The sequence below is a fragment of the Paenibacillus algorifonticola genome, assembly GCF_050481745.1.
GTDB classification, from domain to species: domain Bacteria; phylum Bacillota; class Bacilli; order Paenibacillales; family Paenibacillaceae; genus Pristimantibacillus; species Pristimantibacillus algorifonticola_A.
This window is the reverse complement of the sequence record NZ_JBCNGR010000028.1, coordinates 1-56,235: the sequence shown is the minus strand read 5'-3', so window position 1 is coordinate 56,235 and position 56,235 is coordinate 1. Positions and strand designations below refer to the sequence as shown.

Here is a 56,235-nt window from a genome sequence, read left to right as displayed (position 1 = left end):
CTTCATTCCGTGCGGGTGGTCCTGCGAAGGGAAAAGAACCTATCGAATAGTAGAGGATAATGGCGAATACCATCGAATATGTGAATATGGTTATAACTATTTTTTTGAAGGGGTTATGCAATGTTCAGCACAAAAAAACTACATTCCAAATTCGAGACTTTTTTATTAAATTCTTCTGATTTATTCCTTAGTAAAGAAACTGAAGCCCTGTTAAATGAACTAAAAGGAAGTCTTAGTACAGACAGCCAACTGATTAACAGAAATAAATACTTCAAAGAAATTATTAAACACGGTGGAAAAGAGTTTTTTCTAATAAAAGGCATTAAGCATTTTCCTTATATCGGTCCTTCAATTATATTAGTACCGAAAAATAAAAAGGCAATTATGTTCCTAGCATTAAATAGCACTAAGCAAAAGTTTCTAGACCTCTATGACTCTCCAGAAATAATTAGCCTACTCCACATCCACTCGTATAAGAAAGGGGAAGGGAAGAAGTTAATGGAGGTATTTTTGCAAATTCAAAGAAGTTTAGATATACCTGGCTCGTTATATACTGAATCAATCGAACTAGTAGATTATTATAAAAAATATGGTTTTATAAATTTAGGTAAACTTGGACGTAATACTTGGGGAATCAGGTCCCAGTATCTTATGAAATTACCATAATCACCGATCTTAATTTAATCCGTTCTGAGAAGCTTCTTTTGAAGAATGAGCGCTACCATAAAAAACTTACTTTTCAGGTTTGCATCTTTTGTGATTCGAATTCCCTTACTCTTCGATAAAATGTTGGTTTAGATAATCCGGATAGCCCCATGGCTGCTACAGCTGTAAGCCGACCAGCCTTCCATTCTTTATAAGCACACAAAAATGTGTTATCAATTTCTTGTCTTGGCCGACCAAATTTCACACCAGTAGCCCGCGCTATCTCGATTCCCTCAGCTTGACGCTGCTGGTTCTTTTTCCGCTCTTGCTCAGCCACGTAAGCCAGCATGCTCAAAAATTGATCTTCCAAAAGTTTGCCTAGGTCACCCATTGTTTTAAATTTGCGAGAATCAAACAATGCTTCATTATCTAGGCAAATAATGTCCGCGTTCTGTTCCCGCGTTATGAACTTCCATTCGTTGATAATTCCATCATAATCACGGCCAAGCCGATCTAAGGCATCCATATAAATTAAATCCCCTTCACGAAGCATTAACCTCATCGCCTGGTATCCTGGTCGTTCAAAATCTTTTCCGCTTATTTTATCTAAAAATATGTACCGCTCATCAACCCCAAGCTCTCGAAACTTTAGGAGCTGTCGTTCTGGGTTTTGCTCCTTGGTCGATACCCTTCCATATGCTAGCTTCAAACTCGTCCCTCCCCGTTATTCGTTTCAAAAAGTGCCTAACTAAACTGATACGTCCCAAAATCCAATTCATGACCTTTTGATACATTAAAATCAAGCAAAAATAATAGTCTCAAAAAGCATGCTTTTCGAGACATAATATTTTTTCCTAGTAATGAGCTTGTATGCTATAATGTAAGAAATCCGAAAGCATCGGTCATTAATTAGGCTGCAAAGAAGTTCAAATCTTCTTTGCAGCCTTTAGTGTTTCTTCAATTAAAGGATTGATTATCTTGCATTTGACGCTGATCTAACGTAGCATTATTATCGACACTTTCATGTGCCGCCGGAATTGGTTCGAATCCAATACTCTCCTACTTGGCGATTCTATTAGAACACAACGTGTATTTACTAAGTCTATATGCTGGACTAGTAAGTGCTGCAGTTGCAAACCTACTTTTAGAAGCTTTATCTAAGAAGGGAATGTTGCTAATGAGCGCATCTGTTATATTGTTGTCCCTGGTGGCTTGCGGAGAGTTGGTGTAATGGTAGCACGGGTTATCATAGCGATACCTAGGGACAGCTTCAATATTATAAGAACAACCTTTAAATCTTTTTTAAAGTATACGACGTTATAAAAATTTAATGCCTGCCTTATCACGAACCAAATCATATCCCATTGAACGATAGAACTCATGAGCACTGGTTCGATGTTGTCCTGTTATAAATGATATAAACTCGCAATCTTCTTTTTTAGCCACCCGCTCAACATATTCCAGCATGGACTGGCCAATTCCTAGCCGTCGAGCATCTGGATGCACACAGACTGACCAAAGAGTCATCAATGGTCTAGTATCCCCTACAAAATCTCGTATCACCACTGCCATCACATAACCCTTTATTTTTCCAGCTACTCTGGCAGTCAACAATAAGTAATCGGGATTTGAATGTACATTCGGAAAATGACTCTCCATAAGTTTCACATCAGATTCCACTTGAAAAGCTTCCGAATAGAATACAGAAAATTCCATCATATCTTCAATGGATAATGTATCAATTTCAATCTTCATTTGTTTGCTCCTTATAAGAATTTCCCTACTACAGCAGAGCATAAACAAAATACAATTATACTTATAAACTGAGATGAAGATCTGTCTCCAAGATTTAATTTACTGGAGTCTTTCGTTAACCTTGCTGAAATCTCCGTTACAAGCGCTTCATACGCTAGCATAAACAACAAAATCGCTTTGTTCTCAGTTATTTGAAAAGCATAAAAGACAAGTGCATGCCCTATAACAGAAATACTTGCAGAAGCTATTACTGTCCGCGTATCCGTTCCCCATTTAAATTTTTTCAATTGAATGGCACTCATACAAATGAATGGAATCAACATAGAAAGACCGTATACCGACATTGCATTCCCGTAGTCTTCCGTTACAAGTGGAATATAGTAGTAATATCCAACCGTTGGAACAAAAATCAGGAGTAAACTAAAACCTACGCCACTCCAAGTCACTTGTTGACCTAGCTGTTTAAAATACGTGTATAAGCAATAGATACAAATAATCACCGGAACTACCGCCCAAGCGCTAACATTTGCATATAGCAATGAAGTAATCATAGCCGCAGCGCTTACTAATGCAGTCGTAAATGTGGCATTACTTTTGTTGTATAAAAAACCTGCACCGATGGAGCTTACAAACCCAATTAACATAAGCACATAAAAATACGGCTGCATAAACGCAGTCAGAACATTCTGATTTATAAACATTAGTCCTAATAGGAACATAAGTCCCCGCTGCGTAAAAGCATACAATGCAGTCAAACTCATAGTTGATGCATTTGTAAGCGATCGTTTAAATAAGTTACTCTTATAACCCCAGAGCACCAGTGAAATTACAATTAGCATATAATCCAAATGTCAACACTTCTTTCGTCGATATCGAACTCCTGGGCGCGCTTTACTAATTGCCGGTACCAAATTCGGAATTATAAGTGATGCAATGATCACATACCTCATTCCGCGTGATTGCATTGCATGTTGCACAACGAGGTAATACCCCCATTAGCAATGCATCTTCATAAAATGTGGCATATTCTCGCTCCAGCCGTTTAATTTCTTCATGATCTTTATTACTATCGGCCTTTTTTTTAGCAATTAAATCTCTATACAAGTGAATCTTATCAACCACAATTTGTTTTGGTTGATCCCTACCTGGAATAACGGGTACCGTGTACGTATTTTTTACAAGACTCATTAAATACCTCCTATTTGATTTCAAAATTCGTCCTATTGCTATTTGCTATTAAAGACCATAAAACCGCATTTGCAGTTGTACAGCCTTTACTTGGCGTAATTGTGCAACGAGCCAATGTCGAAGTTAGCTAATTACATCATCCCAGTCTTCGTTACCAGGACGGCGTTCAGCTACTTCTCGTTCGCCCCGTCGATTCGCATCTAATTCGACCCGAATCTCCCACCCATCGGAAGTATAATATTCAAAGCTTAAATCACGCCTCTGAAACTTCACGTTCTTGTAGCCCATTCCTTCTAACTCTTTCAACATGTATGTTCACCTCCTTGGTTTAAGGATAATAGGAATTACACTAGTGAAAGTCTGCAATTTGTCAGCAAAAAGTATGACTAAAATCCAAAGAAAAAAGGCAAGTAGCCGTAAGTGGCTACTTGCCCATTGTTATTTAGATTTTGCAGACCTGCCTATTTGCCGCTCAGATTCAATAATGTTAAGGGTTTGCTGCTAATTTTTTTTGAATGACTGAGGCAACTTTTCCGATAATAAATCCTATTACAATGTACTCTAAAATTGTTGCAGAAAATACATGTACCATCTGTACATATCTCAATACGGTTATTGTACCAATTTGTTCTTGAAAATTTGCTAGAGTTTCAGGAAGAGGTATCCCATATATTAATGAGAATGAAAAGTATAAGCTATCAGCAAAACTAATGTAAAAATCGTTGATCATGATTATCCCCCATAAGCTATACATCATTCCAAAAACAGGATGCGGTAGAATTAACAGCATAAGCAGAAATAATAATAAAGCGAATAATTCATACTTGATCCCCAATCTTGACCAGTCATTGTCCCTCCCAATAAATGAAATGCCATCAACACTTAAGTAAAACATGAGGTAGAGTAGTATTATTGACATTTCAGCAACTGCGATTATGTACAATAAAAGAGCAAGCGATGTATTTTCATACAATAAATAATCGTTTTCTAATGAGCCAACGATAACAAAGAAGACTGTTGATAACGGAGTGAAAAAGAACAAAAAATTAATAAGCTGATGTTTCTTTCTTAAGGCAAATAAAAAGATTGGTGAGATCAAGCCAAAAACAATACTAACCCACGTTAGAAAAATCATAGTAAATCCCCCTTTTTGTAAATACACGTTACTCATTCTTAAAAGTTACATATTACACCATAACATTTTATTCAATCTTACTCATTAATTATTTGAAGCTTGATTAAATAAAAAAAGGCAAGCGGCCAAATATCGGCCACTTGCCCGTTGTTTTTTAATGCAGAGAATCTACCAATTTTTATGGAAGCGGAAATACTCCGTCCATTTCCCATTAATTTTTATTGTAACATCTGTTTCCTTTACCACTCCATTCGAATATGTCGCAGTAAATACAAAAGTGTAAGCCCCATCCTTCAGCGTCTCCAGTTTCAAATCGGCGTTCTCATTGCCGAGGTATCCGGACCAGGTGATTTTATCGCTCGAGCTCAGCGTAGTCTGACCAATTTTAATCGCCTCAACGTCTACTCTGGCAGCCTTGGTCAAGCTTGCGCCGGTGTCAGTCGTGGCAGCCTGCAGCACAAATCGTTCGCCCGCCCAGAAGGTGGTGACATCGCGAAACTCTTTTGGCTTCTCTTTATTCCAAGTTAGCCTGTTCCGTTCCCACTCGTCGGTATGCAGTACTTCAGCCGTGATACCGAGTGGCAGCACTTTTATGGTCTTGGTCACCTTTACAGGATCTGCTAAGCCATCAGATACTGTGAGCTCCACCTCCCAATCGCCAACAATACTCGCTTTGAAGGTCGGTCCGGTAACGGGATAAGGATTGTTAAACGTGTAGGAATACATCTTAGTTGCACCTTTAGGATCCTTGACCTTATAGGTGACTGCCAGTTCATCTTTATCCGGATCATCGATACTCGAAATGATTGTTACCGTGTCCCCCTCGTACACCGGCTTTGGAGACCAATCAAAGTCACCAGTCGGCGGACGATTCGTAACAAAGTAAATATAAGCATAATGACCTTGGTTACCAGCTACATCATTATCGATTACCGTTAGCCGGTACTCTTGCCCTGGCACTAAGCTGGCCACCTTATACGAGCGTGTAGTCAACGGCAATGGGATACTATACTCAGCAGTCCCATCTTTATTAAGATCAATATTCGTCACGCTGCCATCGCTATTTACCTTCTGCATGTAGAAGGTTCGCAACGCATGTCCGGATGAAGGGGTCTCATCGCTAAATGCATTAAAGTTGACAGTGACCGCAGTTGGTTCGATAATCAGCTGCTCATCCACATCACGGGGCTTCACTGTATCAACAAAGAAATAGCCATTACCGCTATAAGGTCCCCATTCCAAACCGTCATGAGCTCGAGCTCGCCAGTTATGCAGCCCTTCCTGCAGGGCCGGCGTTGTATAGTTGGAGGATCCGGTTGCAGTGTTAGTATCCACTACCAGCGTACCGGTCGGATTATAAAACACTTCGTAATCAACATGCCTTATGACGTCGCCCTGCCTATCGGTGACGGCCACCTGCAGGTTTGGCTTATTGCTGTTTGTATAAACGGGCTCCGATGCTTTAACGCCGTTATAGTTTAGGAGTGTTGTTTGCGGCGGCGTGTTGAGCACAAAGTATACTTTGTTACTCAGCTCACTCCATGTCCCTTTTGAATACACACGTCCCTGCACCCTAACAGTTCTCCCTTTCTCAATCATCCCTTCAGGAATCTCGTAGGTCAGATCGTCTCCATAGAGCGTCGTGTTGAGCACGGTCGTATTATCGTCAGCATAGACCATATTAAGTCGATATTGCTCCTGTGGGTCATTCTCCTGGTCAGCATAAACCCACCGGACTGTCGGCTCGCTAATATAGACTGTCGGCTTATCCAGCGTGCCGTCCGGAACAACAATGGTCATGGTCGGTGGATTTTGATTAACCGGCGGAAGCTCATCCAGGTACACTCGTACCTCTGCCCAGAAACTCCAAGCGCCGTAAAGATCTTTCACCTGCTCTTGGATGATTAACTCCACGCCTGGGCGATTGTAAAGCAGCCTCTCACCTGCCGTCCAAGTATTCTCGTCAGCCCATCGTGTACGGAAGATTCGCGTATCCAAGCGCTCAGGAATGTCGGGATCATACGATTTATCGTATGTCAAATAATCCAACGCAGCTCCACCGGGATATACCGTGCCGGTAAAGCGCACATCAGGGACAGCAACTGGCCTGCGATGCACATACAACGTTTTGGTGATGGGCTCCGAGGACAATCGATAGCTTACAAATCCTGGATCATCTCCAGCCTGGTGTGTAATTTCATACTTCCCTGGCTTGTCCAATGATTCCAAAACCGTGCTGAAGGTTTGCTCATCATAAATGCTGCGTCCGAGAGGGTTCGCAAAGTAATTAGGATCATGTGCATAATGCCAAGTCTCTGACCATTTAGGATCCGATTCAGGATCCTTGAATAGTTTTTTGTATAGTATGGTTTCTCCCACAAGAACAGCAGCTATAGTCTCCTCCGGAACAGAGTCGCCATAATTAGTGCGCTTAATATTGCTAAAGGCTGCTTGCTGCTGCCCAAGAGACAATATACCAGCTGATCCCTTTTTGTAGGTAGAGTCATTCACTTCTATTTTCTTCGCTCCGTTAATTGAAACGCGTAGCACACCAGCAAGGGACTCCAATTTAAATGCATATGGATAGCCCACGCTGCGTGTCATTGTAACCTGGGAAAGCACCGATTTTTGACCAGCCACGACCTTATATAGCGTCAGTGTGCTGTTCGTCCATTCCACTGTATACATATTTTTCTCATCTTGAATTTGAATAGCAGCTCCGATCGGTCTATCATTACTCAAATGATTAATCGCGATATCGAACTCTATTACCTGGTTACGCATAATGCTGTTTGGATCGTAAAGCAGGCCACCCCAAGCATCACTGTCGATTTCTACCGTGATATCGTCCAGCAGCCTCGGCAGCTCTCCCGTTGACTCCCCTTTAAACGGGATAACAACCTGCTTGCTTGTAAAGGATCCTGAGATTGGTCCGGTGTACGTTACTTGCGTGCCAGTTCCGATTACAGCACCGTTAGGCAGCACGCTGGAGGACCCGGTGAAAGTTACTCCGTCATAACCATTCCCATCCGTGTATTTCATCGTATCTGTTACAAAATAAGCCTTGTTGTCATAACTCTCCGTACCCAACATCGGCGTTTGATTGTTGGCTAATATGCCTGACCACTGCTGTATCTTTTGAAAAGCTGAGCTAGACCAGGTTGATTGCCCATTAACCGTTTGATAAGTCACCTTGTCAAATCTCTTCACGCCAGCTCCCAAAACCCAAAATTCATCGGAAGGCTGCGAAAAAGGACCAATTATGCCTAATTTCGGCCAGAGAATCTGCGTTGTTATCGGATCGCTTGGCGTCGGACTCTTAGCTTCAGCAGTAGAGAACGCCCCTAGCTTGTTGTATGGATTTCTCTGATCTTCGCTTGTAATGGATCCATCAGGAAGAATTAGAAAACCAAATGGAGTAGCCATAATGCCTGCCTTATTAACAGCTGTTTTGCCCAGCTTACTAGGGAACTTCACGTCATCGATCGTGCCGCTACTCTTTTCCGGGCGCGCGATACCGTTAGTCGCTGTATTGTAAGAAAGGACGCCGCTTACCTGAGAGTATCCATATCTCCCTGATTGAAACCACATGGACGTTACATACCCTTTGGAGCGATCAGCTGACATAGTGATCTCCGACAACATACCCAGCGGGATGCCATGGCTAGCGATTTGATTACCATTCGGATCTACGACATAAAACAACGCTGTCCAATCATCCTCCGTACCTCGCCTTGTATTAGCTGCCAGTAACACATTACCAGCTGCATCTACATCAATCCCCCCTATTTGGTACACGTTCCACTGATCAATTCCTGGATGCACCAACTTGGTCCAATAGAGCGTTTTTTGTGCCACAGAATACTTGGCCACAAATAATTTTTGCCGAATATCGAACGTCCTGCCGCCATTACTCTCTCGGTAAGCGACATACAGGAACTGCCGATCTGGCGAGAATGCCGTGCCGATTACAGTATTGGTCGGATCGTCCCAATAGCTGCTGCTTGTTCCCCCTGTAGCAGGAGGGGCTATTGTAGGGTATTCCTCGATCAGCTGTCCTGTCTCAATGTTATATAGGCGCAGCGTATCGCCGGAAACATTTAATGTTCCCGCTTCTAAGAAATATGCTTGTTTCATTTGAGATGGATGGTACTTATAGAAGCTTCCTTTGAATGTAATGCCCGGATGAACATAACTCTGCTCGATCTGGCCCGTCCAAACATCACGTATTGCAAATGCCCAATCCTTCGACTCTGACGGCCTGTAGCTATACGTATAATAATAGCCGGCTTGAGTCATGACAGTCATTTTATAGCCGGCATAAACTTGACCAAGGCTACCTTCCCACGCTGGCAAAGGCTTTAAGTTTTTGGCTAAATTATAGTTGCCATTAAAGTCAGCCCATACCGCGTTGCGCGTCGTTAAGCTGCTGCCGTTTACTTTCCAACTCGCCTTATTGGTTGTACCGCCTTCATATAGCGTCTTGTTGACCCATGAACGCAAAATGGAATCTGGTGAATAGGTTGTTACCGGTGGTCCACTGTCAGCGCCCTGATCTGGCTGCTGGGTAAGACCGTTTGCTGTAAAATCAACAATAGGCGCACGATTAATAATATCCGTCTCCGCTATATTGGACTTGCCCGATAAACCATAGTCTTCAGTAACCGTAGCTCGGTACTGACGCTTACCCACCGTTGTATAATTAGCGGAATGCGTAGTAGTGAAAGGCCCATCATAAATTACCTTCCAGTTTTCTTCGTCAAAATCACCATCGTTATCGGCATCATATCGTTCTTCCATGAGCAGCCTCTCCAACTTATCTCCGTCCGGACTGCTTGCATCGATCTGCAGCATGAGCCCAATATTACGCACCCCGGTTTCAGGAGCGATGACGGAAACAACCGGCGGTTGATCAGGTACGATTTCTAATGGATAAGTTGCCCATTCACTTACTCTTCCCTGCGAATCATAAACCTTACCTTCGAGCGTATAGGATCCAAGCTCATCTGGAGCTTTACTTGGCCAAGCCCCAACCGTATAAGGCCCAATGTCATTCTTCTTATACCGAATTTCAGACTTACTGAAATCGATCGTTACACCACGAGAAGCTAATGGACTGTAGGAGTTATTTAGATGATGCAGATTCGGAAACGGCCGGCCTTGAATCCAGCGCGTAACACCAGATATGATGGCAACCGGCTTGGGATCGTTAACGTATAAAATAGCCGTATCTGATACTGTCTCATATTCATTAGAAGCGACCAATTTAGCTGTATAAACACCAGCTATGTCAAATGTAATATTAGGTTGATTGAAATCATCGTTTTGAATAAAAGGCTTTAGGTTATTTGACAATTCCCAATGAGCTTCAGTGTATCCGCGACCGATCGCGGACAGTGAAGCTTTATCCCCCGTAAAGATTGAAGACGGATCCCATTGCGCTGAAACCTCAATAATGGGCCGTGGTGTAGGCGTAGGCTCGCTCGTCGATGGAGCTGGTGTCGCTGTTGGTGTAGCAGCCCCTGGCTTTGTCACCGTAGTGGAGCATTCTATTAATTGCTCCGCGCTTGTCCCATCAGTAAAATATACAATGGCTCGCATGACGTAGGTCTCCGTGTAGTTATCTTGATTGTCTAGTTTAGACTTAGGTATATTGAAATTAAATTTGTAACTTATACTTCCTTGAGCCTGGGAAATAGTTTGTGACTGCAGTTGGCTACCATCTTGAAGCCGTCCGTACACCTTCCACTCTTTGATCCGCAGGCTGCCTTGCTGTTTAATTGAGGCATCAATAGTTGAAACTACTGCAATATCTGCATTAGCAAATGTAACACTTGAAGGATCCGCCTTGCAGGTGCAATCCAAGTATGGTTCATCTACCGGTGGAAGCTTTTCAAATGTGACTTTCACTTCTCCTTCATAGTAATAGGTCTTTGCTACCCAGTTTGTTAGTGTCCTCATATCATATCTAAGTGTTGTTCCTTCTTCAAAGGCTATCGGGTTCGAACTTATAGGGGCTGTTGCGACTGTTAGTTGGCCAAACCCATCAACCCCCTTACCGAAACTTACTACCTTATGAGGACCATTTATTGGGGTAGCTTTTGTAATTTTAATTGACGATGGAATCACTGCTGATGACGGTACAATTACAGTTGAACTAAAATCATATGAGCTCGGCCCAGCAAATCCCCAACTCTCTGCTTTTGCCCACCCCTCAGCCGTCCTAACGTCCGAACCTAAAGATTGTCCAAGATTATCAACGCTCGGTAGATAGCCAGGGCAAATTGCAATCCCCCCACTCCAGCAACCATCCGGAGCCCCTGGGGTAGGAGTGACGCGATATGTCCGTCCTCCACCAGATTCAAACAACCACTCCCGGTGATTGGTGGAATGCCAGGTAGTCCAATACATTCGGGAGGTATAACCTTCACTACTCAAATCCATCTCACTTCCACTTAGCGTATCAATGGTAATCTTATTGCTTAGTATTCTGCCACTCAATTGCCCCTTACTAACCATGGAGAGTGTCTTATTATTTACTGTAGCTTTCCATACTTCATAAGATTTAATTTTGTACCCAGTAGGTACTGTAAATGTGTCACTTGAGACGTTACTCATAGTAGATGAAGAACTATATTTTGACGAGAAATTAAGCTTGTACGTATTCGTTATGTCACCTGTAGCAGCGTATGAAAAAGGCGTAAGCGGAAATCCGCTTACGCCTACCAGCAACACAAGAAGCATTGCTATTATTCGTTTTATTTGTACCATATGTCCTTCAGCTCCGTTAAGTAAATTTGAGATTTCTTATCCCCAAAGCCCATTCCAAACTTCTCCAAATGAATTGATACTCCGCCCAACTCTTTAATTTGATTTTTAATATAATTTTTGTCCACAAAAGCAAAATGATAATTATGACCCTCCACGCCTGCTTGCTTTAGGTTTAATAGTGTGGCGTTAGTAAATAAACCTTGTCGCTCTTGTAGAGACTTATCCGTATATCTGTACTTTTTATCCAAATAGGCAACACCAGAGTCTCCCGATATATACATGTAGAAGCTGCCCTCGATATTCTCTACACCTTCTGAATTAAGCAGGCTTTTTCCGATTAGTTTATATGCAAAAATATATCCTTTGCTTCCACTTGAGGTTGTCCCACCCAGATAATAAGTTGCTCCATCCAAATATTCAGCATAATAACCAGTTTTGTCCGACGGGTCAAGAACAATCAGCTTATCGATTGTCACCTGATAATTACTGCGAATCTTTTCGACATGGGGAAAGCTCACAAGATCATTCTGGTCGAACATTGTAATCATGTTATGTCGATGCCAAGCTATCTCCGCCGCGCTTGACGCGCCCTGATCTGTCGTGAGTTTTCCACCATTAGCCAGTTTGAGTAGCCGTGTAACAATTACAGCAGCCTGCGCTCGGGTAGTTGTCCCATCTGGATCAATGGTATCAGCCTTCGTACCGGTACGGGACAACAGTCCCGCATTCACTGCGCGGAACATCAACTCCTCCGCAGTTAGTTTAACGCCACGGTAATCGGCATTTGCACCACGGATTGCGAGTTTAGCCATCTCGACGCGGGTTACTGGTTTATTAATATCGCCCGTGAAATCACCAGCTGCATAAATTTTATTGTCCAGCAGAGCTGTCTGATAAACAGAATACCACGGTCTTCCAGCTGAGCTTGCAGCCGGCGCTATTTTATTTGTAAGTGCTATAACCTTTAGTAGCTCCGCACGGGTAATCGGATTTTGCGGCTTAAATGTCTGATCCGGATAGCCATTTAATACGCCCGCCTTTACTGCAGCCTCTATCGATTCCTTTGCCCAATGGCCCGAAATATCCTTAAAGGTCGGTGCTGCAGCAGCTGCAACTATTTCCTGTCCAGGCTTAAGTGTAATGCCGAAACCTGCCAGCATGCTGACCGCCAAAAATACAGCGATAATCTTCTTCATAACTACCACTCCCTTATATTGGTATGATACATATCGGTTCAATCAGCCAATCTATTAAGCAAATCTCCCGATAATACAATGTTAATGCACGAAACACGGCCACAAGTAAGCATTTAGTATGCAAAAAGTAAGCCTATTTCACCGGTGACAGCTTAACAATTTCCCTCTCAACCACTTCAAGAGCATCCTTTAATTTAGGCATCATATTATTGACCGTATCCAACATGGCTACTTCCATCACTTTAAGAGAGGATTCCATACTTTCAGGTGATAAAGCTAATTTAATTGAAGACATAATAGGGCTCTTTAACTTATTCGCAGCGTCAGCTGCAGCAATTTGTTGATTAACATTTAATGCAACTTGCAACTTATCAAATTCTCGATGTACTTCAAGAATTTTTTCAATAAGCTCTTCAAATTCCTCATATGGGAATAACGAGCTTTGCATAAAAACATCTCCGGAACGAAAGGAATTAAAATAGTATTTTTTACTCGTTTTAAAATACTCCAGATTAAGTTTTAACTCCATTCGCATATTTTTAAGAATTTTCTCGCGCTGAATCTGCTCGCTTTTCAACTGCTCGCTTTGTTGAAATTTCAAACTTGTCTTTGCCCCATACCTTGCTGCGTAAAGTCCAACCCCTGCACTAACAAGCATAATGCAAGCTGGCCAGATGATAGATGTAAAGATAGGCTCCAAAATAATAATTGCCATCGCTTCCTCTCTGATGCCTTAGATTCAAATATACATATTCTAAAGCAAATTCTAAAAATAAGGAAGTTTAGTCTAATATTCTTTTTACTACCATAACAGGAATCGTTTTCACACGCTTCTTCTTACGCTCAGGTAAGAACATAATAATGAGCCCCAATACTATGAAAGCTAATATGAGAATTTGTACAATTTTAATCAATTCGTCATAGATCATTTTGGCACCTCCAATATTTATTAACTTGAATTATAACCGTCGTAATTCAAGTTGTAAATAGCGAGCTGCCCTTTACAAAAAAAATAGCGAGTAGACTATTTAAAGTCTACTCGCTATTTTCAATATTCTCGGTGGCCTGCGAAACTTCTTCTAGGCTGAACTTTTTCACAAATTCTTCTGCTCTAGCCTCTTGATCTGTATTTATCAATGTCCCCAATTTAGTATTTTTCTCTTCAGCCTCCATTTCCAGAGCCCTCCATTGGGTATCCGTTAGGTACAGCGTTATTGAACGTTTGCGCTTTTTGGTTCGTGGTGTTCTGCCTGCACCTTCCCTGGCTCCTCCCCAACCCATAGTGATCTTCTCCTCGCTATAAAAACTCGTTTTTGTATGCAGCTTCCAACACGTCTAGCAAATCATCCCGATGGATGGTACCGATGAAGCCGGAAAAACGATCTTTTTTTAATAAACGTATCTTGCTCACGATTGCGAATGACGGCTCCCGCAAGCCCGCCTGCAGCCAATGCTCAATAGCAACCAAAATTTCTTTGTCGCTTTGAGAACGGCTCACCTTCACGGTAAGTACCTCCAACTCATCTGGAGATACATCAATGACGATGCCAGGTCGAACCTTGGCATCGTTGCTCTCCTCAAACGGAAAAAGAACCCAATACACATCTCCTCTATTATAGTGCAGCCTAGACCCTTCTTTCCTCCCCGAAGAGCTCGCGCTCCTTCTGAAGCGCTTCTTCGGTTTCTTTCCTTGCGCGCTCCCAAATATTCGGCAAAGCCTTCTCAAATTCCTCTAGGATTTCTTCCGCACGGTCTTCATTGTGTTTTTCAGACATCATAATGAATACCTCCAGTCGTTTAACAACTACTTTTTTACATTCAAAAGTAATCATTTTTGTTGACTATAGTATACACTTTCGGATTGGATTTATAAAGTTTACTCAACATACTCATGGCTGCTGCCCACGATATATTCAAAGTCGTCCGAAAGGCCATAATAGCGCGGATGCTTAACCTTGACCACCGCGACAACGGATGGACCTTGCAAGACGTCCATGTAGTAATAAGGTGGACCCGAGTTATAAAGCCGTGGAAATGAACCACTTTCTACTCGGTCAAAGAGAACGAGCTCGATGGGATCCTTCCAAGTGCTATTCCCCATAGGCTGCCATTCCGGGTTCAATCGATTAGAACGTTCAATCGATTCGCGGAAAACACGTTCTGCTGCTTCCGTGAATGAAACACGACCTTGTTCCAATTCTTCCTGATCGACTTGTATGGCCGCATCATGCGTGGCCACATCCATCGTTTCCTTTAATTGAGTGCTCAGCTTAATTTTCAAAGCCTCGTCGGAGCTTTGCACATTGAATGAAAGGATCACCGGTGTCATTAGAATTAAAATAAGTATCCACTTCATGATGTCTCAATGTGCTCGCTCATGATGCTAACCGGATAATAATAATCTCGCGGCTCATTTGCTTCAAAAAGATCGAAAATCTGTGTTCGGCCTTGCGGATACCGCAATGAAATTTCAATTAGAGCTCCCCGCTCCACCGTTGAAGACGGGCCTAAAAGCTCTACCTTTGATCGATCAAAATTCATTTTTTCTAGACTGGCTAATGTTTTCTCACGAATCTCAGCCGTCATACGACCTTCCAGTGCAACCAAATGAGCGGTCTCGAACGCCTTACGCTGCAGCATTTGATCTCGGTGCTGGACGGTTTGCTCGACAGAAGGCTGAAAAATGAAGTAAAGGAAATAGACCACTGTTAATAGCAAACCTATAATCGATTTCATAAAAAGAGCCAGCCGATCCAAAGACCGACTGGCAACCCTCCCTTTACTTATTATTTGCCGGGCATCGTAATGGACTTGCTGATTTCCCAAGCCGCCTTCTTCTGTTCCGTTCCCATTGCAGCAACCCCATCATCTTCATTCGAAATATTCGCAATAAACATACCGAACGTAAATACAATAGCCAGTACCGTAACAAGAATTTTTTCCATTTTAAATATTCTCCTTTTGTTAACCGATTTTATTGGGTGAAAACATAGGTGCCTTGATAGACATTGGTAACAACAATTGCAAAATTAACAACGGTCAGTGTAGCGCTAGAAGCTAGAACAACGCCTATATAATGATTAAGCTTCAGCTTTTTCCGACGCCGTTGACGCCTAAAATCCAGAAATGTTTCATAATTCTTCTCGAGCAAGTCGACGGCCTGCTCCGGATTAGACTCGCTGATTTTGATCAGAATGTCACTCAACGCTTTTGCTTCTTTTGTCCCGACGACTTCGCCGATTGCTTTGAAGGCGGCATTACCCTCTATGCGGTAATCGGACAACATCTGATCCATATCATTTCCGAGTACCGTCGTATACTCCCGGTATTCCTTCAGCTTGTCATAGACACTCTTATAATAACCTTCCGTTTCAACTTGATAATCATTGACCAACAACATATAGATTTGTGTGACTTCATTATTTTTTTGCTGATTTTTTTCTTTTCCCGCCATGGACAATAACAACCGTACAGGAAAGTAGCGACTCCTGGTTAGCGAGGCCAGATATAAAACCGCAATAATCAACATAAGTTTGGTCGGATAGGTCTTGTTAATGAGTATCCCCGCATGCATGCCTACAATCGCAACCATAAAAGCGATGTCGCGCCAAAAGCGATACGACCAAGCCGTCATTTTTTCGGGTAATCCAGCAAAAGAGAACGCATCTTTTAAATGGTCGTCCGTGTATAAAGCCTCAATTCGAGGACGATAGCCTCCCGCTGCTATTCTCATACTGTCCCAAAGCTTAGGCGGTGGGCTCCGCCTCCTCACATAATAAATCTCCCTTACAATAAAGAACGTGGCTATCATCATTACAAGGTAAAGCACAGCCTTGAAGCTTAGCACATACATGTTCCTACACCTCTATTTTAGGTTTGGATAATACGATTGACGTTAAAATCCCTACAAAAATCGCGATCACGCATAGGATAAGAGCCAACAGTGCGCGAGGTTCATCGAGCAGGATTTTCAGCATGGAAACGTCAATAACCAGGCTCAATCCATAAAGAGCAAGTGGTACACAAAACAAGGGAAATAAACCCATAATGACCGTTTCAGATGCATCGGACTTTTCAGATTCAACGATCTGGCCGAAGGTTGTCATATCACTATGGATTTTTTGCAGCGCCTTCTCAATGTTCAGGTTTTCTTTAGCCGCTTTGATGAACATAACGCCCAGCTGCCTTCCCCAACTGCCTGGGACTTGATAGGTAAAAAGCTCTACCGCCTCCTTTATGGCCATCTTGCCTTCAAGCTGCAAAACGGAAACCATCGAGCTCGCCGTTCGTTTCATTGGCCCCTCCAGCTCATCTCCCAATTCATATAACGTTTGATACAGATCCGCTTCGTGATGAGCAGCGCGATATTTCAACAACAGCTTCTCCACAAACGACATCAGCGCATAGCCATTCTCGTAGCGCAAAACATACAAACGAACCCTTAACCAGCAATAGGGGAGAAAAGCTAGGATGGTAGCATAACGAAAGGCATCAAAATTCCATAAAAAATGGAGCTGTAACGAAAATCGATCTCCCGCATAGCCCATTAATAAAATGGAGTAGACGATAGCAAAAAGGGTCATGCTCTTGGCTAGAAACTGGTTTACGGTATGACGGTTGAACCGAGGTGTCGTCGATCGCAACAGCAGCTCAAGATGTGTAAAATAACGTGAGCCTTTCTCTGCGTCCAGCGGTTTGACCATAAGATAGGCTGGTGTCCGCCACTTCAGCAGCAAACGTTCAAATACAACACCCGTTAGCCGGTAAGTAGAGTAGGCATAAACAAAAATGAGCAAAACTTTCATGACGCCCAAGGCAGCCAGATCAAATGACTGGAACATGGGTCAATTCCTCCTTGTGCTGAGCCGATGGTTGTCCCTGAAGGGGAAAGGCTCGCGCAAGTTCTTCTAGTTCCCTCAGAGCAGTTGTAGCGAGCAGAGGGTCCTGTTCAAACATTTTTTTTCGAATCGCATCTGATACTCCCGCGCTGAAGGTGTATTGTTCTGTACAGTCATCGTAGCGCATGAAGTCATGCGTGCTGATTTCATTTGTGAACGGATCCACACGGAACTCTGAAATCTGACAGAGTTGCTTAGAACCATCCGATCGTTCTCGCCACACAAAACCGATATCCAGATTGCCTGCCACTCGGATTAACTCCTCTTCATAAAGCCGGCTCGGGAATCGCTGTAGAATGAGCCGTGCAATTTGCCCTGGAATATTCTCCACTTGCTCGGTGTGATAAGTAGTAATGGTGCCACCTTTACCACGTTCGCAGGCCAGCATACACAATTCCGCTTCAATGCTTCGCAGCTCGGGAATAATGGCAAAATCATAGTCGGAACGTAGGACCTGCCGAAATACATCATCATAATCCGCTTCCGTTCGTACAATGAATTCTAAAATTTGATGATCCGGGTGAAGATCGCTTAATTTCAATTCCGAAAAATCATGTTCGATGACAACCGTCACCTTGCCCTTTTTTATCCTTTCCGCAGACATAGCTATCGTAAAGGTAGACTTACCGGATTTAGGAGCTCCTGTGTTAACAGCATTTAAACGAGCTTTCGAGAGAGCCAGTACGAATGCATAGATGTCCGCCGGCATGCTTCCAAGTCCCACATAATGTTCGATTCTCGGGTTTCTCATCGTATAATTCCTGAAAATGACCATTGGTTTCCGTGCCCGCGGCGGTATAATCATGGTCACGCGTGTCCCATCATCCATTTCCAGTTCGAGCGTGGGTTTAAACTGATTAATATGGGCATGCTCATCTTTCATTTTGATTTTGTTTATGACGTTTTCAATGACATATTCCTCTGATTCGTATTCGAAGGGCTGGAGGGGATCGCTCTCCCCAGGAATGTCAAAGTAAATCTTAGTTCCGATAATTTTAGCAGCCTCCGACTTGTGAAAGAGAGGATGTGCCCACCACAATGATATAGGACCCAAACCCAAGGTTTCTTGAAAGAGCGCTTCGGTCAATGATTTATAGTAACGAGGGTAAGATGTGCCTTGCAGTTGAGATAATCGCACAAACTCCTCGATTTCCTCTTTAAAAATACGTACCGCTTCTTTTTTCCCGATAACCGCATCATGCTGTAATTTCTGCCATTTTTGAATATCAGCTTCTTTACGTGCTTTCATTTTCTCTTGTAGATGTTTGATGACTTGCTTACACAAACCTTTAAAATGCATCGGATCCGTCTCATGTAGTTTTGCAGCTGAAGCTTCCGCCTCACGAGCGTGGATTAACTCGCTGATATGAAAGTCTTTCTCTCGCCACTCTACTTGCCGAGCAGTGCTTGCCACCATCCTTTTCGCCCTCCTTCCGCAAGTTGCGGCAATTTGTAACGTGCTTGCAAAAGCTCCGAAATGGCACGAATGCCTTCTAGGTATTGCTTATTGTCCGTCGTTGTAAGCAGCCGATGCTCCGCTTCGCAGAGATGACCTTGTTCGCCCAAGTCAGGCAACACACCAAGAGACGCAACCTCCATTTTCTTTTCGATTAAGCGAGCGTCGCCGCGTGTTGCATGGTAACGATTCAAAATCATCATGAACGACATTTTCTCTCCACCGTTAACAAGCTGAAGCACAGGACTGAACTGCTGCCACATGTGTAAAGCAGCCGGTTGTTGTGTCGTCACGACTACCCGCATATCTGCTTGCATGAGCGCTTGTAAACATAAGTTGTTATCCGGGTTACACCCTGCATCAATCATGACAATATCAAAGCGCGACCTTGCCGCCGCAATTAAATGCTCAATGGCATCTGCCGAATAGCGATAACGTTTGGTCAGATCAGCATTGCCGGCTAGATAATGAAACTTTGGAAAAGCATGCATATGACTCTCAAGCTCTTCCGGAGTTAGCACATGGATCTGGGTATGCAGTTGGTTTAGAAGGCTTCCCTTATACGCCACATACTGATCACCAGGCGTGAAAGCATTAAAGGAAAGGACGCCAATTTTTGCCGTCGTTGTACCAGCAAGCTGCTCAGCTAAGCCTAGAACGGTTGTTGTAACGCCAACCTGCCCCAGCGTGCCCAGGAAAGCGATCACCTTCCCTTGATAGACATCAGGCGCTATATAGCCGCCCAAGAAGCTGCTATGCAGTTTTTGAGCGATTTGTTCTACGGTATGTTTGGGAGGCAAGTCCAAAATACCCAGCTTCCTGCATATTAAAGATGCTTCTTCAGCAGCTGCAATATTGGCCGAATAGCTAATCAGATAAGCGATTTTGGAATCAGGAAATCGATCGATTAGCGACTCCAACTCAAACGGCTTGACGAACCGATCACTAATCACTACCAAAGTAGCTGAAACAGCGCCTGTTCCGGACACCAATTGTTCTTTTGTCAGGTTAGTAACATCCTCAACAGGCAGCTGCTTTAAGCGATCAATTAGCGCAGCATCCAGCCCAATACATGCGATTTTTCTCATGATGTGTACCCCACAATAAATTGATAACCTTCAGAAGCTTTTCGGGATAACTCCGCTAACTGTGCCGGCGTTAGCTCCAATTCCAACTTCCGTCCACGAACGGTGGCATCCACCCGAATATTCGGATTTTTATTTTGCTCGGATGACTCTACCTCCGATGCACCGGAATCCTTGTAGTAAGCCACAACCACGCCCGTTAGCACTTCAATATTCTCCCTCTTTACCGTTTGCCCCGTCTCGCTATCCACGGCCGCTTGATCGCCGTATACCGCTGTCAACGTTACTCGGTCCAGTCGGCGTAAGCTACCTGGAACAGACAGCAGCCATTCATCCGGTACCTCTACAATTTGGGCATCAGGCGAGCGCAATAAAGCCATTTTATCGACTCGATTAAGCGTCAACTGATCGCCTGCTTCAATCAGCTGGAGCGCTTCTTTTCCAACAAAAAGCTCCGACCGGTTGGTTGCCCCTTCAACAAGTAAATTGTTTTTCATTTTGACCAGGGCTAAATCATCCACTGTAATTTGCTCACGGGGCATAATCTGCCTCGAAGCCATGACTACCCAACTCGTATCCACATCTTTCGACCACTTGATGTCTAACATATACATCAAGCTCAGCGAGCCAAGCATGCATAGCACATATAAAAAAATACGATTTAACTTCTTGAATTCCATTCTCCACTTCATCCTAATTCCTCCGTGTCCATAATCTTGAGCCACTGTCTACGCAGCTGCTCAACTGCTACCGCAGCTCCCTGCCAGTAGATCACATCAAGTAGTTGTTCGAGCATAGCTTCAAACTCTTTTTTTGCCGATGGATCAACATGCGACTCTAAATTTGAAGGCCGAATGAGCAGCAGACACGTCTCTTCAAGGCTTTTCACTTGGCTGATCAGTTTGATGTCAGCCAAAACGGCAACATCCCGCTCCGTTAGTTGACGTCGCTGATTTTCCTTTCGTTGAAAGACATAACCATACTGCTCCATGAGCGGCAGCCAGCGCCGCAGGCTGCTCTCCGCCATATCCAGCCGATCTGCTACTTCTTTCATGGTCAGTTCAATCATCGGCTTCCCCCTTTCTGTAAACCAGCAGAAAAACACGTAACGGTGGTGAGCGTTTATTCCGGCTCATGACCATACCCTCCCCAAAAAGAAAGCTACCCGCATAACGGATAGCTTCATTACAAATTTGTGATAATCCAATCATAAAGGGATATGAACATCGAAAAGTACGCATTTAGTATGCAAAAAGTATGATCATTTTTCTGAAGCGCGACCCTCTGGGAAGTACTCTTGCATCCCTTCAACAATAAGCCCAATATGCAGGACCTCTTTTCGCAAGATGGCTTTACGTTTGGCTTTGAGAAAAACTTGTTCTATTTCCGCGAAGGTGCAGCCTTTAAACAGCTCCCTGGCTTGATTGACCACCTCTGCAGGCAAGGATGGCGCTTTCCAAATCTTCCGGATGTACATTTCAACATCCGCTTCCCCTGGTACCAAGAAGGTCATTTTGGTATCGAAGCGACGGCTAACCGCTGGATCGATGTCCCCATTAAGATTCGTGGCTGCCATGATCACGCCATCGCTATTAAACTCATCCATGCACTGTAACAGCGTATTGACTACACGAGACATTTCCTGCACATCCTGCTGTCCACCTCGTTTACGTGCAATGGCGTCAAATTCATCCATAAATACGACACAAGGCATCTTCTTCGCATACTCAAAGATTTTACGAATGTTCGTCGCTGTCTCCCCCAAATGGCTGGCAATTATCGTATCCAAGCGAACCATAACAAGCGGCAGCTGAAGCTTATAGGCTAAGTAATAAGCACTGATCGTCTTCCCCGTTCCAGGTGGGCCAAACAGGAGTAATTTTGTTGGTAACGGGATCCCTTCTTGGAAGAAGAGTTCCCGACTCTCATAAATTTCAAGAAGCTCGCCAAGCATTTGATCGTTTTCGTCACTCAAGACCAGCATCTTTGCTTTTTCTTTTGATTCAGCAGGCGTGTACAATGCCCCCATTGAAATCCCACTGTTCGTCGGTAACGTCTGCATCTGCTGATAGTGATGACGCTGCGTATATTTCTCCGCTTCCACTTGTATGGCTTCCGCCGTTATTTCATCGCCGGCCGCAACAAACTTTCTAGACAGCTGATTCATCGCTTGCTTAAATCCAGCGTGATCAGCTGCCTGTACCCGATCAATAATTTTCTTCAATTCAGGCATAATCGTTACGGCCATTAAATAATCACCCCAATAACAAAATGGGTTAAAAATAAAAAGGATAGTACCGCCGAGTGCAAAAGGACAACGCCGCCCGTTATGACTGCCCATTTAAAATACTGTTTGGTTAAGCTCCAAATGAAAAAAACAAATCCCACAATCCCTGCTACCGTCATTATCAGCCCTATTAGCACACTCATCATATGTTCGTTTCTCCTCCCTATTTGCAAATAAATGCCGCATTTTTTCAGTTCCCGTTTTTGGTTCCCGCTTTTTTCGTCATATACAAATCACAAATAACCCCTTATGTATCAAGGAGTTTCGGATTTTTTTTATTGGGAACTAAACCGGGAACTAATAACGGGAACTAAAGATGGGAACTAAAAAAATCAGGGAAGCTTTTTAGCATTCCGTTATGCCACTTCCGAGTTCTCTTGAAGGAAAGCATCCATCCGCTCTTCACTCCAGGCTAGCATGTATCCCGTCCTCGGACTGGTGGGAGCAAGCAAAAACCCTTCCATTACCAGCACCTGCATGTACTCAATAATTTTTTGTTTCCGGACTTGCAGAACTTCTTGCAAATCGGCAGATTTAGCAGCTCGAACGGAACATATATACATTTTCATTCTTAGCAGATCGCTGTCCGCAGTTGAATCCTCATCGGCATCGAGCTGCTGATCACGAATCAGTGGCCGCATATTGGTCGTGGAATCAAATGGCCCTATGATTCCTTCTTGCGTCATGCGCGTAGCATAAGCAGCTGCCTCAGAAAAACCGCAACGAAGCAATTTTTGGACATCTTTGATAGCTAAACCGCCTTTGGCCTTCACAACCTCCAAAACACGGTCGTATTCACTTAATTCGGTGAGACCCTCTTCCGCCGGTCCATTTATCGCCTGATCCGTTTCTGGCTCCACATCAGATTGCTGCTCCTGCCAGTCCCTTTCTTCTGACAATTCTTCCGATTCATTACCCTCTTCTATAGACCAGGCTGCTTGCCGATCCGCTTCAGACTTGCTAATCCAATCACGCTTGAGCGCTTCGAGAAAACCTGTTGACTCATCATCTTTAATGCTAATAGAAGCTGACTGGAAGCGTTCAAGGACGCCCCCGTTTATCATACTCACTCCGTCACCATAACCAAGTAAATGAGGAGCTCCTCCATCCAATAGCGTTCGATAATCAGCAGACGAATTCAACTTAAAGGCAATTCGGGAAGGCAAATTTGCCTTTATGACTCCTGTCACAACGTCCACACTTGGACGCTGTGTACCCAAAATTAAATGGATACCAGCAGCTCTTGCCATTTGCGTAATCCGCATGACCCCTTCCTCCACTTCCGCTCCACTAACCACCATTAAATCAGCGTACTCATCTATGACAACGACAATATAAGGGAGCTTTTCTTCGCCCGATGCTATTAAATTGTAGGCTTCAATATTCCGGACCCGCATTTTTTCAAACACTTCGTATCGCCGTTCCATCTCCACAATAACCTTTGAAAGAGCCTGCATCGCTCTACGCATATCCGTAATCGGCGGAGATAATAAATGGGGATAGCCGTTAAAAACGGAGAGCTCCACTTTTTTTGGATCAATGAGCAGGAGCCGTAATTCATCGGGTGTTCGAGTCAAAAGCAGCGAGCTCAATAAAACATTAATACAAACAGACTTCCCGGATCCGGTTGCGCCAGCAATGAGTAGATGAGGCATTTTCGCCAAATCGTGCAAGACAGGTTTCCCATACACATCTCTACCAAATACGACAGGGAGCGCTACTTTTTTCGCAAATTCCTGTAATTCACTTGCTAAATCTCGTAAATACACAAGAGCCCGCTGCTGCTGTGGGATGACAAACGTTGCAGCACTTTTAAACCTTGTCGTGGAGCGAATATCAAATCCTTTACTGTGGCCTAAGTGATTGGCTATGTCATCCCTCTTAGATGACAATTTACTTAACTGCACCTTGGCCGGCAACTGAAAGGTAACGGACTGCAGGGTTGGACCAGACATAATCTCCAGTAACTCAACATCCCCCTCAATCGTGAAGCCTGCCAATTGCAGTGCGTCCGAAAGGATGGGGCCTGCCGTCTCCATCGTCAAGGAAGATTGCACTGTAGGATTTGGATTAGCAGGTAGCATTGCATACACCCCGCTGAGCGCTTCTTTTGACATATTTATTACGCTCACAGATGCCGGTATTGTATCTTGTGAAGGAGAGCTTTGATTCGCTTGATGGCTATCTTGATAGGTCTCAACAGCTATCATTTTCGCAGGCTCTGCTTTTGGTTTAATTAATTGACGAAGAAACACAAAAAATTTTGAGCGATTATTCCAGCCCCAATTAATCGCTGCTGGAATGGCTACAAAGCAGGTGAATAGGAGTATCGAAAAAGGAATCACTTTTGCTGCTAATTGCTGAAGATTAGCAGGCACCTCCAGAAACTGTAGACCCACGCCAGCTACAAGTGACACACCACTCACCTTTGTAATAAACTGCCCAAAACTCTCTTTTTGAGGCTGCTCCTTGCCATCCATCCGCTCATCCTCCCTGCATCATATCCCTAATAAGTTCTCGGAGTTGAGCGCTCATCTGTTGCGCATTTTGGCGAACCAACGGCCACCACTCTCCTGCTTCATCGTTTGCAAAAGCAAACACATCGCTGATATTTTTTACAATCATAAAAATGAGAAAAAGACCGATGATATGCCATAACCATTTGGGAATCACGATGTTGGTTCCATGCCGATGCAAGAACCAAAGTACCAATCCAACGAGTAATACCAACGTATACATAGCATCATTCCTTTATAATTTTGAAATGGTCTTATAAAACTTGGACACACCAATCCACCAGCCAGCATGCTCTGCATAATAACCACGGGGGTTGTCTTTAGCGCTCAGCCATTCAATCGCATTGCGCCCGGCCGGCCGATCCTCAGAGAGCTTAACGATGGTCTTGGCCGCAATCAGTGCTGAGCGCTCAGTCGTCAGTGTCGCGCCACGGCCGCTGCACCAGCAGCCAAAGACATTCCACGGATTTTTAACGATAAGCGCTGCGTTTTTGCGATTAGCCGGCACAAACGATTGCTCCTGTCCTGTAATCGCTATAAGTAGATGGGGATCCACATTTTGCTGCCGTCCAGCTGCATCGATCGCTTGCAAAATGGCAACATCAGCTAGCGCTGATTTCTTCCCTTCCAAATAGGCTTTTACTTCTGCAATTTTAAGTGATCGATAAGACAGATCGCCTGGCAGCTGCGAACTAGGCTGAACGTAATCCAAGGGATTAACCCGCTTGCCATTTAGCTTAATTTCAAAATGTAGATGAGGCCCCGTTGATCGCCCCACCTTGCCAGCACCGATTAGACCGATCCGCTGCCCCTTACCAACCTGATCGCCCGGCTTTACATCCATCCGAGCGTCCAAATGCCCGTATATGCTGACGAGACCGCTGCCGTGATCAATATAGATCGCTCGCCCATAACCACTCACGTTACCAGCAACCGTAACCACACCGGCCGCCATAGCATAGATCGGCTGTAGCTCTGTTTTAGGAGCACCGTCCGCGATATCAATGCCACCATGCGCTTCCGCTCCTGCACCTATGTTTCGTATTCCAAAATAAGAACTAATCCTTGTAATGGTAGGGACAGGCCACATATATTCACTGCCATCTTCCTCTAGACGTACCGGCGCCCATCCCGCTTCCATACCTGTCTGATTACTCAGGCTTCCCTCTTGAGCGAATAATAAAAAAGGCAAAAAGGTCAAACCAATAATGAGCAGTACAAACAAAAGAGCTAAGATAATCGCGATAATGGCTAGGACGCTGGAAGAACCGAGAGCTGCAATGATTTGATAAACTTTCCTCGCCTGCTGCACCGTCTTTACGGTTTTCAGTACTTTATCTTGCATAAGCGCTACCCTACCTGCTTCAGGCCACGCGTTTTGTACAATCTACTTTCTTCAGCCGGCACAGTCATGAGTAACTCATCGAATTTTTTGTGATACTCCAAAACATATCGATTCGTTCCTTCATTTTCAGATATTCGTTCCTGAATCTCCAATGGAACGCTTGAATGATTAGCCAACTTACGGATGGCGGAGCGCTCCATATAGAAATAAACACGGACGCTTGTATTTTCCCACATACCTTCGCCTTCAGCCGTATCCAGCATAATGGCTGGCGTATTGGAGCCAAGGATCATCATGCCGTTCCATTTCCTAATAGCTGTATACCAGTCAAAAATCTCTCGCCGCATTTCTGGGTTTTTCGTTTGTCGTTGACCCTCATCCACCACAACAGCAGAAAAGCGGACGCCTTCAAATTTAAGCCACTGAATGTTGGAGTTAACCACTTCAAATGACATCGACATCTTTAATTGCGCTTGCTTCGCGAGTTCGTTTTTATCATCCTTACTTGTTTGCCCTCCGCCTACTTTATAGACAGTGAGTCTCGTTTTCTTAGATTCAAATTCTATTTTCTCTTCCATGCTGAAGATGCCTTTGTATATCCCAATGAAGTAAATACGAACCGCTTTATAAAGACTATCTGCGTCTGTGTTCCCTTCCGCAGCTGCCTTTTCGATCTCTCTAAATGCAAGGTGTATAGTGGGGCGTTCACCTTTAAAAGGCGCATTCCAGGTAGACGGGTTCTTTTCATCGATACCTGCTTGCTTCATCACTCGTTCAATAGCTTCGCCGCACTCAAACAGTTGTTCTTTTGTAAGACCATCTGCCAACAACGAAAAAGTTCGAACGCCGTTATCCATGGCTTTCTTGTATCGGTTACGGTTGAACTCTACGCAATCCAAGTCCAGCTCCGGTAGAGCTGCCATAATGGTTAACGGCTCAAAATATCGCCCTTGATCGGAAGTATGATCAATATAAGTACCGCCAACATAGGCGCATAGGTCTCGCCACTCCCCATCTAGATCAAAAACAAATACATAGATGCCCTCTTCTAACAGGGAAACAACAAGTGCTTTAAGGAAATAGGATTTCCCTTCTCCGGACTTGCCAAAAACCGTAATATTCTGAGCTCTCGGATCGTCCGGATCGCAAATGTTTTTAAAAGTGAATGATCCGTCCTCCGTCCGCTGCCCGAAATAAACACCTTGACCATCAGAAGAAGAACCTCTTGTCATGGGATAAGTGCGAGCCGCAACCGTATCTGTTGTCACTTGGCCATAATGATGCTTTTCGAAAAATTCACCTGCAGGTGTATGCATATCATGTGCAGGCCCCGTTTGCTTCAATGCCTCCATTTGCTCATACTCTAGCGCGTTTAGGGTGCCGTCTTTATCATCAAACCAGCGTTCCAGCTTAGCCTGCACGGCATGCAACTGATGCTTTTTGGGTGCCATAATGGTCAAGAACGTATGAACATCAATCAATTTACGATTGTCATCACTCTTGGCATCTCGCAGCGCGATAATGGTATCCCTTGCCTGCACTTCCGCCTTTCGCACGGGATCATCAGGCGGCGTCGAATCGATAGATTTATTCAGCCGCTTCAGTTTATTTTTCATGGATTGATTCCAGGTAACACCACTGCTCGCGTACCGGATTGTTTTACGCAAGGTAGCGCCTTCTGCTGTCACAAGCGCATCGAGCTTGTCCAAATAACCAGCCACAATAACGGGCGTATAATTTTGAATCATTAGAACACGAACGTAATGCCCGCTTTGCTTATCGGAAGCGTCGAGAACGTTGACCACCGTCTCGGTAGGAGCCTTTTCCCATCGTTTAATTAGCTTTTTCGTCGCGCTCAGCATCGCTAGCATCCTCCCTTTCTTGCCTTAACAGCTGCGCCGCCTCCGGATGCAGGGCATAAGGCCGGCCATTGAACAACCAACGACTAGCATCTGAAAAGAAGGGAATAGAATAGGTCACTGATTTATCCCATTGTTCCTTCACAACTGCACTCAGCGGAGCTTGCATCGTTTCTTTCATTTGATTCAGCCACACTTCTCCAGACCACTCCTCAGCCGCCTGAACCCATTGCAGCCAGTGGTGATAGTCGTCATCTACAATGGCTATGGCCGTACCCAAACGGAATAACGCCTCACGTCCAGGATAATGAAAGGGCAAATCAACGATGACCGTCCCCCTCTTTTTTAGCTCCGCCAACCTTTGCGCCAGCTCCTCCAAATGTAGAATACGCTTGGGTATAGGCAGCCAAAGCTCGAGTCCTGGCGCATTTCGTGTAATCCAAAGCTCCCAACCTTCCACTGGACTTTTAACCTGCAGTGGATTGAGGTAACTTAAAACACCCCGGTCCGGAGATAAATCAACTACAACCATTGATTTCTGCTCCTGGGCCTTTACCTGGTTCATGGTAACCGCCATATTGGCAGCCAAAAAAGACTTCCCTGTGGCAGCCGGTGAAGTCAGATAGGTAATGCCTTGAACAGGCGGTATGTGATTCGTTGACACTTTGGACTCTTGATCAGTTCCATCTTGCTCAGGTAAGGGATCATTAATCGGCTCTTTAGCCTTCTTATTGCGTTTTAAGCGCCTTAACTGCCTTGTACAAGCCTTAGAAGCAAAAACAAACCCGTTTGCCACTCTTTGTAGCAGAAACAAAATTGTGCGCCCTGCAGCCCCTAGCAATCGCAGGATAAACATACGCTTGCTCTTAACCGGTAATTCCTCAGACGAAGCAGCCACTTCGCTGAACTCCTCCGTTACGCTCTCTTGGATTTGCCTTTCTTCCTCGGCCATGTGTTCCAGTTGATCGACCGTGGACCCTTCTTCCGAATCCGACCAATCCCCTTCAGTAGATACCCACATCTTCCATGCTTGCGGATCCCACCAGCGACTCATGATTTCAGGCACTGCATAGCCAGATAAAATGGTGGAAGCATGTCCAGCCTCAGCTAAGGGATCCAACACCCGTTTTAATTTTTCTCGCAGCTCAGCCAGCATACGGAACCGTTTCAGTTCATTTTTATCTAATTCCTCTGGCTCATCATCCCGTTCTCGGATGTCGATGCGAAATTCTTTTATGGTCAATGTCAGGATATAGACGCTTCGTTTTGCAGTCTCCTTATCAGCTTGTCGTTTCCACAAGTCAATCCTGTTCTGCTTCAGCGTCTTCAAACCAAATGACTCAGTAGGCTGTTCCGATTTTTGTTTCCATAATTCCGTTTGATAATCGGGCACCATTTCCGCCGAAAGTCGGGCACTAAAACCTTCGGCTGCCATGGCTCTCAGAAATGCTTCAAAACCCTGGATTCGATTACTCTTCTGATTGTAAACAGCCGTTTCCCAGGGATCTGCAGAGAGTCCTAACGCTACATGAATGGTTTTACCATTCCGGTAATACCAACTCTCCTCTTCAATATTGTGAACAGGCTGCAGATCCACGCCCTGTTTTTTTTGCCGCATGTAATGCAACCGGCGACGGCGCCTATATGGCCAAGCCAGCATACGACTGATTAAACTCAAACCAACAATAAGCAGAATGCCAGGTATCTTCACCCAATACGAGAAGGGAAATATAAAGAGGAATACGCTACCGAGAAGCGAATTCCCCACAATCCAAATCATATCTTTATAATTTAGACCCAAGAAAATGACATCCTCACGAATATCTCCCATAAAGTAAGTGCTAAGCAGCTCGTTTTCCTTTTCGCGCAGTCGCTCCTGTTCCTGTTCAATATTATCGTTCATCCGCCTCCTCCTTTCTTCCCGTCTTTCGCTCTAATCATATCTGCCTGAAGTTGTTCAAAGCTGCCCATATTCATTCCTGTTAATGGTTGTTGGCCATTATCCACGGGCAAGCCATCCTTGATGACCATCGTTCTTCCTGTTCTGGTACGCCAATAAGGGATTCTGACTTGGCGATATGCCTTATGAATTTCTTCAAAAGCTTTTGTCTGGGATTCACGTACAAGTAAGCTATTCTCTGAAACATTTATTTCGAGTCCATCCTTTAATTCATCCGTCCCATGGCTCTGAATATATTGGTGTAAACTTTCAATATATTGAGATCCTTTTGGTAGATCAAATCGTACAAACATTGCACTTTCTTTACGCATCTCTTGCAAAATAGGCACCATGACAGGAATCATCAAATCTGGAATCCAAAGCTCGCCATTGACTAACTTGACCTGTTCCGTTGCAGGATGCTGTTTACCCAACCGCTGCAAGTGTTCGAACGCACTTGTTGCTTCGGTAGGGCTTAAGTTGTTGACCTTCGAATAAATCGGCAATTTCCCTTTCACTTGATTCATGGTATTTTCGGTTTCCTCGTTGCCGCTAAAACGTTTGACTACTTTCTTCTCAACATCTAAAAACACACCGTCTTTTTCATACCCGTGGCTAATGGTGCGAGCGATATTAGCCTTTTCAAATTCCTGCAGGATAGGCTTTAGATGTTCATTATTACTGACAAGCATTTCGCCTCGTTGATAATTCCAATCCACTGCTTCTCCATATTTGGCATGTAACGATGAAGCAAGCGTACGTGTTTCTTCTAGCTGATCTGGTTCGACTTTAATTACGGCACCTGGTGTAAAACCCTCTGGCTCTAGTTGATGAGCCACTTCATGCGAAGGTGTATCCATGATTAGACTAGTGTCATAATTAATCTCTGCACCAGCTCTACTCGCAACCACGGATCCCACTCTATTCTCCCAAACCTGTGGCTCAGCATATTTAACGCCAGAAAGGACTTCCGTAGCGCCTTTAGTCATGACCGCTTTTAATATTTTTTTCTGCCTCTCTCGTTCTTGCATTTTTCGGCCGACCTCAGCGAGTCGTTCACTTGATCGAGCCCAGCTTAATCCTTTATGCTGCAGATTTTCCATTCCAAATCGTTTACCTAGTGCATTTATAGCCATTGAAGACTTATTTCCGAATGCACCTAGCGTTTCCACCGCTTGACCTCCGTTTAGGCTCGTTGGCAAACGCGCAGCCTTCCAGCAAGGTTTTATCCAAATGTAGAAAAGCAGCACAACGAGCGCAATCGACGTTAGGGGAGTCGCAATAACAGGCGGAATGCCAATTGAAGCTAAAAATCCCAAATCACTACCATAATCACTTTGAGATTTTACAAAGACAGCCCAATAGGTCGCCATCAGCACACCCGCAATTTGAGTCCGGATATAAATGTTCAGGAATCCCAGTAACGTCTCTAATTTCCCGGTAAAGGCAGCATAAGAAATCCATACCCCTACAAAGATATACATAATGATGAACACAAGGATTTTGACTGAAGCAATTAAGAATAGAGGATATACGATGGTCATGGCATACATAACTAACGTAAGTATGCCGCCTTCTGAATCCGCCATGAGTTGCCCTAGCGTGAGACCTGCATAGGAAGGATCCGTCACCGTATCAATTCCGACGACTAGAGATTTTAGAACTTCCTCGCCTGATAATGCTTCGTATTGAATATCCGTTGTTCCGATAATACCGGCAAGTATGGATTGAGTGACAAAATTAAGACCTACCCCAATAAAATTCATGACGGTTAAACTTGAAAAATTTGCAAGGAAACACCAGCCGAACACTTTCAACAACGTTTTCATCTCTTTTTTGCCCTGGATTACCTTTATTGCGATAACTAGAATCGCCAGAAAAAGAGAAGATAAGCTGAGTATGGAGAAAAAAGACCAACCTGCTTGGACAAAACCAATCTCAGCTAGCCTCGGCGTAAACAAAAAGATTTTATTAAATGCCCCGTATACGGGGGTTAGCATTTCATCTGCGTAACTGACCACCATGCTATCAATCGCATCTTTAATGAGTTTACCGCTCATTAAATCTTTGAACGTCTGGGTTATTTCTCGGAACTGATTAGCCAGATCGTTAACCCAATCTGGTATATACCAGGATCCGCCTCCATCTTGCTCGCTACCTCCAGACGCAGACTCTTCGTTTTCTGTAGCAGCAGCTGCACTTACAACCGATAAGGCTGAGACTATCCACGCTAGCACTATACTTGCCACCCCAAATCTATAAAGACTTGTACCAATCCTTTTGCAATTAAAAATAGGCCTGAACTCATGAAGAGGAAAATAATCAGCAAAGCAACCAGCATCCTACCCCAGAACTTTTTATCATTAAGGGGCGCATGCCCTAAACGCACGCGCCAAAAAAATGCAATTAGTTTCCAAACCCAATAAACGAGAGCAGCGGTACAAATGACAGTGCCCGCCGATCCCGTTATAACGAGAAACCATTCCAATGTTTCTAATTGAGAAAAGTTTATGGTATAAATTTTCTTCATTTCTTTGATGTAATCGATTTTGAGCGAAAGCATTAGGCATCGCCGCCAGAGCCAATGTCCAGTTTAACCGTCCACTCATAGATGTTACCAAGGAAATCAAACAACGCTCCTGATACGATGAGGAAGACGAAAAGGATAATAGCACCTGTACGGATCCAGAAATCTTTGTCTTTGAAATTCTTTTCACCTTTATTAACCTTGTAAAAAAAGGAGATCAAGCCCACAACTGTCCAAACAAGCAGGACAAATATAAAGATGGTAATCGGGACCATGATGAGATAAAAAGCAAAACCTAGGTTATCAATGACCGCCCAGTTAAATTTAAAGAATTTTTTCAACCGGTCCATCGGGTTTTCATCCCCGGCAGCATACGCGATTATAGGAATCATCCAAAGCAAGAGCGCAAGCGGGAACCACGCCATCCATTTTTTCATAACCAACACTTCCCTTTGTAGGATTTCTGTAGGGTTTGAACCCCATTTTCTTAAAATGTCTATTTTTCTATATGATTTTTGTAGGGTTGAACAAAATTAGCGCCCAGCAACAGAAACTAATGGACCAACACAACCTAGCCACCCACCGCTCAGCGGATCCTCCATTATCAAACCAGCGAAGAGCAACTTTGACCTTTGGTAGCAGTAGAAACTGAATTCCTTCTTTCCCAAAGAGATCCCCGGCTAAGTGAGCCCACCAACCAACCACAAACCCCATTCCCGCACCCCATAATAGCCCATCTGCATGATGGCAAAAGGAAATGATGCCTATGCTCAGTGCGAGCCCGAACTCTGGCGTATGGATGATGCCGCGATGCTTAACCAATGGCAGCAGCAATAATGCCCCGCCTGCAAAAGCAGCCAGCCAGTGCCAATCGTAAAGCGCATATGTTGCAAGTAACAGCGCTCCACCGCCGAATAAAACTAAGCTGCGAAGTTTGCCTAATAGAAAGCTTAGGCCACCCGCTGCTGCCCATAAAGGAGCGCTATGGACCCAATTCTGATTCATATCTATCCCCAGCCGTGGCAACCCCCAAAGCGCACCTGCAACCAGTAACAGGAGCAGCCCTATTGAGCCGGCCATTCGCCGGTATTGAGGCGACAACTGGATTAAGTTGCTTGCTGTACTTGTTTTATGGTCTAGGTCAGGAGCCAAGCTACCTATCGCTGCAGCTACTAGATACAGCATAGATGCACTTGTTTGCAGCCCCCATGAAGGCATCATGATGAGCCCCGCTGATCCGACAGCAACTCCAAGCGCTAGGTGTCCTTTTTTATTCATAACTTCTTGATGTTGAATTTTAGCTCGTATTTTTGAATAATCGCAGCATCTAGCTCATTTTGACCATTCATACCCTTAAGCTGAATGATCAAATCGTGCAGATCAATCATTTTCATACTTCCAACGTCTGAAACTCGGAACTCTTTTGCCACACCTACAAGACCAGTGATCTTTACCGAATTTCCAATTTCGATTGATGTGCATGTAAATTCGAATGTCGTCTTATCTTCCTGGTAATTTCCAAGTAACAACTTACTTTCCGTATCCATCAAAGGTACATTAATAAACTTGTTTCCTGCATTCTTTAGCATTGCTTCACGATCCGTTTTCACATTGAACACTCCTTATAATTGATTGTTGTAAAGATGCTCTATCCTATTTCATCTTTTTCTGACGGCCTTTTTTCCACCTCCTTGGCCAATAAAAAACCATCCTTCATAATTCGAAGAATGGTTACTAAAAATTTGGGGTAATCAATTCACTTTTTGCTTTTCTGTCACTAAAAATAAGTTTTGCGAAATAGATAAACCCAATACCTATCAGTAATGGTATATATACTGTCCAAACTGTCTTGCCCCAAGTTAAAAACAGGTTAACAAGCACTAGAGATAGGAGTTGGCTTCCTGAAATGACCTGGTACTGTATATTCGTCCACTTCACTAAAGCCTGTTCTTTGAAGTTCTCTTGGAGATAATGAGAAACACGCATACTCACAAAAGAACTTGCAGCTCCGGTTACAAACGATAGGAGCCACAGACCTTCCCACTCTGTGATGAAAATCGCCAAATAAAAACAAGCAATGGTTAAGAAGGAAAATGCTAACCAAATTGATTCTGTCCCCTTTTTCAAAATGGGTTTTAAAAGATAAGATCCTATAACGCTTCCCAAGTAATACATAGCCACAAATTTAAACTGAAACTCTTTTTCTTTCCCCAATACTTCTAATACAAGGTACAAAGTTACTCCATTCACACTCTTTATCAAAAAAAGAAATACGAAATTGGATAGAAGTAATCCTTTAAATACCTTCTCAAGTTTTTCTAGTTCTATCTTTCCTCTCTTATTTTCGTTGTCTACTAAGGCATTAGCATTATCTTTATCCATAGCATTCTTCACCTTAAACAATCGCTCTTCTAGGGCAATAAGTGGTGGAATTAGAATCCCTAATCCTATAGCGAAGTAGAATACATATTTTATTTCGATATATCCGGTCAGAAATAAAGATGCGACGAAAATACAAATGAAGCTCATTAAACCAGTAGTTATTGTCCTTACCGTGAGAGCTTTTCTTATCTCGTCTTTTGGCAAAATAGACAGTTTTAGATAATACCAGGGCTTGAATACAATTTCTGATAGGGCTAACCCCGCAACGATGGCATATGGCAACCAAACATAATAAGTTTGCTCAAATGTCAGTAAATAAAATAAAAGCATGCCAATTAAAATGGTAACCATTCCATAAACCAATTTAAAATTAATCGTTTTATTTATCCTTTCAAAAAACTTAGAAATTACAATGTTCCCCCCGAAATACGCCAAATTCAGGGCAGTTATCGAGCCTACCGGCCCGCCCTGCATAGAGATGTATTTTTCCAAGCTTATCGTCACTAGCAAATCTAATAGCACCCAACCGGATCTTAAAAGACTCAGCCTGACTATTTTACCGGTATTACTCCCCATATTTTTAAACCCCTTTTTTACTCAGTACTTCTTCTATAGTGAACTGATCCTTGGCAATGGGCGCCGGTCTTCCCAAATAATAGCCTTGCATATAGCGCACGCCTTGAGCGAGGAGATACTCTTGCTGTTCTAATGTTTCAACACCTTCCACAATGAGCTTTATGTGAAGCAACTGGCAAAGTTCCTGCGTGAAACGAATGACGACTGCAGTATTTCGCGTAAGTTTAAGTCCCCGAACAAAAGATTTGTCCAGTTTCAAATATTCTGGTCTGAATGTCGGTGAGATGAGTCGATCCAGGTTAGAAAATTGTGTACCAAAATCATCAATACCAAAAACAAAGCCTCGCAAGGCCAATCGCTGCAGCTGATACAGCACGCGCTGATTGAACGGTGTTTTTTCTGTGATTTCTAGAACAATCTGTTTTGTATTGATCGCTTTTAAATCAAGGCGAAGCCCCGCTATAAGCGACTTTGGATGAACATTTAAGAACAACTGCTGATCGCTTGTTAGCATTGGCAAAGCTTCATCCATGGCTCGCTGGATGATCGCTCGATCCATTAAAACAACTTGCCTGGCGTATCGACGAAATAACTCTGCTGCCGATTCTCCTCGAACGCCATGAACAAATGTTTCATAGCCAATTACCTGCTGATGGGTCATGTCCCAGATCGGTTGATAATGCAAATTGAAATCCATTTCGCACCTCCTATCGGTGAAATATACGTTGTAGAAGACTCGGCCTTTTTATAGAAACTGGTTCGACGAGCTGATCGAGAACAATGGCAGCCTCATCATGTGGATGGAAGGCATCAAAAGCCGGTATAGCTATGAAATGCCGGCCAGCATATGCCTCCAGCATTTCATCATAGGCTTCATCCGTTGTCATAGGTAATAAAATTCGCCACTTGTCCTGGCGCATATGGCTATTTTTCCGAATAAATCTAGCGAGTTCCTGTTGGCGCCAACTGCTGCTCGAGGCAACCAATACAGGTATGGTGGCTTGAAAGAATCTCTTCGCATGCAGCGTCGTATGAATGTTACCTAGGTCCACAATCAAATATTTAAAGCTTTCGGAATAGGCCTCTACCCACTCCATATCTGCTGTGTCCTTGAAACAGGTAACAGTGCCCATTTGAAAGCGTGGCTTGTGACTAAACTCACCTGCAGCATTAAAGGCCAGAAATTGAAAACACGGCTTGCTGCTAGCCTCCCACAGTGCCACTCGGCCATTCCCATGCCCAGCTAACTGGTTAGCAATACTAAGTGCCATATGTGTGCTCCCCGCACCGTCAAACAGCCCAGCAACCGCAATCACGATCGTATCCTGTATTTCGTGCTGCTGAAGCAAACTTTCCATTTCAGTGGTTTGTACCGATTCCACCCTTGGGTCGGGCAGCAGTGTAAGCCGCATATGTTCCGCCCAATTTTCAAATGGCCATACCCATGTCATGCCCTGTGACGCCCATTGACGGGCTATAACATGCGTATGCGCCTTTGCAACAACGGCTATGGGCACTTGAGGCGCAAGGCTTGCCATACGCTCTATACTGCCCGTCGCAAGCTCCTCTGCGATTACGATTACTGTTGGATCCGCATGCAATAAAACATGCTCCATCATTTCTTGTGTATCCACCACCTGCAGCAGCAGGGTTGGTGGCAAAATAGCTTCAACGCTTAGTCCACAAACCAAAACATGCAATCCTTCCACCTCCAGACGAACATGTAAAAACCGCCTGGATTTCTCCGGCGGCTTTGTTTGTTCGCTAATTATGATATTACCTACTATACAGCCTTTTTCCCCTTACGGAGTACGCATTTAGTATGCAAAAAGTATGGTCATTCTTGAGAAAGGCTTTGCTCAGCTGCATCGATCCTGGCTTTGGATACTTGATACCAGTGTTCACCAATCTCAAAGGCCTTATAGTTACGTCTCGTAAGAATGGCTGCTTCCGAGGCCACGCCGCTACCAGAGAAAAAGTCCACCATTTCAGCTCCTTCATCTGTGCTATTTAGGATAATACGCTTCAGCAGCTCCACCGGTTTTTCCGTCGGGTGAATGGTCTTATTACCATGAATACGCGGAATCCGCCAAATATCCGTATCCTTGCGCGTATTTATCCGCCGATTACGCTTGGCCGGCTTTACAGCGAAAATGATGAGCTCATGCTGAAAGCGATATTGCCAGCCTAGCCCCATATGCTGCTTGTCCCACACAATACAATTTTTCACGACAAAACCGATTAGCCTGAGCCAATGCACCATATCCGCATACATGCGCCAGTCTATAAAAATATACGCATGATGTCCTGGCTTTAAAATGCGGTAGGCCTGAGCCATCCATTGCATGCAGAATTGTTTATAGGCAGCCGGTGTTAAGTTGTCATTTTCAAATACTTCAAATCTAGGCTTTTTAGTTTTGGTTTGCGTCGTTCCCCCAAAGCGCAGGTTAAATGGGGGATCCGCGATAAAGAGATCCACTGAGTCCGTCTGGATATGAGTTTTGGCACCTTCAATGCAGCATGTATGATAGAGCATAGTTGTCCTCCTTTGATGATATGAATCTCCACCTTATACATACGCAAAAAAGGAACGTGAGTTCCCGTTTTGATGATGAAATCGATTATAAATCTTAACGTCTAAAGACAAAACGACTACGTACTTGATGAGCCTATAGTCAGCGCGGAACTTCCCGATTTTTGCCGAATAAAAACGAACTTACACTCTATTTAAATCGATAAAAACGGAAACAAGGCGAAATACGCCGATAAAAACGGAAACTATGAAAATACTGGCTTCGGTGCAGAGAAAAGGGCCATAATCCCGCCTAAAGACCAGAATATATGGATCGTTCATTCTGTTTTCTTTCGAATGAAGACAAAAAAAGAGAGTGGACGTGTAGGAAAAATAATATGGTTGTCCCGATAGGATGGAATAACAGATTCTAAGGCTGCTTGTTGAGCACAATAACAGGGGTTCATTCTAAAAGTAGGGAAGGAAGGGGAATAACGAAGAGACCCTATACTGCTGCTGCAGAGGGCTTTAGATGTTGGTTTTTTGTTGAAGAAACGTGGCCACACAGAAATGACGTGGAGGATCCGGAATAGGCGTCCATTGAGGCAGCTTATCCAGTTCCCATGCTATCCAATGGGCAACATCGCTAGGAGATAATCCGTTCAACCACTTATAGTAAGCATCCTGGACTAAATCTATGAAGCTGGCTGGATCCCGCTCCATCCGGAATGCCTTAGCGCGATAGCATTCGAGGTCAATGACTGACTCGAGCTCTTCCGTTTCTAAATTCGGCTTGCGATAATCCAGGCTGCCATATGCAGCTGGCCTAGCAAAGTTACGCTCCAGCTCTATTAAGGCTCCTTTACAAAGCTTTCGGAAGCCCGCTTTTGCTAGGCCCTTCAGTTTAGAAACAAATTCTGATCGGTTTTGTACATAGCGAATGACGCCCGTGTCCTTGGCAATGTTGAGCAATGCAGCCGTGCTCTTGTCAACGATTTCAAGGCGAATATCATTCAGCATTGTTTCTGGATAGTCACCCTGGAGGGAGAACTCCCGAATCCTGGCCATCACATACTTTATAGCCGTCTCACTTTTATTTTTTAGTAGAGCTGCTAAACGGAGGAGAGCTTGACCGTTTTTCCAAACGGTGAATGACTCGCATCCTATTGCGGTAAGATAGCCTTCTAGTCTTGCAATTAATTGTCTGTAGCTTTTTTTAGCAGGGAAAATAGAACGGTAGTGAATGCCTTGTATGTGCCTTGGCATCAAATCCGCGTTCACCTGAAACACCGCTTTGGGTTGGTTAAACACATTTCTCTCACTACGTGCTACTGAAAATAACGGCTGGCTCCCGACAATAGGTTGCGTGCCTAGGAGCTCTAACACTCTGCGAATATGGCTAGGCTCTTCTCTTCTTATAAGGTCACCCAGCTTGTCATAATTGAGCTGAAGCATTTTCCCCCGCTGATCGCCTTGCTGTCCGCAGGCATACATATAGAGCTTTTGCGCCGCTATTGGCAGCATGCCAAAGGCAGCCGAACAAACCAGATTAGGCAATAAGAAAAAACGCCCTAGCTGGCCATCTGATTCCAAATATGATTCAAGTTTTAAGCTCATTGTACCTGTATGTGACTCATTACCAACCGTAATCAGTTTATGCATCTCAAATTTTTCAAAAGCCGCATAGAACTGGTCCTTTGTAACAGGTGTTTCAAATATTTCTTGAAGCTTTAGATAGACAATATGTCGATTAACAAAATTTGAAATGCCATCCGTCTGAATACCCACTTGCAAGGTAATGGCTAGCTGCAGATCGGCCTTGGTGAGTTTATTAGCCAATCTGATTTGTCCATCGCGGCGTTGGCGAAATGTCTTGCGTGTAGGACAGGCTTCAATCCCTAACAACGCTTGAAGGTAACGGTAGCTGAACTTAATAGGAGATTGAAATGATTTCGATTGCAGGGATTTAGATGATTCGTTCAGCATGTTTGTCTTCTCCTTTCTCTATACTAATTTAAGCCTCTGGGCAATTTTCAAAACTGCTGCCGCCTTAACTTCATAATAATATTGTCGATTGTAATGCATTTGTTCAATCAGTAGGTTGTCTAGTGGTGGACGTTGTACCAAAAACTTTCTTTCTATGAGTTCTCGCTCTTCATATTTCAGCATGGCCAGCGCCTCTTCCACCGGAGTAATCTGCCATTCAAGGGATCGAAGTATCTGCTGTTTAAGCTCGATTTGACTTTCCTTCCGAATAAAAGCTTCTTCCAATGGGGAAGTGCTTGTCCGACCTCCTCCGATACTCCCGCCGTATGCCGCTGTAACCGTTGGTAATGCCGGCTGCAGGGTCATAGACTCCAACTCCTCTTTGATGCTATCTCGGTGACATCTTTTAACATAATACTCATCAAGAAACCTTTTTACTAAGGCCCGGTATTCCCCTGGACGTGTAACGGATATATCCATAACGATCTGTTGCTCATCGTAGGGAGCTGATCTAGTCTTAGATTGACCCGTTGATTTTAAAAAATCTTCAATTAAATGAATTTCCTCTCGAAGTTCCGGCGTCTCGATCGTACGGAGTTGTTTGCGCAATTTTCCCAGCTGCACGACTAACCAAGATAAGGGAACCGAAGTGATGTTCTGGGGGGTCACTATAATTTTCCGTCGCATATTTTGCTCCTCACTTTGAAGCGTTGGCGGCAAATCTAATGCCAATACCGCTTGCTCGTATTTTTGACCGCATGATGGGCACTGGTATAGCTCCTCAGTCCTGATTTCTTGGCATGCTGCATCACATGCGTTACATATCACAAAAACAGCTCCTTTCTATGGCTGCCATCATCAGGCGAGATTTGCCCCGTTCTCGCGACGCCTGGTTACAGGCGTTTCGGCTTCTGCCTACTCTTTCTTTAATTGATCTATCCCATAGGCCCATCCGCTCACACCTCTGAGTTGATAACGATTATGGATATATTGGATTTGTATAATAACCGCATCAGTGCCGTTAGGTAAAATAACTGTATCGCCATTGCTTATATGGTTTGGGATCATCGGGTCCAACTGCCCATTTTCAATTGCATCCGTTAATTCATCAAAAAAGCTTAATGCTCCTTCGCCACGCCAGAAGCTGCTTGCTTCCATACTGTTTTCCAAGAATGACAACAATTTTTGAGAACTAATCAATCTGTCGGTCACGTAAATCACCTCACAACATCCTAATCAACTATCCGGTCGAGTAAACTTCGTTGCTTCCAACCGTTTCCATGTGTAGTGGCGGCCAGTAAGTTTTAAAACCTGCTTTTCTGCTTTCTGGATCAGTATCCATGGTAATATTTTCCCCTAGATGAAATAATTAATTTCACTAGACTTTACGTTCCTCAAACTTTTGCATTATATTAACAGTAGAAGGAGGTGATAAAATTGACTGAACAACAAGCTGAAAAAATTATTCAATTACTAAGTCGAATCGCCGATGCTGTTGAAGGCATTAAATCAGACACTAGTACCATCTATAGTGAAACATATGATCTTGATAAGCATTTAGTCGCAATTAAAGAAGCAGTTACAAAATAGTCCTTCATTTAGCCACATATAGTTATGTGGCTACTATTTAGGTAATGTTCTTCAATATTCAGGAGTGTTCTTTGTTTCTTCTTTCTTCTTCGCGTTTACCTCGTGCCGCCCACTGGTACGATTTTGTTCTGTACTCACCAGCTTTGTCATAATTCCCTCTTGCCGCTGCTTGATAACATTTAGTTTGCCAGTGACCAGCTCTGTCGTAGCAATAAGACGGCGTGACTCTCCGCGCCATGGTATAGCCTCCCATGTTCCTCAATATTCATTGTGTTACGCCGTATTGTTGCTTCTGGTAGAGTTTGAATTTACGTTCTCGCTCTTTAGCTGCTTCATAGTCATACCATGAATAACCTACACCTTGGATAATTCGGTTATTGCAGCCGCATTCGCAAATTTGATTCAAGAACCCTTTTGCCTTCCGAAAATCCTTTTTGAACAATTTAGGCATCATCACGCCGCACCGAACGCACTCAAAAGTCATACCTCTTTCGGTTATATTCGCTTTTCTGTTCTGACCAGGCGGTGCTAAGCATTCCTCAAAAGCTATCAATTCCACCACGTACACCGCCTATTCATTTGTTCCATTGCACATCGGAACTCCCTTTGAATTTAAACGTGGAATATAGGGCACATCTCTATTTTGAGCAATATATTGACAACCCGTTTTCGTATCTGTCAGTATCCATCCCGATAAATCTTCGCCAAGGTACTCCGTTTTAAAATTCTCTTCAAAAGAAGATACGCTTTTCTCAGCAACAGCTTCCTCTACATCATTCCTAGCGAAGATAAGAGCTGCAAAAAATACCAAAGTGACCATTCCCAAATAAAAAAACCGCATGTAACCACCCTATTCATTTTGTTATATAAGAAATTGACTTTTCCAGAGCATTGAAAAACCGCTCTGATTCTTTTTTTCCTTTAAGGTCATGTTCAATAGGCGCTTGATACTGACCGAATAGATGCGTCAATACATCAGCACGTTTTCTTTCATCAAAACTAATTAATTTTTCCCACAAAATTTGCACATCTTCGATTGACATATTCATGAACACTCCTATTCATTCAATTACTTCACCTTCAGACAACGCTGGCACACTTTCTCTCCCGCTGGCGGTGTCAGTAACTCATCACCACCAAGCCAAAGAGTTTGGGTGAAGTTGAATGGCTTGCACTTCGCAACCTTGCCATAATGCTTAATCTCTTGCCCGACTAAATGCCACAATCCTGATTTAGATTGCATCCACATTTCATTGCCTCCATGTTGTTGTTTGGACTTTTTTAACGATGGGCCCAACGTTTTGAGATGGACGTTTGCTATTCATTGAATTACCTAGCAGAAGCCCAGTGATAGGTCACAGTCAAGTGTGACAAATTCATAGCGTCGATTTTGTTCAACAGATCGTCGTTGCCTACTTCCGACCTTATTAACTCACTTTCCGATCCACCTTCATCCACCAACTTGCTTCCGTCATGATTTTCATAAACCTCGATTTTCATTCTATTTCCTTCCTAGCTTTTTGCAGTTTAGCTTTTTCCAAAATTGGCTGATGATACTCAGCTTCGGCTTTCTCACGCGCTAAGATAGCAGCATCTAGATCATCAAAGTTGCCTAGTCGATGCGTTTTCCCTCCGATTGATATAAACGCCCGATATCTCTTAGTGCCTTTTTTGGTATACGCAACGTTAACCCCTTTTACACCAGTTGCTGTATTCTCACGAGTTTTTCTAATAAGTGCAGAAGGCATTATCCCGTCAACTCGATTTGAATCGAGTGATTCTTGAGATTTTTTATACCGATCCTTTCTGCATGCGCTAGATTTGCAGGACGTAATCCGTCCCTTGCGTAAAAGATTCATGGAGTAGACCCTTTCAGTTTCACATAATACGCAACGGCACAAAAACATTCGAGTATAGTTACTGCCCGGATCAACTTCTTTCAATACCAACATTGTTCCGAATTGCTGATCGATAATGTCTATGCGTTTTTTTCCTGGCATACTTTAAACACCCATCGCCTATTTAATATGTTGTATCGTCAGAAATAGTGATATTGTCTTTTCCAGCGTAAGTAACACGAGCAATTTTCTTGTCGGCATCCCTTATTTTCACGCTGCACCTATCAATCAGCTTAATTTCTATCGACTCTGTTACAAAATTCGCTTCAAGCCACTTCAAAATATAAAACTGCTCAACCGTTTCGGCTTTGATTATGATGATTACCTCCTATTGATATTGTTACTTTACAGTTTCAGATAAAACTTTCCACGCTTGGCTATCAGGATTCGCAAATGTGCGACTAACTGTTACTGCTGACACAATCCTTTGCTACTAAATTCCATTCCTCTTTCAACTGATCTTCACGACTCATTTCAATGCACGCTCCCAAGTTCATTAAAACAGAGTCATTTGGCCTTCAGTTATATTCAATTTAGCAACAGAATTAATCCAAGGGACTTCGGTCAGGACCTTCCCAGCTTCAGCCGTGACTTGCTTTGTATCTCGATACCAGTGTTGCAGCGTATCATTGTACATAGGATGGTCGTAGCCTGATAAGAGCACCAGCTTAGGGACTGGGTGAAAATCGAAAATAACTGCCATCAATACCACGTACCATCTGAATCATAGTGCCACCATTCGCCGTCAGAAAAATGCACATGCAAGCATTTTTCTTCTTTCATCCAAACGATTTTGGTAATGTTGTTTCTTGAATATTTTCTTCTCATTTCATCACTCATCGCATTGTGATGCTTTGAAAAGACACTCTCAAAAAGCTGCTGCTGCTCTAAAGATAAACGGCTAAAGCCTGTAGAATGAAACCCCATGAATTTAAACACCTCCTCTCACGCATGGTTCGTTCTTATAGTAACTATTTAAAATATATACTATAGACACTATTTTGCAAGTGATAATTACCTAGCAAAGTTGCTTCTCGCAAAAAAAAGCTATTTCGTGTTCGCACACATTGGAATACCATCTGCAGTTAGCCTCGGGGTATAGGCCACATCATTGTTCTGAGCAATATACTGGCAGCCCGTCTCAATATCAGTTAAAACCCAACCACGTGGACCACCTAATCTTTCTGTAGTAAATTTGACGTTATTTTCATTTTCAGAAGAAGAAGCCTGTTGATTTTCAAGAAACAAGCCACAACCCGAGCAGCAAGCTAAAATGACTCCGACAATCAGTATTTTCCTCATCGCTAACACTCCCGCTAAAATGTTTTGGCCGCCATCATCAGGCGAGGTCTGGCCGCTTTCCTCGCGATGCCTAATCATCATGAATAGGCATTTCGGCATTATTTATAAACGGCCCCTTGTATCCCAGCCATCGCGGTAAGCCCCCAGCAGGGAGACCTGCAACATTTCCACAAGATCCTCCACCTCATCATCAGGAAAGTAAGGAAGCAGGCGTTGTCTATAATCATTTAACTCATCTTTTATTTGAAGTTGGTATTGTTCTATTTCTTTTTTTATCTGCTGTTCAGCTGCTAAAGAATTTATTCGCCGACTATTGTTTTCGTGAATGACTTTCATATCATCTTTACTTGACGATTGAGTAAACCATCCCTTTCTTCCGCATCCTGGGCAAGACGTTACCTGCATGGTTGCCTTTGAGCACTCTAAGGTTGTTCGGCAATTAGGATCAATACAAATCCAGTTCATACCTTCACGCTCCTTCTAATTCAATTCTCTTTCCTTGGTAGCCTCATCATAAACTTCCAAGATGTTTCGTACGGTTTTAAGCGTCTCTGTAGGTGTCTTTCCAGTTCCTATGGCCCCCGCAATAATCCCGATAATATAGGCATCCATATCCCGTTTTGTCCGGAACCCGTTTGCAAAGTCACAAATAAGCTTTCGCGCATTAGCTTTAGGCAGTACAGCCATTCAAGTAGTCACCTCTTTTCACTCTCTGACTGTAGATGAGCGAGCACATCGCTCTCTAAGCTAGTCATGTCATCGTTTAGTCGGCTCAACAAACTATCTAAACGGCTTAACTGAAGCTTTAAATTATTTAATCTTTCGGTCATCGTCTGCCCTCCTACCTCGCTTTTTTTCATGGGGAGCATAAAAAACTATTGCTGATTTAGATAATCGTCGATTGCTTCAACGGCAGCAGCGACGGTGCTGAACGTCTGACTCACAAAATTAATATGATCGATAATATAACCCAACCGATCCGGAGTAGCTGGCGATGCTACACAAATATCTAAACCACGGTGAGCGAGCACTGTAACGTAATTAAAAGCCATAATACCAATCCCCTTTCAAAAAAAATTTCACTATGCTCATGACCGTATCATCTCACCAGGCCTTGATTTCTCCCTGATGCATTCACCGCCACTGAAAATGTCCGAACAGTCATACAGCGGTATAGACACCTCATTCCTCTTGTAATAGCGGATTACCGCGACCATAGCTGTAAAAACTATGGTTTCGGCCAGTTTCCCTCTGGCAGCTCTTCAGACGGTGCTACTTATAGAACCCTTCAATTTCTCCCCAATGATCTGAGACATTAGATAATGTCCTTCTTGCTTCTCGTTCCCGTTCCAGAGCTTTTTCGAATCGATCTTGATCCCGATATTCCAACACTGCATGCTCTATAAGGGAAGACATGACATCCGGCCTTAAAGCATCCAACTCCCAGCAATCATAACCAAATTGCTCGACATAACCAGGTGCGCGACTATCTTCGAGCTTGGTGGGATTGGGTGGTGGAAGAAATTCTTCAATTTGAGGCATGTTCAGTGCGATTCTACGAAAGACAGGGTTTGCATCAAAAGTATTTAGCCTATCCACGATATCCCTACTCATGTCCATACCGCTCGGGTCATGATCACCCAAGTGCAGAATGACAGCCTGACGGTTACTATGATTATGTATCCGCTGAGCTGCGACCCACATTTCAGATTGGCTGACATACCCCCGGCATGAAAAATAAGGGACATCTAGCCGGCCGCAAATCTGTCCTACTACTCCTATAAGAGCATCTTTCTCAACCCAAACCTCAATATAGTAATCCTGATCGGCCCATTTATCGACTAAATATGTCTGCGCAGCAGCCCTTATAATACTTCCAGTTGAATCCCAATGCTGGTTAGCCCTTAGATTACGTGTTCTATCCTCTATCGCAAGCCAATCAATTAGACCAGCCAATCGACCATTTGATACCAGGCTGCCAACATTGTTATAACTGCGTTCAGTGTTAGGTATAATATCTCTGGCCACTAGCTGATAAAATACTTGCCTTAATGTTAAGGAATAGCCCTGTGCCTGGTATTCATTTATGATTTCGTTAATTTTGGTTATTTGATCAAGGCTGCTAGCTCTGAAGTTAATTTCTTTATAGCGAATTCTCATAGGATCCTCCTGAGTCAACCTGCCATCATCAGGCGAGGTAGATTAGCTCCTCGCGACGCCCAGCCAGCAGTTGGGCGTTTCGGCTATTTAGCTTGCATTGCTTCATTAATGAGCTTGTCCAGTTCCTCGCTAGCTTGAATGACTTCCGGATGCTGCAGCTCATTGTATTTTTCAGCCAAGCTGTTCATCTTACTGCGCATTAGTTCTATTTGATCCTTTAACTCGGACATGACCATAATTAAGGTAAGGCCGCTCGTGACAGCCATGTCACGGCATACCGACCATTCTCCTTCTTTAAAACATTTGGATTTCGCATTTCATATGCGAATGGGTGATATCCCGTCTCGGTTGCCACCTCTTCAGGATCAGGTTCTACTACAGAATCGACTAGCGCTTGATGGAACAAGCAAAAACCGCTCATCCCTAATTGATTAGTAACATGCGACACGATTACCATTTGAATGCCCCTCCCTTAAAATGCGTATTCCAAATCTTCTTCCGGAATCAACTCTTGCACTTTGAAAGAGCTGATCTGTTCAATGACCAGCTCCTGTTTCGGGCTTCCCTGGCGCTGCTGAAGACTATGGTTACTCCCATGAAGTAACTGCTTGATTTCCCGCAACTCAAGCATAATTTCGTTGTTAGAATACTTATCTGACCCATTATTCTCTCTTAAATCCTGTTCAGCATGCCTGGCCATCCATTCTGAAAGCTTTCTGGACGCGGATAACTTCAAGATGAAATCATGAACCTCATCTGTAAATCGAAGCGCACTCACGTTAAACTGCTCCCGGCGACTCATTACACATCAACCTTTTGTTTAATCACATCGACTTTACGCTTCAGCACATTCTTGGCAACAATTTCACAAGCATAAATATTCAATTTTCTCGAATCTTCAGGGAACAGGTGGTATTTCTTCGCTACAGCTTCGCCCAAATACCCACCGAGAAAGGCCATCATATACTCCCGTAACGCCTGGTTCACACCGCCAATATGAACGTAATAGACCAGATCGCCTTGTTGGAAATGAAAGCTTTGTAGCGCCTTTTGCATGGCCACTTCCGCGAAATCTGCCAGGATCGGTTCTATAACATCCGTTAAATCATGCTCAGCATGCTTCACTGGATCCAGATAAAGATATTTGCGTGTTGCAATATGCTTCAGCACAAACTCCTCCAAAGCTCGAACATCTCTAAAATAGTCCATGAGCTTGTCCGTACGCAGCTTTTCCAGCACTGCCAGGTAGCTTTGGTCCGTTGAGCTAACAAAATCATCTGCTGATTGAGCTCCTCTTAAATCAGGCTGCAGCTTGCATAAATCCTGGCTTTGCCCACCAATGTCATCCATAACCACGAAGGCATCCTTAAAGCGCATCGCATCTTCCTTTGGATTCCCCTCCAAATCAAATTTGAGCGCATGCCTGGCGTTCTCGCCTTCAACCTTACATTGGGCTTGTTCGATTTTAAGATGCAGTTTGCGTTGAAACCCCATAGTGACTAGCTCAAAAGAAACTTCTGATAGGAATCTCTCCGACATGACGGACAGCTTCTCTTTGAAGCTACTCCCCTTTTTAACCAGCCAAACGGGAAGCAGCGTACCAAAATATTCAATGGAGATTGTATCCTCTTTCATATCGGGCTCTTTTGTCGCATGATACAACGCGATAGCAGCTAACCAAGTAACCCATACCGTTTGTGATTGCGTTTTGTCGTGCAGACTGTGTATGTGCGCGTTTCCCAGCAGATCGGCTTGTGCTTTCTTACCAGCCATGAAGTAGAGATGACCTTCTTCAATTGCAATCTTCAGGACCAAATGATTCATTAATGACTCGGCCGGTACGGTATGCGCGAACATACCTTGAAAGTCCTTCTCCGTAATTTCCGCAATTGAAGAAGGCATTTCAAAATAATGGCCATCTATCATAAACTGGCCAAGCGAATTTCCGAAATCAGCAACCATACGATTAATATTCAATTGTCATCACTCCGTATATAAAGGTTTATAAAGACAAAATGAGAGAAATAATAGAAAGGAAATATGAAATATACATTGCGTAGGTTTAGGGGAAGAGTGTAAGATTAGAGGTGTCAAGGCTCTAATTTTACAATGCAGTCCCTAAAGATGATCGACGCCAATCGGTCATCTTTTACTATGTGTATTATTTTTACAATTTCCACTATGCGCCTTTCGACTTAATGTTCTTATTCAATTGAATTTCTTTGTATGCTTTCTCTAGCAGAGTTCGTGGTATTTGAGAAATCTTTATATCTACTTTTTTCATCATGCAACCTCCAAAATTACACAATATGTGTAGAATCTTTTCAAAATGAATCTAGATTTTCTGCATCCTCTCTGAGATCATCTAAATTTACTCCTAATTCTTTTGCAATTATTGTGGCATGTTCAAAGCTTAGCTTATTAAGACCATATTCAATATTAAAATATCCCGCGCTAGAATTAAAACCTAACGACCTAGCTAAGTGAGCACCACTGATGTTGGATTTCTTTCTAAGCTCACGAAGTTTTTTCCTCTCCATTCAGCCCCTCCTATTCTACACGTATTGTGTTGATTTGTAGTATAAATATAACCTACACCAAATGTGTAGGTCAAGTTAAATCGTATCTTTTCGTGTAGAAAACAATTCTTTTTGTGATAGAGTGATAAACTAAATGAAGCGTACTTTGGAGGTGAGACAATTGACAATTTTGGGAAACAAATTAAGAAGTTTACGCGAAGAGAGAAATTGGTCAAAAAAATATGTTGCTGATAGACTAAAACTAAAGAATCCAAGCACATATGCCAACTGGGAGTATGGATTACGAGATCCAGATTCAGATACCCTTAGCAAGTTGGCTGACCTTTATGAGGTATCAGTTGATTACATTTTAGGTAGAAGCGAAAGCAAAACTGGAAATGTCCTGCCTGATTTACAAACAGAATACGTATTAAAGCAGCTCATTGAAAAATATAATATTGATATTAGCGACTCGACAAAAAAGATGAAATTAGAACAGATCATTCAACTTGTTTTTGCTGATATGAATCCAAAATAAACATCTTTACTTGCTCTATAATTTCTTGTGAATGAATTTTTTCCAATTCATCTATCTCACTCTTTAGTTTCATTATTTTTTCTAAGTCGCCCATGTTTAAATCCTCCGGATGTATATTTAAAATAATACAATAAGGGAGCATAGCACGATGACTGTCATTGTACAGACAGGCGTGTGCTTGATCCCTCAACTAAGGCAAAAGCGTCGTTTAACACAAGAGCAGCTAGCCGAATATACTGGAATAAACAGAACCAGGCTATCACGCCTTGAAACTAAACTGAGAGATGATATGACGCTAACTGAAGCCCAAGCCTTAAGTAAAGTACTTAAATGCAGCAAAGATGACTTATATACATGGCTCTGGCACATAGTTGAGGATTAAGCACGAAGAGTTTCTACTCTTCGCCCTTATACAGTGACCAATACATGCACGATAAGAATAGTCAATAAATATTTTTAAAATCTAATATAATATAACCCTAACATATATGTGGGTATAAAATCCCCATTTACCTGAATTTTCATGGTATTTTTGAACCAAAAATGGGGAGTGCTGCGTTTTTGTTTACTTCTTATAAAAAATTAAGTATAATATTTATCCCAAAAAAATAAGGTTTTTGAATTCTTGAAGAATTCAAAAAACCTTTTTTAACAAATGCTCATATTCACGAGTCTTATTTTTAGAGACAGGAACCCAAATGTCTGAAGCACCTTTAAAATATGCAGTGTTACCATAAATAGACTCTTCGATGAAATCTACCTTTGCAGTATTAACAAGAGTAGAAGGCATAAATAAATCGAATTTATACGGCATAAGCGCCTTTTGATAAGCTTCCATACTATGAAGTTGTATGTACTTACCATTAGCTGTACAAAAAAGTGGTATACCTGGAGGAGGACTAAATGATTTTTTAACTTTATTTAGCGTCTTGGGTTTAGGTGTCATTTCTAAATATAATACATCTTCGAGAATATTAAGACACTCATATTCAATTTTACCGTTAATAGTCTCGATATTTATACAATAAACACTAATTGGATTCATATTCCCAGCTAAACTGAATCATTCTGTTCTTCCTTTATCTTTGGTATCGTAACTTCACCTAACAACCATTTAAAGCGATTATCATCATTATCTTTGATTCTATCTTCTCTTATTAAAAAAAGTAGGGCTTCCGCAATCTTCCTTTTCATAATCTTACCTCCATCTTCTATTTATGAGTAAAGTTAGTGCTTGCCCCATAAATGATAATGATGCTGCAGGAAAAAGTCCAATAAAATTTAAAGATATCACAAGACAGGGAAGAAACTTATATCTTTGCGAATATTTCATAACAACAATTATACTTGCAGAATTCAGTAATACTATAAACCAAATATTTAATTCAACCATTGAGAAACTAATTAACATCAATAGTGAAATTAGAAAGCAATGATCTAAATTTTTAAGGTGAAATCCTCCTGTTTGAATTCTAATAACTATAAATGAAACTAGAGCGATACAGGAACTCCAAAAATAATTTGTTAAATACCCGAAGATGAGAACGGAAAAGATCACACCATAATTATTTAGCTTTATGGCTAATATAGCACTTAATCGTTGTACATTAATTTCTTCTTCCGGTTTGGTTGTAGCTAGCCATTCTGAAATCAACCTAGAAGTGTTAACTATTATGCTCATTTCTGTCTCTCCTATATGTCAAATAGATCACTGAACTGAACAAGACTATTGTAACTATGAGAAAGATGAGAATCATATTGTGTGAGAGCAAAAGAAACACTAGCAAACAAATTAACATGAGAGAAATAGAGGTGAAAAATAAAATCCGTATATGAGAAGTAGTAAGTTCTTCCTTTATGTAAAAATCGTGTGGAGGCCTAATAAACTTTGTTGTGCCTAAACGAAACTTAATAATAATATAGGCTATTAGATATGTCACAATTTGAGCTGTAAATTGTATTAACCTTATAACTGTATAGTTCGAATTATTTAAATCAATTTGAATAAAGCCCACCGATTTGACTATGAGACTAATAATGGTTTGAATAAGAAAATAACCTAGTACGCCAACTGCAAGTATTCTTATTGCTCTATGCCATCTAATCTTTATTAGATATCTCAAACATATTAGAAGCAGGATTACATGGGTAGAGGTATCAAGCAAGGAATAGCCTAGTATTTCTCTTATAAAAATAGATGTTAGAGCCAACATAATGCAAATAAAAAACAACTCTTTAAGATATTCTCTAATTGGATAATGAAAAATAGCCATCATCAAGAAATATATTGCAAGCGTATCTAAACAATCAAGAAAAAAATAGATGATATAGTCCACTTCACGCTCTCCCTTTAGTAATTCTTCAATCATTATTACATATATAGGACTGACTTACTATACACAATTAAGTGGCTAATATATTATAAAAAGACGTTCTTAACATGTCGGTAGGAGGAAAAATATGAATCGTGCTGCAATCTATACAAGGGTATCAACTCAAATGCAAGCGGAAGAAGGATTTTCTTTAGAGGCCCAGGAGACGATTTTAACAGATGTTATGGAGAGAAAAGAATTACAATTATATAGAGTTTATTCGGATCCTGGAATAAGTGGCGGGTCACTTAAACGACCGGGGGTTCAAGCACTAATTACTGATATGAAGGCTGGTAGATTTGACACCATATTGATACACAAGCTGGATAGATTAAGCCGCAATTTGGGTGATCTCTACTCCTTCATTGATATGATAAATAAATATAACGTACGTCTCATTATTGCAGCCCAAGGATCAGAGGAGATAGATACCCGATCGCCTATGGGTAAGGCATTTCTATTCTTCTCTGGGATTTGGGCGCAAATTTATTTAGAAAACCTCAGAGAAGAAACCCTCAAAGGATTAACAACCAAAGCTAAAAATGGTGGAAGACACATGTCCAAACCCCCGTTAGGTTACACATTTCACGACCGTGATGAGGATGGATATTTAAAATTAATCATTGTCGAAGAGGAAGCACTACTAGTTAGAGAAGTATTTAATCTCTATATAAAAGGTCAAGGAAGAACTAAGATAGCTCATCACATGAATACTATATCCAGACTAAAGGAAGGTGCAAAATGGGATGCAAAGGCCGTAAAAACCATTATCACAAATTGGACCTATGCAGGTTATAACCATTTCAAGCCGGAAGACTGGCCTGAAGAAAAACGCATAATATCCAAAGGTAATCACGAAGCCATCGTGTCACAAAAAGATTTTGAAGAAGTTAATAAACTTCTCCATAGAAAAAAAAAATCAGAAGCATCTCGCTCTTCCCATATGTATGCGTTTAGTGGTATTTTAAAATGCGGAAAATGTGGTTCCAACTATGCAGGAACGAGAACATCTTTACGGAGCAATGGCGTTAGGTATAAGGGTTATAGATGCATTCATAATTATTTACATAAAACATGCGATGCCTCTTCAATACAAGAAAATATAATCACTGAACTGCTCTTCCAAAAATTAAATTTTATCAATGATAACGTTCAGGAAAAACCAAAGCCTCTTAAAAAGGAAATTGTCGACTTAAAAAAGGAAGTTGAGAAAAGCAATCTGCGACGTAAGAACTGGATGCTTGCACTCGGAGATGGTAATCTTTTATCAGTAGACTATGCGATGTTAATAGATGAAGAAGACGCCCGAATGAAAAAAGTATATGCGAAGTTAAAAGAGGAAACCGAAATAATAGAACCAGAAATACCTATTGATGAGTTAATAAATGTTATGATAGGTATCCGCGAAAACTGGAACCTCCTAGAAGAAGAAACGCAGAAAGAACTAATTCAGTCTCTCTTTAAAAAAATCGAAATTAATAAAAACCAAGATGATAAATGGGAGATTACCGAACTACTCACGGTCTAATTTCAAACCAATAATTTGGGTTCATTCATCATCAATCTGGACACTCCCTCGACTTCAATTTTGCACGAAAAAAGTTCGTACAAAATTGGAGGCGAGGGGAGTCGAACCCCTGTCCGAAGATCACGCCACACAGGCATCTACGGGTGTAGTCACGATTTTGATGTCACCCAGGAGGACGCCTCGTAACCGGCTTCTTCCAAGGTCAGCCTGATTGTCTTCTTCAGCTCACCCCAGGCGGAGATGAGACAGCGTATCCCACTACTTGTTAGCCCCTAGTCTAGTCACATGGGCGATGCTAGGTAGGAGCACGCTCACAGTTTCTTAGGCTGCGAAAGCGTAGTTTGTTTGTTGTTTGCCATTTAATAGGCTTTAGCGTTGATGAAGTGGACGCGTCCCCACTACCCGCAACCCGCGCTCGTCCTATCCCCGTCGAATCCAAGAACGCCCCCGAGTTGGCATAAATGACTCATCCTTGTCAGCTCATAAGAGCCGCAATCAGATCATCATTTAGCTAAGAACTTGCTTCGTTACTTACTTAGTATAACACGATTCGAAGAATAATCCCTAAAATGTTATTGGTACTGTTAGCAAATTACTGCACGCTTTCCTTGAAAATCTACAGACGCTCTTCCTTGTGCTTGCACGCACGATCTCGCGCTTAACGTATGATCTTCTGCTTCTCGCGCAGCGCACGTTGAATATCACGCTGGGCATCGCGTTTTGCCGCGGAATCGCGTTTGTCGAACTGCTTCTTACCTTTACCTAACCCAATCAGAAGCTTCGCGTAGCCATTGCGCACATATATCTTGAGTGGCACAATGGAGTAGCCTTCCTGCTTGGATTGGCCGAGCAGCTTGTGAATCTGAGCTTTATGAAGCAGCAGCTTGCGGGCACGCGTCGGATCCGTTGGATTGTGACGATTCCCCTGCTCGAAAGGACTGATATGCAAATTGTGGATGAATATTTCGCCGTTACGTATCGTCGCAAATGCGTCGCTTATATTGGCTCGTCCGTTGCGGAGCGATTTAATTTCCGTCCCCATTAGCACCATTCCCGCTTCATACGTGTCTTCGATGAAATAATCATGGGAAGCTTTTTTATTTTGCGCAAGCTGCTTGCCGTCGTTCTTCTTGCCCATTCTTATCACCTCAACATCATAATTAGCTTCAGAAACTTGAAAAAGCCGCTAGATATATATTGTAGCAATTTTTGAAAATGAAAGCAAGAAAGCAGCTGCCATATTGTAAAATATGGCTTGCTCGTCAAAAGCATAAAAAGCCGCTCCGACCTTACGGTCGAAAGCGGCTAAATTTCGCAGTTGATTAAACTACTACAGTTTTACTACGTTTTCAGCTTGTGGTCCGCGGTTGCCTTGAACAACGTTAAATTCTACGCGTTGTCCTTCTTCCAGCGTTTTGAAGCCTTCGCCAGTGATTGCGCTGAAATGTACGAATACATCGTTGCCGCCTTCAACTTCGATGAAGCCAAAGCCTTTCTCAGCGTTAAACCATTTAACTGTACCTTGTTGCATTTGTAAAACCTCCAAAAATAAAATTAATATGCGCCTGTTTCGTTTTGAGAAACAAAAAATTCACACATTGAAAAAGGTCCATGACTGTAATGACACCCTTTTCAATATGTGAATTCAGGTCCATATCATCAATTGCTTTGAGTGTACTATACCCATATTCAAAAAGCAAGCGACAAGCTTAAATAATTTCTAAAGCTTGGCCCGCTGTACCAGCGCTGCTAAGCCTCTGTATGAGGGACAGCGCTGATGCAAGGGACTTTACAACTATTTTGTTTTATTTACGTTTTTTTCTAACAAAAGCTGCCGTTGAATTGCCGCCTCCGTTTTTCTTCTTGCGCTTCCTCTTAGCCGCATCTCCGCCTGCTCCAGCAGCATCTGACGAAGCCTGCTCATTAGAGCTTGCACCGCTTGGCGCTGAGCCTGACTGAGCCGCCTTGCGCCGCTTGCCGCCTTCAAAAACACGGCCGACTCCGCCGCTTCGCTCGCCGTCATCACTGCGACGGCTGCCTCCTCTAATCGGCAGCCCCCACATATCCGTGCGCGGCGCGCCTTCGCCGCCGCGCCCTTCGCCTCGATCCTGCGGCTCCGCCCGCACGATCCGCTGCGTTTGCTCCGCCGGCGCAAAGCTGCCGCCAGCGTCGCCCTTGCGCCCGCGGCGCGGCGCGTTCCCGCCGCCGCTTGCGCCTGGCGCAGCTCCGCGCCCAGCGCCCTTGCGCTGGCGCTTCGCGCCTTGGCCGGC

67 protein-coding genes, 2 other RNA genes and 2 pseudogenes are annotated in these 56,235 nt (G+C 43.0%); 5 read left to right on the top strand and 66 right to left on the bottom strand.

The annotated features are described in order from the left end of the window. Nucleotides 1–120: 120 nt before the first annotated feature. Nucleotides 121–666: a hypothetical protein gene (locus tag ABEW34_RS21810; protein ID WP_430161398.1), complete on the top strand. Its 546-nt coding sequence runs from the start codon at nt 121–123 to the stop codon at nt 664–666. 73 nt (nt 667–739) lie between these two features. Here the strand turns inward: ABEW34_RS21810 and ABEW34_RS21805 are convergent, their stop codons facing one another. The 42 genes and pseudogenes from ABEW34_RS21805 to ABEW34_RS21600 form a co-directional block, all read right to left on the bottom strand. Beyond that, entirely contained in the window at nt 740–1,354 is a 615-nt protein-coding gene (locus ABEW34_RS21805; RefSeq protein WP_430161397.1) for a recombinase family protein, read from the bottom strand. Between the two features lie 608 nt (nt 1,355–1,962). Continuing rightward, on the bottom strand, nt 1,963–2,400 hold the full coding sequence (locus tag ABEW34_RS21800; RefSeq protein WP_430161396.1) for a GNAT family N-acetyltransferase: 438 nt from the start codon (nt 2,398–2,400) through the stop codon (nt 1,963–1,965). A gap of 11 nt (nt 2,401–2,411) precedes the next feature. After that, the gene (locus tag ABEW34_RS21795) at nt 2,412–3,248 is read right to left on the bottom strand and encodes a hypothetical protein (RefSeq protein ID WP_430161395.1); all 837 of its coding nucleotides are present in this window, start codon (nt 3,246–3,248) and stop codon (nt 2,412–2,414) included. A 46-nt stretch (nt 3,249–3,294) separates the two neighbouring features. After that, nucleotides 3,295–3,588, bottom strand: coding sequence for a hypothetical protein (locus tag ABEW34_RS21790; RefSeq protein ID WP_430161394.1), 294 nt, complete (start codon nt 3,586–3,588; stop codon nt 3,295–3,297). 123 nt (nt 3,589–3,711) lie between these two features. After that, nucleotides 3,712–3,897, bottom strand: a complete 186-nt coding sequence (locus tag ABEW34_RS21785; protein WP_430161393.1) for a hypothetical protein — start codon at nt 3,895–3,897, stop codon at nt 3,712–3,714. A gap of 178 nt (nt 3,898–4,075) precedes the next feature. Beyond that, on the bottom strand, nt 4,076–4,723 hold the full coding sequence (locus ABEW34_RS21780) for a hypothetical protein (protein ID WP_430161392.1): 648 nt from the start codon (nt 4,721–4,723) through the stop codon (nt 4,076–4,078). Nucleotides 4,724–4,891: 168 nt separating this feature from the next. Beyond that, entirely contained in the window at nt 4,892–10,324 is a 5,433-nt protein-coding gene (locus ABEW34_RS21775; RefSeq protein WP_430161391.1) for a hypothetical protein, read from the bottom strand. Between the two features lie 1,157 nt (nt 10,325–11,481). Next, nucleotides 11,482–12,690 carry an S-layer homology domain-containing protein gene (locus ABEW34_RS21770; protein ID WP_430161390.1) on the bottom strand — a complete coding sequence of 403 codons (1,209 nt, stop codon included), beginning with the start codon at nt 12,688–12,690 and terminating at the stop codon, nt 11,482–11,484. A gap of 133 nt (nt 12,691–12,823) precedes the next feature. Next, entirely contained in the window at nt 12,824–13,405 is a 582-nt protein-coding gene (locus tag ABEW34_RS21765; RefSeq protein WP_430161389.1) for a hypothetical protein, read from the bottom strand. A gap of 320 nt (nt 13,406–13,725) precedes the next feature. Continuing rightward, nucleotides 13,726–13,863 (bottom strand): hypothetical protein, encoded by a 138-nt coding sequence (locus tag ABEW34_RS21760; protein ID WP_430161388.1) that lies wholly within the window; start codon nt 13,861–13,863, stop codon nt 13,726–13,728. A gap of 124 nt (nt 13,864–13,987) precedes the next feature. Beyond that, on the bottom strand, nt 13,988–14,293 hold the full coding sequence (locus ABEW34_RS21755; protein ID WP_430161387.1) for a type II toxin-antitoxin system PemK/MazF family toxin: 306 nt from the start codon (nt 14,291–14,293) through the stop codon (nt 13,988–13,990). 22 nt (nt 14,294–14,315) lie between these two features. After that, nucleotides 14,316–14,468 (bottom strand): hypothetical protein, encoded by a 153-nt coding sequence (locus tag ABEW34_RS21750; protein ID WP_430161386.1) that lies wholly within the window; start codon nt 14,466–14,468, stop codon nt 14,316–14,318. Nucleotides 14,469–14,566: 98 nt separating this feature from the next. Then, nucleotides 14,567–15,046 (bottom strand): hypothetical protein, encoded by a 480-nt coding sequence (locus ABEW34_RS21745; RefSeq protein WP_430161385.1) that lies wholly within the window; start codon nt 15,044–15,046, stop codon nt 14,567–14,569. Then, nucleotides 15,043–15,516 carry a hypothetical protein gene (locus ABEW34_RS21740; RefSeq protein WP_430161384.1) on the bottom strand — a complete coding sequence of 158 codons (474 nt, stop codon included), beginning with the start codon at nt 15,514–15,516 and terminating at the stop codon, nt 15,043–15,045. The genes ABEW34_RS21745 and ABEW34_RS21740 overlap by 4 nt, the downstream gene beginning before the upstream one ends. Beyond that, entirely contained in the window at nt 15,477–15,635 is a 159-nt protein-coding gene (locus ABEW34_RS21735) for a hypothetical protein (protein WP_430161383.1), read from the bottom strand. Before ABEW34_RS21735 ends, ABEW34_RS21740 begins: the two co-directional genes overlap by 40 nt. A gap of 29 nt (nt 15,636–15,664) precedes the next feature. After that, nucleotides 15,665–16,543, bottom strand: coding sequence for a hypothetical protein (locus tag ABEW34_RS21730; protein WP_430161382.1), 879 nt, complete (start codon nt 16,541–16,543; stop codon nt 15,665–15,667). A gap of 4 nt (nt 16,544–16,547) precedes the next feature. Next, a complete protein-coding gene (locus ABEW34_RS21725; RefSeq protein ID WP_430161381.1) occupies nt 16,548–17,531 on the bottom strand; it encodes a hypothetical protein in 984 nt (327 codons plus the stop codon). Next, entirely contained in the window at nt 17,515–19,005 is a 1,491-nt protein-coding gene (locus tag ABEW34_RS21720; RefSeq protein WP_430161380.1) for an ATPase, T2SS/T4P/T4SS family, read from the bottom strand. The genes ABEW34_RS21725 and ABEW34_RS21720 overlap by 17 nt, the downstream gene beginning before the upstream one ends. Then, entirely contained in the window at nt 18,978–20,132 is a 1,155-nt protein-coding gene (locus tag ABEW34_RS21715) for an AAA family ATPase (RefSeq protein ID WP_430161379.1), read from the bottom strand. Before ABEW34_RS21715 ends, ABEW34_RS21720 begins: the two co-directional genes overlap by 28 nt. Further along, a complete protein-coding gene (locus ABEW34_RS21710; RefSeq protein WP_430161378.1) occupies nt 20,129–20,821 on the bottom strand; it encodes an SAF domain-containing protein in 693 nt (230 codons plus the stop codon). Before ABEW34_RS21710 ends, ABEW34_RS21715 begins: the two co-directional genes overlap by 4 nt. Further along, nucleotides 20,818–21,198: a hypothetical protein gene (locus ABEW34_RS21705; RefSeq protein WP_430161377.1), complete on the bottom strand. Its 381-nt coding sequence runs from the start codon at nt 21,196–21,198 to the stop codon at nt 20,818–20,820. The genes ABEW34_RS21710 and ABEW34_RS21705 overlap by 4 nt, the downstream gene beginning before the upstream one ends. 192 nt (nt 21,199–21,390) lie before the next feature. Further along, nucleotides 21,391–22,377, bottom strand: coding sequence for an AAA family ATPase (locus ABEW34_RS21700; RefSeq protein ID WP_430161376.1), 987 nt, complete (start codon nt 22,375–22,377; stop codon nt 21,391–21,393). Continuing rightward, nucleotides 22,377–22,562: a hypothetical protein gene (locus tag ABEW34_RS21695; RefSeq protein WP_430161375.1), complete on the bottom strand. Its 186-nt coding sequence runs from the start codon at nt 22,560–22,562 to the stop codon at nt 22,377–22,379. The genes ABEW34_RS21700 and ABEW34_RS21695 overlap by 1 nt, the downstream gene beginning before the upstream one ends. A 210-nt stretch (nt 22,563–22,772) precedes the next feature. Beyond that, on the bottom strand, nt 22,773–24,896 hold the full coding sequence (locus ABEW34_RS21690) for an FtsK/SpoIIIE domain-containing protein (RefSeq protein WP_430161374.1): 2,124 nt from the start codon (nt 24,894–24,896) through the stop codon (nt 22,773–22,775). 4 nt (nt 24,897–24,900) lie between these two features. Continuing rightward, nucleotides 24,901–25,155 (bottom strand): hypothetical protein, encoded by a 255-nt coding sequence (locus tag ABEW34_RS21685; RefSeq protein WP_430161373.1) that lies wholly within the window; start codon nt 25,153–25,155, stop codon nt 24,901–24,903. Between the two features lie 12 nt (nt 25,156–25,167). After that, nucleotides 25,168–26,277 carry a M23 family metallopeptidase gene (locus ABEW34_RS21680; protein WP_430161372.1) on the bottom strand — a complete coding sequence of 370 codons (1,110 nt, stop codon included), beginning with the start codon at nt 26,275–26,277 and terminating at the stop codon, nt 25,168–25,170. Nucleotides 26,278–26,282: 5 nt separating this feature from the next. Next, nucleotides 26,283–28,139 (bottom strand): helicase HerA domain-containing protein, encoded by a 1,857-nt coding sequence (locus ABEW34_RS21675; RefSeq protein ID WP_430161371.1) that lies wholly within the window; start codon nt 28,137–28,139, stop codon nt 26,283–26,285. Then, nucleotides 28,111–30,039, bottom strand: a complete 1,929-nt coding sequence (locus ABEW34_RS21670) for a hypothetical protein (RefSeq protein ID WP_430161370.1) — start codon at nt 30,037–30,039, stop codon at nt 28,111–28,113. Before ABEW34_RS21670 ends, ABEW34_RS21675 begins: the two co-directional genes overlap by 29 nt. Further along, on the bottom strand, nt 30,036–32,312 hold the full coding sequence (locus ABEW34_RS21665) for a hypothetical protein (RefSeq protein WP_430161369.1): 2,277 nt from the start codon (nt 32,310–32,312) through the stop codon (nt 30,036–30,038). The genes ABEW34_RS21670 and ABEW34_RS21665 overlap by 4 nt, the downstream gene beginning before the upstream one ends. After that, a complete protein-coding gene (locus tag ABEW34_RS21660; RefSeq protein WP_430161368.1) occupies nt 32,312–32,638 on the bottom strand; it encodes a hypothetical protein in 327 nt (108 codons plus the stop codon). Before ABEW34_RS21660 ends, ABEW34_RS21665 begins: the two co-directional genes overlap by 1 nt. Further along, on the bottom strand, nt 32,638–33,039 hold the full coding sequence (locus tag ABEW34_RS21655; RefSeq protein ID WP_430161367.1) for a hypothetical protein: 402 nt from the start codon (nt 33,037–33,039) through the stop codon (nt 32,638–32,640). Before ABEW34_RS21655 ends, ABEW34_RS21660 begins: the two co-directional genes overlap by 1 nt. A 67-nt stretch (nt 33,040–33,106) precedes the next feature. Continuing rightward, nucleotides 33,107–33,607 (bottom strand): hypothetical protein, encoded by a 501-nt coding sequence (locus ABEW34_RS21650; RefSeq protein ID WP_430161403.1) that lies wholly within the window; start codon nt 33,605–33,607, stop codon nt 33,107–33,109. A 12-nt stretch (nt 33,608–33,619) separates the two neighbouring features. Then, nucleotides 33,620–33,820 (bottom strand): annotated as a pseudogene (locus ABEW34_RS21645) (hypothetical protein); the annotation flags it as partial. Between the two features lie 56 nt (nt 33,821–33,876). After that, nucleotides 33,877–34,212, bottom strand: coding sequence for a hypothetical protein (locus ABEW34_RS21640; protein WP_430161366.1), 336 nt, complete (start codon nt 34,210–34,212; stop codon nt 33,877–33,879). 124 nt (nt 34,213–34,336) lie between these two features. Continuing rightward, nucleotides 34,337–35,560, bottom strand: coding sequence for a hypothetical protein (locus ABEW34_RS21635; RefSeq protein WP_430161365.1), 1,224 nt, complete (start codon nt 35,558–35,560; stop codon nt 34,337–34,339). A gap of 4 nt (nt 35,561–35,564) precedes the next feature. Further along, nucleotides 35,565–36,257, bottom strand: a complete 693-nt coding sequence (locus ABEW34_RS21630) for an EAL domain-containing protein (protein ID WP_430161364.1) — start codon at nt 36,255–36,257, stop codon at nt 35,565–35,567. A 10-nt stretch (nt 36,258–36,267) separates the two neighbouring features. Further along, nucleotides 36,268–37,260 (bottom strand): hypothetical protein, encoded by a 993-nt coding sequence (locus tag ABEW34_RS21625; RefSeq protein ID WP_430161363.1) that lies wholly within the window; start codon nt 37,258–37,260, stop codon nt 36,268–36,270. Between the two features lie 137 nt (nt 37,261–37,397). After that, nucleotides 37,398–38,096: a DNA-methyltransferase gene (locus tag ABEW34_RS21620; RefSeq protein WP_430161362.1), complete on the bottom strand. Its 699-nt coding sequence runs from the start codon at nt 38,094–38,096 to the stop codon at nt 37,398–37,400. Between the two features lie 504 nt (nt 38,097–38,600). Continuing rightward, complete coding sequence (locus ABEW34_RS21615; RefSeq protein ID WP_430161361.1) at nt 38,601–40,058, bottom strand: hypothetical protein; 1,458 nt, start codon at nt 40,056–40,058, stop codon at nt 38,601–38,603. A gap of 18 nt (nt 40,059–40,076) precedes the next feature. After that, on the bottom strand, nt 40,077–40,790 hold the full coding sequence (locus ABEW34_RS21610) for a hypothetical protein (RefSeq protein ID WP_430161360.1): 714 nt from the start codon (nt 40,788–40,790) through the stop codon (nt 40,077–40,079). A gap of 111 nt (nt 40,791–40,901) precedes the next feature. Then, an RNA gene (locus tag ABEW34_RS21605) (hammerhead ribozyme type II) lies at nt 40,902–40,968 on the bottom strand. A gap of 5 nt (nt 40,969–40,973) precedes the next feature. Continuing rightward, nucleotides 40,974–41,270, bottom strand: a complete 297-nt coding sequence (locus ABEW34_RS21600; protein ID WP_430161359.1) for a hypothetical protein — start codon at nt 41,268–41,270, stop codon at nt 40,974–40,976. 225 nt (nt 41,271–41,495) lie between these two features. Between ABEW34_RS21600 and ABEW34_RS21595 the strand changes: the two genes are divergently transcribed. Further along, nucleotides 41,496–41,648 (top strand): hypothetical protein, encoded by a 153-nt coding sequence (locus tag ABEW34_RS21595; RefSeq protein WP_430161358.1) that lies wholly within the window; start codon nt 41,496–41,498, stop codon nt 41,646–41,648. 265 nt (nt 41,649–41,913) lie between these two features. Here ABEW34_RS21595 and ABEW34_RS21590 read toward each other — a convergent pair whose 3' ends face one another. From ABEW34_RS21590 to ABEW34_RS21510, 17 genes are all read right to left on the bottom strand, one after another. Then, nucleotides 41,914–42,207, bottom strand: a complete 294-nt coding sequence (locus tag ABEW34_RS21590; protein ID WP_430161357.1) for a hypothetical protein — start codon at nt 42,205–42,207, stop codon at nt 41,914–41,916. Nucleotides 42,208–42,219: 12 nt separating this feature from the next. After that, the gene (locus tag ABEW34_RS21585; RefSeq protein ID WP_430161356.1) at nt 42,220–42,489 is read right to left on the bottom strand and encodes a hypothetical protein; all 270 of its coding nucleotides are present in this window, start codon (nt 42,487–42,489) and stop codon (nt 42,220–42,222) included. 13 nt (nt 42,490–42,502) lie between these two features. After that, nucleotides 42,503–42,691, bottom strand: coding sequence for a hypothetical protein (locus ABEW34_RS21580; RefSeq protein ID WP_430161355.1), 189 nt, complete (start codon nt 42,689–42,691; stop codon nt 42,503–42,505). Between the two features lie 26 nt (nt 42,692–42,717). Beyond that, on the bottom strand, nt 42,718–42,897 hold the full coding sequence (locus ABEW34_RS21575) for a hypothetical protein (protein WP_430161354.1): 180 nt from the start codon (nt 42,895–42,897) through the stop codon (nt 42,718–42,720). Nucleotides 42,898–42,977: 80 nt separating this feature from the next. Next, complete coding sequence (locus tag ABEW34_RS21570) at nt 42,978–43,148, bottom strand: hypothetical protein (RefSeq protein ID WP_430161353.1); 171 nt, start codon at nt 43,146–43,148, stop codon at nt 42,978–42,980. After that, complete coding sequence (locus ABEW34_RS21565) at nt 43,145–43,648, bottom strand: hypothetical protein (RefSeq protein WP_430161352.1); 504 nt, start codon at nt 43,646–43,648, stop codon at nt 43,145–43,147. Before ABEW34_RS21565 ends, ABEW34_RS21570 begins: the two co-directional genes overlap by 4 nt. Before the next feature lie 600 nt (nt 43,649–44,248). Continuing rightward, a complete protein-coding gene (locus tag ABEW34_RS21560; protein WP_430161351.1) occupies nt 44,249–44,473 on the bottom strand; it encodes a hypothetical protein in 225 nt (74 codons plus the stop codon). 120 nt (nt 44,474–44,593) lie between these two features. Beyond that, complete coding sequence (locus tag ABEW34_RS21555; RefSeq protein WP_430161350.1) at nt 44,594–44,848, bottom strand: hypothetical protein; 255 nt, start codon at nt 44,846–44,848, stop codon at nt 44,594–44,596. A gap of 102 nt (nt 44,849–44,950) precedes the next feature. Next, complete coding sequence (locus ABEW34_RS21550; RefSeq protein ID WP_430161349.1) at nt 44,951–45,313, bottom strand: hypothetical protein; 363 nt, start codon at nt 45,311–45,313, stop codon at nt 44,951–44,953. Nucleotides 45,314–45,328: 15 nt separating this feature from the next. Further along, a complete protein-coding gene (locus ABEW34_RS21545) occupies nt 45,329–45,535 on the bottom strand; it encodes a hypothetical protein (protein ID WP_430161348.1) in 207 nt (68 codons plus the stop codon). A gap of 188 nt (nt 45,536–45,723) precedes the next feature. Then, nucleotides 45,724–45,900, bottom strand: a complete 177-nt coding sequence (locus ABEW34_RS21540; protein WP_430161347.1) for a hypothetical protein — start codon at nt 45,898–45,900, stop codon at nt 45,724–45,726. Between the two features lie 220 nt (nt 45,901–46,120). Next, nucleotides 46,121–47,008 (bottom strand): hypothetical protein, encoded by an 888-nt coding sequence (locus ABEW34_RS21535; protein ID WP_430161346.1) that lies wholly within the window; start codon nt 47,006–47,008, stop codon nt 46,121–46,123. A gap of 83 nt (nt 47,009–47,091) precedes the next feature. Next, nucleotides 47,092–47,238, bottom strand: coding sequence for an aspartyl-phosphate phosphatase Spo0E family protein (locus ABEW34_RS21530; protein WP_430161400.1), 147 nt, complete (start codon nt 47,236–47,238; stop codon nt 47,092–47,094). Nucleotides 47,239–47,246: 8 nt separating this feature from the next. Continuing rightward, complete coding sequence (locus ABEW34_RS21525; RefSeq protein WP_430161402.1) at nt 47,247–47,465, bottom strand: hypothetical protein; 219 nt, start codon at nt 47,463–47,465, stop codon at nt 47,247–47,249. A gap of 15 nt (nt 47,466–47,480) precedes the next feature. Further along, on the bottom strand, nt 47,481–47,786 hold the full coding sequence (locus ABEW34_RS21520) for a hypothetical protein (RefSeq protein WP_430161345.1): 306 nt from the start codon (nt 47,784–47,786) through the stop codon (nt 47,481–47,483). 23 nt (nt 47,787–47,809) lie between these two features. Next, nucleotides 47,810–48,985, bottom strand: a complete 1,176-nt coding sequence (locus ABEW34_RS21515) for a hypothetical protein (protein ID WP_430161344.1) — start codon at nt 48,983–48,985, stop codon at nt 47,810–47,812. 347 nt (nt 48,986–49,332) lie between these two features. Beyond that, complete coding sequence (locus tag ABEW34_RS21510; RefSeq protein WP_430161343.1) at nt 49,333–49,548, bottom strand: helix-turn-helix domain-containing protein; 216 nt, start codon at nt 49,546–49,548, stop codon at nt 49,333–49,335. A gap of 160 nt (nt 49,549–49,708) precedes the next feature. On the opposite strand from ABEW34_RS21510, the gene ABEW34_RS21505 reads away from it, so the two are divergent. Then, nucleotides 49,709–50,065 carry a helix-turn-helix domain-containing protein gene (locus ABEW34_RS21505; protein WP_430161342.1) on the top strand — a complete coding sequence of 119 codons (357 nt, stop codon included), beginning with the start codon at nt 49,709–49,711 and terminating at the stop codon, nt 50,063–50,065. A gap of 148 nt (nt 50,066–50,213) precedes the next feature. Beyond that, nucleotides 50,214–50,447 (top strand): helix-turn-helix transcriptional regulator, encoded by a 234-nt coding sequence (locus tag ABEW34_RS21500; RefSeq protein WP_430161341.1) that lies wholly within the window; start codon nt 50,214–50,216, stop codon nt 50,445–50,447. 252 nt (nt 50,448–50,699) lie between these two features. Here ABEW34_RS21500 and ABEW34_RS21495 read toward each other — a convergent pair whose 3' ends face one another. Genes ABEW34_RS21495 through ABEW34_RS21485 form a run of 3 tightly spaced genes read right to left on the bottom strand, consistent with a single transcriptional unit; the run spans nt 50,700 to nt 51,746 of the window. Continuing rightward, nucleotides 50,700–51,110, bottom strand: a complete 411-nt coding sequence (locus tag ABEW34_RS21495) for a hypothetical protein (RefSeq protein ID WP_430161340.1) — start codon at nt 51,108–51,110, stop codon at nt 50,700–50,702. Between the two features lie 8 nt (nt 51,111–51,118). Then, nucleotides 51,119–51,259, bottom strand: coding sequence for a hypothetical protein (locus tag ABEW34_RS21490; RefSeq protein WP_430161339.1), 141 nt, complete (start codon nt 51,257–51,259; stop codon nt 51,119–51,121). Between the two features lie 4 nt (nt 51,260–51,263). Next, nucleotides 51,264–51,746: an accessory gene regulator B family protein gene (locus tag ABEW34_RS21485; RefSeq protein WP_430161338.1), complete on the bottom strand. Its 483-nt coding sequence runs from the start codon at nt 51,744–51,746 to the stop codon at nt 51,264–51,266. 779 nt (nt 51,747–52,525) lie between these two features. On the opposite strand from ABEW34_RS21485, the gene ABEW34_RS21480 reads away from it, so the two are divergent. Continuing rightward, nucleotides 52,526–53,965, top strand: coding sequence for a recombinase family protein (locus ABEW34_RS21480; RefSeq protein ID WP_430161337.1), 1,440 nt, complete (start codon nt 52,526–52,528; stop codon nt 53,963–53,965). A gap of 83 nt (nt 53,966–54,048) precedes the next feature. Here ABEW34_RS21480 and ssrA read toward each other — a convergent pair. The 4 genes and pseudogenes from ssrA to ABEW34_RS21460 all read right to left on the bottom strand — a co-directional run. Then, nucleotides 54,049–54,414: a transfer-messenger RNA gene (gene ssrA, locus ABEW34_RS21475) on the bottom strand. A gap of 209 nt (nt 54,415–54,623) precedes the next feature. Next, nucleotides 54,624–55,103 carry an SsrA-binding protein SmpB gene (smpB, locus tag ABEW34_RS21470; RefSeq protein ID WP_056032466.1) on the bottom strand — a complete coding sequence of 160 codons (480 nt, stop codon included), beginning with the start codon at nt 55,101–55,103 and terminating at the stop codon, nt 54,624–54,626. Between the two features lie 192 nt (nt 55,104–55,295). Continuing rightward, nucleotides 55,296–55,496, bottom strand: a complete 201-nt coding sequence (locus ABEW34_RS21465; RefSeq protein WP_028609190.1) for a cold-shock protein — start codon at nt 55,494–55,496, stop codon at nt 55,296–55,298. A gap of 274 nt (nt 55,497–55,770) precedes the next feature. Beyond that, nucleotides 55,771–56,235, bottom strand: a pseudogene (locus ABEW34_RS21460) (hypothetical protein); the annotation flags it as partial.

What these genes read in the sequence shown, in the direction of transcription:
- ABEW34_RS21810 (WP_430161398.1), top strand. Translation starts at nt 121, where the DNA reads ATGTTCAGCACAAAAAAACTACATTCCAAATTCGAGACTTTTTTATTA.
- ABEW34_RS21800 (WP_430161396.1), bottom strand. Translation starts at nt 2,400, where the DNA reads ATGAAGATTGAAATTGATACATTATCCATTGAAGATATGATGGAATTT.
- ABEW34_RS21790 (WP_430161394.1), bottom strand. Translation starts at nt 3,588, where the DNA reads ATGAGTCTTGTAAAAAATACGTACACGGTACCCGTTATTCCAGGTAGG.
- ABEW34_RS21785 (WP_430161393.1), bottom strand. Translation starts at nt 3,897, where the DNA reads ATGTTGAAAGAGTTAGAAGGAATGGGCTACAAGAACGTGAAGTTTCAG.
- ABEW34_RS21780 (WP_430161392.1), bottom strand. Translation starts at nt 4,723, where the DNA reads ATGATTTTTCTAACGTGGGTTAGTATTGTTTTTGGCTTGATCTCACCA.
- ABEW34_RS21775 (WP_430161391.1), bottom strand. Translation starts at nt 10,324, where the DNA reads ATGCGAGCCATTGTATATTTTACTGATGGGACAAGCGCGGAGCAATTA.
- ABEW34_RS21770 (WP_430161390.1), bottom strand. Translation starts at nt 12,690, where the DNA reads ATGAAGAAGATTATCGCTGTATTTTTGGCGGTCAGCATGCTGGCAGGT.
- ABEW34_RS21765 (WP_430161389.1), bottom strand. Translation starts at nt 13,405, where the DNA reads ATGGCAATTATTATTTTGGAGCCTATCTTTACATCTATCATCTGGCCA.
- ABEW34_RS21760 (WP_430161388.1), bottom strand. Translation starts at nt 13,863, where the DNA reads ATGGAGGCTGAAGAGAAAAATACTAAATTGGGGACATTGATAAATACA.
- ABEW34_RS21750 (WP_430161386.1), bottom strand. Translation starts at nt 14,468, where the DNA reads ATGATGTCTGAAAAACACAATGAAGACCGTGCGGAAGAAATCCTAGAG.
- ABEW34_RS21745 (WP_430161385.1), bottom strand. Translation starts at nt 15,046, where the DNA reads ATGAAGTGGATACTTATTTTAATTCTAATGACACCGGTGATCCTTTCA.
- ABEW34_RS21735 (WP_430161383.1), bottom strand. Translation starts at nt 15,635, where the DNA reads ATGGAAAAAATTCTTGTTACGGTACTGGCTATTGTATTTACGTTCGGT.
- ABEW34_RS21730 (WP_430161382.1), bottom strand. Translation starts at nt 16,543, where the DNA reads ATGTATGTGCTAAGCTTCAAGGCTGTGCTTTACCTTGTAATGATGATA.
- ABEW34_RS21725 (WP_430161381.1), bottom strand. Translation starts at nt 17,531, where the DNA reads ATGTTCCAGTCATTTGATCTGGCTGCCTTGGGCGTCATGAAAGTTTTG.
- ABEW34_RS21720 (WP_430161380.1), bottom strand. Translation starts at nt 19,005, where the DNA reads ATGGTGGCAAGCACTGCTCGGCAAGTAGAGTGGCGAGAGAAAGACTTT.
- ABEW34_RS21715 (WP_430161379.1), bottom strand. Translation starts at nt 20,132, where the DNA reads ATGAGAAAAATCGCATGTATTGGGCTGGATGCTGCGCTAATTGATCGC.
- ABEW34_RS21710 (WP_430161378.1), bottom strand. Translation starts at nt 20,821, where the DNA reads ATGAAGTGGAGAATGGAATTCAAGAAGTTAAATCGTATTTTTTTATAT.
- ABEW34_RS21705 (WP_430161377.1), bottom strand. Translation starts at nt 21,198, where the DNA reads ATGATTGAACTGACCATGAAAGAAGTAGCAGATCGGCTGGATATGGCG.
- ABEW34_RS21700 (WP_430161376.1), bottom strand. Translation starts at nt 22,377, where the DNA reads ATGGCCGTAACGATTATGCCTGAATTGAAGAAAATTATTGATCGGGTA.
- ABEW34_RS21695 (WP_430161375.1), bottom strand. Translation starts at nt 22,562, where the DNA reads ATGATGAGTGTGCTAATAGGGCTGATAATGACGGTAGCAGGGATTGTG.
- ABEW34_RS21690 (WP_430161374.1), bottom strand. Translation starts at nt 24,896, where the DNA reads ATGGATGGCAAGGAGCAGCCTCAAAAAGAGAGTTTTGGGCAGTTTATT.
- ABEW34_RS21685 (WP_430161373.1), bottom strand. Translation starts at nt 25,155, where the DNA reads ATGTATACGTTGGTATTACTCGTTGGATTGGTACTTTGGTTCTTGCAT.
- ABEW34_RS21680 (WP_430161372.1), bottom strand. Translation starts at nt 26,277, where the DNA reads ATGCAAGATAAAGTACTGAAAACCGTAAAGACGGTGCAGCAGGCGAGG.
- ABEW34_RS21675 (WP_430161371.1), bottom strand. Translation starts at nt 28,139, where the DNA reads ATGCTGAGCGCGACGAAAAAGCTAATTAAACGATGGGAAAAGGCTCCT.
- ABEW34_RS21670 (WP_430161370.1), bottom strand. Translation starts at nt 30,039, where the DNA reads ATGAACGATAATATTGAACAGGAACAGGAGCGACTGCGCGAAAAGGAA.
- ABEW34_RS21660 (WP_430161368.1), bottom strand. Translation starts at nt 32,638, where the DNA reads ATGCTTTCGCTCAAAATCGATTACATCAAAGAAATGAAGAAAATTTAT.
- ABEW34_RS21655 (WP_430161367.1), bottom strand. Translation starts at nt 33,039, where the DNA reads ATGAAAAAATGGATGGCGTGGTTCCCGCTTGCGCTCTTGCTTTGGATG.
- ABEW34_RS21650 (WP_430161403.1), bottom strand. Translation starts at nt 33,607, where the DNA reads ATGAATCAGAATTGGGTCCATAGCGCTCCTTTATGGGCAGCAGCGGGT.
- ABEW34_RS21635 (WP_430161365.1), bottom strand. Translation starts at nt 35,560, where the DNA reads ATGGGGAGTAATACCGGTAAAATAGTCAGGCTGAGTCTTTTAAGATCC.
- ABEW34_RS21630 (WP_430161364.1), bottom strand. Translation starts at nt 36,257, where the DNA reads ATGGATTTCAATTTGCATTATCAACCGATCTGGGACATGACCCATCAG.
- ABEW34_RS21620 (WP_430161362.1), bottom strand. Translation starts at nt 38,096, where the DNA reads ATGCTCTATCATACATGCTGCATTGAAGGTGCCAAAACTCATATCCAG.
- ABEW34_RS21615 (WP_430161361.1), bottom strand. Translation starts at nt 40,058, where the DNA reads ATGCTGAACGAATCATCTAAATCCCTGCAATCGAAATCATTTCAATCT.
- ABEW34_RS21585 (WP_430161356.1), bottom strand. Translation starts at nt 42,489, where the DNA reads ATGCGGTTTTTTTATTTGGGAATGGTCACTTTGGTATTTTTTGCAGCT.
- ABEW34_RS21580 (WP_430161355.1), bottom strand. Translation starts at nt 42,691, where the DNA reads ATGTCAATCGAAGATGTGCAAATTTTGTGGGAAAAATTAATTAGTTTT.
- ABEW34_RS21575 (WP_430161354.1), bottom strand. Translation starts at nt 42,897, where the DNA reads ATGTGGATGCAATCTAAATCAGGATTGTGGCATTTAGTCGGGCAAGAG.
- ABEW34_RS21570 (WP_430161353.1), bottom strand. Translation starts at nt 43,148, where the DNA reads ATGAAAATCGAGGTTTATGAAAATCATGACGGAAGCAAGTTGGTGGAT.
- ABEW34_RS21565 (WP_430161352.1), bottom strand. Translation starts at nt 43,648, where the DNA reads ATGCCAGGAAAAAAACGCATAGACATTATCGATCAGCAATTCGGAACA.
- ABEW34_RS21560 (WP_430161351.1), bottom strand. Translation starts at nt 44,473, where the DNA reads ATGGGGTTTCATTCTACAGGCTTTAGCCGTTTATCTTTAGAGCAGCAG.
- ABEW34_RS21555 (WP_430161350.1), bottom strand. Translation starts at nt 44,848, where the DNA reads ATGAGGAAAATACTGATTGTCGGAGTCATTTTAGCTTGCTGCTCGGGT.
- ABEW34_RS21550 (WP_430161349.1), bottom strand. Translation starts at nt 45,313, where the DNA reads ATGAACTGGATTTGTATTGATCCTAATTGCCGAACAACCTTAGAGTGC.
- ABEW34_RS21545 (WP_430161348.1), bottom strand. Translation starts at nt 45,535, where the DNA reads ATGGCTGTACTGCCTAAAGCTAATGCGCGAAAGCTTATTTGTGACTTT.
- ABEW34_RS21540 (WP_430161347.1), bottom strand. Translation starts at nt 45,900, where the DNA reads ATGGCTTTTAATTACGTTACAGTGCTCGCTCACCGTGGTTTAGATATT.
- ABEW34_RS21535 (WP_430161346.1), bottom strand. Translation starts at nt 47,008, where the DNA reads ATGAGAATTCGCTATAAAGAAATTAACTTCAGAGCTAGCAGCCTTGAT.
- ABEW34_RS21530 (WP_430161400.1), bottom strand. Translation starts at nt 47,238, where the DNA reads ATGTCCGAGTTAAAGGATCAAATAGAACTAATGCGCAGTAAGATGAAC.
- ABEW34_RS21525 (WP_430161402.1), bottom strand. Translation starts at nt 47,465, where the DNA reads ATGGTAATCGTGTCGCATGTTACTAATCAATTAGGGATGAGCGGTTTT.
- ABEW34_RS21510 (WP_430161343.1), bottom strand. Translation starts at nt 49,548, where the DNA reads ATGGAGAGGAAAAAACTTCGTGAGCTTAGAAAGAAATCCAACATCAGT.
- ABEW34_RS21500 (WP_430161341.1), top strand. Translation starts at nt 50,214, where the DNA reads ATGACTGTCATTGTACAGACAGGCGTGTGCTTGATCCCTCAACTAAGG.
- ABEW34_RS21495 (WP_430161340.1), bottom strand. Translation starts at nt 51,110, where the DNA reads ATGAATCCAATTAGTGTTTATTGTATAAATATCGAGACTATTAACGGT.
- ABEW34_RS21490 (WP_430161339.1), bottom strand. Translation starts at nt 51,259, where the DNA reads ATGAAAAGGAAGATTGCGGAAGCCCTACTTTTTTTAATAAGAGAAGAT.
- ABEW34_RS21485 (WP_430161338.1), bottom strand. Translation starts at nt 51,746, where the DNA reads ATGAGCATAATAGTTAACACTTCTAGGTTGATTTCAGAATGGCTAGCT.
- ABEW34_RS21480 (WP_430161337.1), top strand. Translation starts at nt 52,526, where the DNA reads ATGAATCGTGCTGCAATCTATACAAGGGTATCAACTCAAATGCAAGCG.
- smpB (WP_056032466.1), bottom strand. Translation starts at nt 55,103, where the DNA reads ATGGGCAAGAAGAACGACGGCAAGCAGCTTGCGCAAAATAAAAAAGCT.
- ABEW34_RS21465 (WP_028609190.1), bottom strand. Translation starts at nt 55,496, where the DNA reads ATGCAACAAGGTACAGTTAAATGGTTTAACGCTGAGAAAGGCTTTGGC.